This is a genomic window from Chryseobacterium sp. CCNWLW53, from assembly GCF_037083525.1.
Taxonomy (GTDB): Bacteria; Bacteroidota; Bacteroidia; order Flavobacteriales; family Weeksellaceae; genus Chryseobacterium; species Chryseobacterium lathyri.
Window position 1 is genome coordinate 173015 of sequence record NZ_JBAOJR010000005.1, and the last position, 57671, is coordinate 230685.

The following is a 57671-nucleotide window of genomic DNA, read 5'->3' on the forward strand; positions in this document are numbered from 1 at the left end:
TCTTTATCCTTATATCCATCTTCATAAGAATTTTGTGCCATCTGGCTGGCTGTACTTGCTTCCTGAAGCTGAGCAATGGGTAGATGAAAAGTAACCTCTCCTCCTATGAAACAATGTAAACTGGAATTTTGCAGTAAAGGTTTTTTATTTTCAATTCTTACTTTTGGATGGGTATTTTTCCAATCGCTTCCTTTGCATAAAAATGAGCAGATATTCAGGCAGTCATCAATAAGGGCACTTCCTGCCCAGGCTGCTGCAGCCAAAACCAAAAGTCCGCCGGAAAAAGCTGCTGCTACAGCAACTCCAGCTAAAGCTCCGGCTATCATCATTTCAGGACAAATAAAATTGTCTTTAAAACGGTCATCCTCCGTAGCCATTAGTTTGGCCCCTTTTTTCAAGTTTACCGAAGACTGGGAACTGACTCCAATTCCTATCAACCTTCTGCCTTTACTACAGATAAGCGGAGTGCCTTGTGCGATATATAATTGACTCATAGTGATCGTGAATTAATTGTTACTTTTTATTTAACCTTATATGATATCTGCAGACATATATCATTTTTTCATTAAGCTCTTCCTTCACGTGAAATATGACTTCTGACAGTACCGAATCCTGATTATAGATGTATTCTCCTTCTATTGCATACTTGTATTCCAAAGCATTAACCAAGGTCTTCTGATACTTTTCTTTGTATACATTTTCAAACCGGGATTGGCTTTCCTTACTTTTTCCTTCCAGCTTTACCGTATATCCTCCTTCTTCGTTTCCATAAATTCTGTAGGCAGAGCTGTAATTCAACTCTTCTCCGGGAAAAAGCGTTGATAAAGTGGTTCTTACAGGAATCTCATCTGTAAAACTTCCTCCTGCGAATACCGGTAAAGGGTAAAACATAATCTGGTACAATAAATTCCGCCCAATATTACGGTCTATGTTATTAAACTCTTTATCATAAATCTGAATAAAAGTTTTATAACTCTCTTTTACCAGTTCAAAGAAATGTAAGTCTTTTTTTATCCCCTCCCATTTACTTAAAATTTCATTTTTGTTGGTGACTTCATTAATGCTTTTATCCGTATTCAAAGATAATTCTACTACCTCTGTTGCCTTATTTATTTTTTCAAGAATTTCATAAAAAGGCTGCATCTGGCCGTCTGACTGAATATACCGCTGGGTAGAAGACTCCACAGTGATGTGGTTGTATTCACCCGGTAATAGGATCCAGTCCTGCTCTATTTCTGTCTGGTTGGCTTTTCCTGTACCTAATGTAAGATAGGATTTTATATTGATATGATATTCTGCTTTTTTATACCAGGCATATTTAAATCCTGATAAGTCATTATTTTCTTCATTATTCGGTTCCAATGTCATGCCTTGCTAAGTTTTAGAATAAATTACCCAACACTAGTTAATATCAACTTTACTTCCGGTAATAAAAAGATCTCCTGTTGCATTGATTGAAGTGATCGATTTACTGTGAATGCTCAGCTTATCCTGTGTTACTAGTAAAGCATTCTGTAACGAATTCAAATCCAGCATTCCTTCTTTGGCAGAAATAGTGATTCCTTCTTTGGTGATGGTTATGCTGTTTTCGCCTACTTTTAATTCAATTTTTGTTTTTCCTTCCACCGATATGTTTCCGCTGGCATCCATTTTTAAAACCGAATTAGCCGCTCCGCCGTCTTTTCCGCCTACATTAATAGAACTCGTACTTCCGGCATTGACCGTATTATTGTTCCCTACGTTGACAGTTTTATTATTATTGGCATTGGTCTGGGCATTTCCTGCCCCATCAAATTTCATATTGGCACCGCCCTGATCGGTCAGAAAAACAGAACCTTCACCATCATTCAATTCTAATTTATTTCCGCTTCTGCTGCTTAAACTTTTTATGTTATTACCGGTTCCGCCTCCGCCTCCGATTCCGCCATGGAACATTCCTCCCATAACAAACGGACGGTCCGGGTGCTGATGCACAAAATTGACAATGACCTGGTCCCCAACTTCCGGAACAGCCATAAATCCTCTGTTTTTACTTACTTTGTCACTGCTTCCTGCATCCGGAGTCATCACACGTACAAATTCTGTAGTATCCGGCCCACCCTGCCAGTCAAACTGAACTTTTACCCTTCCCTGGTTTAAAGGATCGATATTGGAAATAACCTTTGCAAATTGCGGTTCTGCTTTCGGAGTTTCAAATTCCGGACGGGGAATAAACCCAGTATCTGCAGCAATAGCTTCAAAATTCCCGTCATAATAGCCTCTTGCATTGACTTCATGGGTAACTTCCACGATCATTAATTTGGTAAAATAAGAGGTATCGTTAGTATCTGTTTTACGCATTTCAATATCTGCCGTACATCCGGGATATAAAAACGGAACCGTTGTAGATCCTGAAGTAATGAAAACCTCCGATGCCTTGCTGCCTGCTGTTCCTTTCTGGGAGGCGTCAATATCCATAAATGATGTGGCTTTAATAGGCGCTACCCGTAAAGAAGGTGTTTTAAAGGTTCTTTCTGATATTTCGTAAGCACGTTTGGCAATATCCGAAGTATGATTGATCTTCGAGCTTCCTGTAACGAGTTTCTCATTTTTACTGCTGTTATAGCCATAAAAACTTGGGCTTACATGCTGAGCTTTCATCCTTATCGCAATATCACTTACACTGCTTCCGTAGGTAAGTTTAACAGGTTTTTCCTGTGGTGGAAGCTTTCCGAAATGCAGAACTTCACCATCATAATAAAACTGTTCGCCGTAGGCTTCAGCAATTCTTGCCAGATAGTTGTAATGAGTTTCTTCATACTGAGAGCTGTAAGGAACGTTTCCATGCTGGGCATCTACCCTGAAATCGAACTTGTTCTGTCCTAATCCCTCTCTGATGACATGATCAGCAATACTGTTCAAGCTCACTTCCTGCCCGCCCCCGAAGCTCTGAATGTGGGGTGCAGCATCCAACAGCACGGTCGGACTGAATCCTTTAAGGACAATATTTCCAAGGCTTCCTTTTTCCTGACTGAATCCTACTTCTGTAATAACCCCCACAAAGTTACGTTCAGGTCCCTGTTCGATATCTTTATATTTAAATACTACTGTAATTCTTTTTCCTAAAAAGCCCTGTGCTTCCTGTAAATTATGGTTTTCTGCACCCCCTAAAGTATCATGGGCGAGAATAAGGCTGAATTCGTGGTGCTTTGAAGCACTCTGAACCAGTTTAAAATGTTTGAAGTGCCTGATTACCTGGCCCTCCACTACAATATCAAGCATGACAACTCGGTTAATTCCTGCAATAATGCTTTCCGGGATAGCCTGTGCGTTATGTATTTTGGAAGTGGGCTGTTTGGACCATACCTTGTTTTCGATGACGGATGGATGATTGGGAACCATAGTTTGGTTCATAAACATTTTAGTGTTCTGGGAAGAACCTGAATAAATGTTCTGTGCGTTTTTTGCAGATTTTTTGATGGCTTCATCTGCTTTCTGAAGCTTAGCATCTACTTTTTGTACAGCAATATCTTCAGCATTGTTAAGCTGTTCTGCTGCTGTATCTTCTATACTTCCTTTCGGGCCCTGTACTTTTATCGGTTGATCATCTTTAAACATAATAAGTGTTTTGTTTAAATTATAATAAATTCTGAATAGCTTCCAGCAATACGGAGGCAGCTTCCAATCCTTACGTAACGCTTATCATAAGGTTCCGAAGGACCATTTTGGACGTGATTTGTCCAAATATGGCAAAAACAGAATAGTATATTCTTGCGAATACACTATTCTGTACCAATTTATTTTTACTAAGATGATTGTTCAGGATTAATGACCTGATGCAGGCCACATTCCGCGGTACTCGGAGTTACCTAACGTGATAACTTCTGCACTCACGACGAAGCTGATGAGCATACTGTTTTCGTCTACAGCGTCGAAGTCTACTTCATGCTGGATCACATATCCGTTTTCCCACTTCAATGTAGTCAGTGTACCTTCTTCGTGAGATTTGTTGAAAGTAACTTCACCTGTAGTAGGCTTATACTTTCCGTTCAGTAAGCTTTCAAGGATGTCCGATTTTTCAGTAGCTTCTACTGTAACTTTGATCAGTGCATTGGAAGGGTCTGATGCTACACGTCCTGATACGTCCGTAGATCTTGATACGCTGTAGTTAAGCTTTAATAGCTTCTGACCTTCTCCTCCGTTGAATTTTAAGATTCCTCTTGAATTTGCTGCCATGATTTGTAAATTTTAATCGTTAATATTTTGTGATTTGGTGATTGATTGTATAACAAATATATAACGTCCTATTTTGATAAAAAAGCTTTTGGATATAAATCTGAAATTTTGTAGTAATTCTACGATTTGATGTAGTAATTCTACGATAATAGACTTAAAACAAAACATAAACAACTGATTTAAAACAATTTAAAATAAATAAAAAACAACATTTACAACATTAATTTTACACTTAAAAGAGAAATATTAAGAGTTTTTAAGAACATTAGCAGGTTTTTAAAAAGGATTAAATTAATCTATTAACAAAAAAAACCGTTACTAAAAGTTACGGTTTTAAGAATTATAATGTGCACAGATTTATTGCTGCTGTACACGGCTTCCTTCTTTTATAGAACGGGAAAGAATTTTATTTTTTTTCAAAAGAAAATCCGGCATAAGGTCGGTAGGAAGATAAAGAGGACTCTCCCCTTTTTTCTGCAGTTCTTCAACGATTCCGGGATTCCAGGCAAGAATTTCATTCATTTCCACATCCAGCTCATCAGCAATGACATCCAGATTGAATCCTGCATTAATTTCGGTTTCCTGAAGAGGTGCAGCACTGTTTCTGCCGCTTCCCCCTTCTGTAAAGAAAATTTTGTTGAGTCTTGAAGAATTATAGTTATTCAAAACACTTTCCAGCTCGCCGGTTGCGTAGCAAGCATTCAGGTATTTTTTAACGTGATTGATTGTTTCACCGGGAAGGTATTTAGAAAACACATGGTATTGTGTTGAACCTGCATTCTGCATCGCTTTGGCAATATTTCCTTCGCCACAGTTATAAGCTGCGACAACCGTAATCCAGTCGCCATACTTTCTGTAAAGATTGGCCAGGGAAATTACAGCTGTTTTTGTACTTTTATACACATCCGTCCGGTTTTGTTCTGTAAGTCCGTACTGGTTGGCATGGGAGGTCATAAATTGCCATATGCCCACTGCTCCGGCTCCTGAGGTTATATTTCTGTTGAAATGCGACTCAATCAGGGCCAGGTTTCTCAAATGTCTGGGCAGTCCTTTCTGTACCAATGAATATTCAATAAATTCAACGATTTCCTTGTTCGCATTGATAATATTATTGTACTTTTTCACGCTGCTTTCAGAAGTATCGGAAGCCGCAAGAAACTGTCCGTTCACTGTTACAAAAGTCCCTGCAAGCAACAGTCCTGTAAAAATGGTTTTGAATACAGTTTTCATTTTAATTCCTTATGGTTATTGACAAAGAAGCTGTCAGGCAAATTATTTATCCAAACAGGCTTCCTTTATAATTTTTTAATCTACTTTCCAGCTTAGCTTTTCTTCTTCATTATTCCAGTCTACATGGATGGTCTGCCCGGATTTCACTTCTTCTCTTACGATCATTTTAGAAATCGGTCTTGCCAGCTGTGCACGGATTACTCCGGAGATCTGTCTTGCCCCGTATTTGCTGCTGAAGCCTCCCAATGCAAGGTTCTTCACAGCCTCGTCGCTGATCTTTAAGGTCATTCCCAATCTTGTCAGTGAGGAATGAAGTGATTTCAGCTGGATATTGAAAATTCTTTCTGCAATAGATTCTGTGATCGGTGCAAAAGGAATAATCTCTGTGATCCTGGCTAAGAACTCCGGTCTGAACCTCCCTGAATTGGACATAATCTGCATCAGTGTGGATGATTCCGGAACTTTTCCTTCTTCAAACTGTTTTACAATCTCTTCACTTCCGATGTTTGAAGTGAAAAGGATCAGGGCATTGCTGAAGTCACCTTCTTTTCCCAGTTTATCGTGAACTTTTCCTTCATCCATGATCTGTAGGAATACATCAAAAACGGAATGGTGGGCTTTTTCAATTTCATCAAATAAGACAACGGTATAAGGCTGCTGTCTTATTTTATTAACCAGCATTCCTCCTTCTTCATACCCTACATAACCCGGAGGCGCTCCATACAGTAATGCTGCGGAATGTTCTTCTTTAAATTCGGACATATCAAAACGTACCATGGCTTTCTCATCATTGAAGAGGAGCTCTGCCATAGATTTTGCTAACTCGGTTTTCCCTGTACCGGTAGGTCCCAGAAGGAAGAATGACCCGATAGGCTGTCCCGGCTTGTTCAGTCCGCTTCGGTTTTCAACAATGGCGTCTGACAGGATCTTTAAAGCATGATCCTGACCTACTACCCTGTTCAGCAGAAGAGATTCCATATTCAGGAGCTTTTCTTTTTCCTGAGCTTGAATCTTGCCTATTGGAATATTTGTTTTTGCCGCCATTACTGCTGCCAGTTCCAGACGGTCTACTTTTTCTCTTTTTACAGCTGCATGCTGTAAAAGCTCTGCATAGGTATCATCAATGATCTTGTGGATCTGATCAACAGGCATGGAATTGTCGATAACCGGCTGTTCGTTTAATGATCCCCAAAGAATAGGACTTATTTTATCTCTCAGGAGGTTATAATTCCAGATTAGCTCATTAGCCTGGTCTTTGCTGTCGGTAAATTCTTCCTTTAAAATGGCCTCGTAAGTTTCTTTCCAGTCTGCCAGTTCTTTTTCTGAAAGTTCATCCAGCATTTTAATGGCGGCCATGGTACGGTCCAGCAAATCAATGGCTGCATCGGGCAGTTTTTTGCCTTTTGCATATCTTTTTGCCAAACGTACACACTCGGGAATGGAGTTTTTTTCTACTTCGATGCCATGATGTTTTTTGTAGCCGTCGAGAAGGACATCTATCATTTTCACACAGGTCTGCTCATCCGGCTCATTGACTGTCAGAACTTCAAAACGACGGTTGAAAGCCTGTTCCGGTTCAATGATCTTTCTGTATTCTTCTTGTGTTGTGGCTCCTATTACGGTAATTTCACCTCTTGCCAGTTCAGGCTTAAGGAGGTTGGCCACATTTCCAATGCTTCCTTTCGGATCAAGAAGGGTATGAATTTCATCAATAAAAAGGACCGCTTTTTCGATTTTTTTACATTCAGTGATGACTTTTTTCAGTCGGTCTTCAATTTCACCTTTATAAGAAGTTCCAGCTAATAATGCTCCGGTGTCAAGTTCGAGAAGGGTTGCATTTTTTAACATTTCAGGAACATTTCCTTTGGTGATTTCTATGGCAAAACCTTCTACTAAAGCTGTTTTTCCTACACCCGGCTCGCCAATGATAATAACATTCGGCTTGCTTCTTCGGCAAAGGATCTCAACAAGCATTCTGAGCTCTTTATCTCTTCCTATGATGTTTTCAAGGTCGCCTTTTCTGGCCTGTGCCGTTCTGTCTACACAGTAGCTTTTGATTGACGGGAATGAGGAGTCTGTAAAATCTGACCCGTTTGAAAAAAGTGATGAAAAATCACCGTCTTCGGATACAGCGAAAGGGGTATCTTTTCTATATAAGTTGAAAATTTCATGTTCTCTCAGGGGAAGCGACTTCAGCTGCTGCAGTGAAAAAACGACCTGAGGTTTTACGATAGCGGTAAGAATACAGATGGGCGTGATCTCGTCCAGTCCCAATTTTAAGCGTATATCGTCTGCTTCTTCTGTAAGGGTATCTACAGCTTCATCCTGACGTACTTCATCCGGAAGATGGGCTGTTTTTGGATAATCTTCAATGCGGACGTCTGCCCATTCATAAAAGTAGCCGGGATCTTTATCAATACTTTTAAGGAATTCATTGAGGCCGATATCTTTATGCATCAAGGCCTGCAGAATGTGCGGACCGCCGTATGTAGCATTATAGTTTTCCTTTGCTATTGACTGAGCAATATGAAATAGCTGTTTTACTGTTTCGTTGGTTACTAGTACTCCCATTATAATTTTCTAATATTAATATGTTGTGTTTCTTTTAATTTTTTAGATTATTTGGTGCAATCTGTCAAAATATACCTTTTACAAATATATCTTTTTTATATAAAATGTATGTTGGATAAAGATAGTTAATTCTTTGATTAGAGATGTAATAAGTTTTCTGGTAATGAAATCAAATATTTCTGAAATTCCGCTAACATTTTATGTTCGTTGAAATTATTTTTTTTGCGACATTCTGTTTTATTCATATTGCTGTATGCCTGTCAATATAAAAGTACCCAGCTAATACTTTAAGCAAAAAGACCGTCTTTAGAGGACGATCTTTTTTATGAATGTTGATGTGTAATAGTGTGTCTTCGTTATATGGCTGCAACCCGGTGATCATCTGTATTGTAATTTCAACAACTTCTGTTATTTTTTGTCATTGAACATTATGAGCTCTGAATTCCCTGCCATAACCGTAAATTTTTTCACTATTAATATTTTGTGATGTGGTGTTTGTTTAACAAATATATAGAGCTTATTTCTATTCTAAAAATATTTCGATATAAATTTCACATTTTGTAGTAATTCTACGACTTTGGATTTAAGAATCACTGCCAGAAGTCACCAGGGCACTGTTTGCAACTTTTGGGCTGTAGAGAAAAAAGAGAGATTTTACACTTAAATGAGAAATAGAGAAGTTTTCGGGTTCTGTTTTTGAGTTCTAAAATGGGAGTTTGTGAACCTGTTGTTTAAAAAAATTAAGGAAAATATAATTTTTTAGACACAAAAAAAGCAGAAGTTATACTCCTGCTTTTGATATGATATTATTAAAATGATTAATGTTTTGTGTATTCCGGCTCCTCAATGGTCTGAGTGGTCGGCATAAAGTACTCATTAAGCCAGTAGAAGGTTTGTCCATTCTGCTGGATTTTCACTGCCGGATTGCTTCTGTGAGAAAGCATATGTTCTGCAAGATTCTTATAATTCTTGAAATATGCTCTTACTGTTTCTTTTAAAACAATTTTAGATTTTTTCCAGCCTTTCAGCTTGTATTTTGACATCAGCTCATCTTCAGAATTATCAAAACCGGTACTTAAACCGACTGCGTAAGCCATTGGTTTTTCATACAGTTCAGATTTATCCAGGAATGTTAAGGTAGGATTATATTTTTTCAGAAGTTTGATATACTCCTTAATGGCCCTTGACTGGCTAAAATCCGCTCTTTCAGGTTCGGTCTTATGATAGACTTCGGTATAGAAGTTCTTTAAGTTATCATATTCCGTTTCAGAGATAAGAATCCCTTTTTCTATGCCCGGTTTGTATTCTTTCAAATTTTTCGGGATATATCCTTTTACAAGGAACGGGTTTCCATAATTGATCAGCTGTGCTGCAATTCCTGCAGAAACCGGATTGGTAAGACCTGGGAAGAGATATTTATATTTCAGATCTACATCTGTTCTTCCCGCTCCTACCGAGGAGTGGAAATACTCATTCAGGGATTTATCAATCGTTTCGTTGTCTAAAGTTACCTGCGCAATAAGGCTGTCCACAGATTTTTTCAGGTATCCAGGTGTTGCAACATCGCCTTTTTTAGGGAAGATGACAAATCCCTGGGACATACTCTGCTTAGGATAATCCAGTGAGAAGAACCCGGCATCGCCTTCCACAAGGTTAAAGTTATTTTTGGTAAGAACATCACTCTGGTTGATGATTTTCTGTTTTTTCAGTTCAGCAATATTTTTAGCAGTATTGGTCACTACATTTTCAGACATCAATACAAAATCGTTGTAGGTATCGGATGATCTTGCACTGGTCTGAAACATAATCACCCTGGCCTGTGCCTGTGTAAGGGAGCTGATCACGTTGTACATGTTTCCACTTTGGTCGGCAGAAGTTCCTACTGTTACGACAATATTGGTTTCATCCGGAACATTAGAGAGTAGGTTTCCAGCAGCAGAAAGCGCTTCGCCAACCGGCTGATATCCGCTGTTGCTTGCACAATTCATTTCATTGGTTTTTTCATCAATGAACTTTGTAATTTTACTGTAATCTGTACTTAAATTAGAAGTCATGACATTTTCTCCACACGGATTGTTCTTATATAAAACAACGCCGTATTTTACGCCATTGAAATAAGACGGCTTTTCAAATCTAAGCTGCAGATCCTGAAGAAGAGATTTAACGATCGGGGCATACGGAGCATTCGGAGCACTTACATCCAGAGCAAAAACGATGTTGATATTTTTATCTCTTTCCGTGATTTCTCTGTAACGGTCAAAATAAATCTCTTCTCCCAAAACATTGAATACATAATTTTTACTGTAATCTAAAATATTGGTGAAGTATTTCGTTTTGGAGTCCGGTGTGGGAGCTTCATTTAATGCTAAATTTACCGGATAAATATTCTCAAGAGGTGTTCTCTTATTGGTATCCGTAAGAAGAATTGCGGTTCTGCTTTCTGCGTCTGCTGCACCAGGATATCCTTCATGTATTCCTAACGCAGACTCTGTAACTTGCGTATCATTTTTGAGTTTTACGGCAGAACGCTCACCCCATGCAGAGATTACGTTGGCATTTACCCATCCGTATAAACTGGTGCCGATACTGTCTATATCAACAGAAGGCTTTTTACCTACCAGAAAACGTTTATTATTTTCGGCCTGTTTGTAAACATATACCATCTGTCCGTTTGGAATTTTGACCTTGGCTTCTTCTATAAGGCTTGGAGAATTGAATACCATAATGGAATCATTCTTATAGTATCTTTCTGCACTTCTGATGACTTCGCTGTGATTCGGGACTACAGCAACTCTTACAGGGAAACCTGTTTTTTCGCTTTTCAAAGAATTGTTCCATAAAAGAAGATCGGATTCCGGGATCCAGCCATAGGTTTTAATGGATTTTGATGAAACCTTTTTCATCAGGGCATCGGGAACGTATTCCGCTACTTTTACCATTCCGTCTCTATGTTTCAGAACCATTAAAGGCTCAAGAAACTTAACTTCTTTGTAAGATTTTTCGTCACTTTTATCAAGATAGGCCGTATTTCTGGACCTGTCTGAAATAACGATCCACGGGACCGACTTTTTTGGATATCCGTTCACTACCGGCGAATTGTCTACCTGCCCGTATTGTGACGGTTCAGGAGTTCTTTTAGACGGCAGCTTGACCTGGCAGCTTGCCAACAATACTGATAATCCTATGTAATATGCTGCTAGAGGAAATTTATTTTTCATCCTATTTTATTTTAATGATTGGTGTATCCGGGTGCCGGACTCTATTATTTGCTTTGGTTTATATCTACCTTCGTTACACAGTTCTGCTTATCATCTAAGTTCACTTTTACACTTTGGATGACAACGTTTTTGTCAAACTGAAGCCCTGCACAGTACATATAGAAGTTATTCGCTTTACTGTCGCTTACTTTCACTACCGTGTTTTCGTTGTTGCAGAGATAGGTTCTCAACAGGTAGTTATAATGCATATTAAAACTGTTCCCGTTGGCAATCTGCTGTAGGTGATATTTGAAGTCATCATCAACCTTTTTATAGGAATCTTCTACAGGTATTTCATCTTCCTGCAAAGAGTTGTAAGCCGGAAGAATTTTGATAAGGTGGTAAATAGGTTCCTGACTTTCCTCTGTGAATAATGCCACACGGTAATCTCCCGGTTTTTTATAAGAATAAATGGCCATCTTCTCTTTAGCATCTATATTGCCTGTTTCGCCAAACTTCCATGCAAACTGTGTAGCCTCCGAAACTGCACGGAACTGTACATTTTCGTTCTGCATTGCCTGTGCAGGAGCTTCAATAACGGTACTGATCTTCGCACTGTCTTGTGGCTTCTGGTATCTGGCCGAAACCATTACAGGGAAAGTCTTGCTATATTTGTTATCAATAATCAAGCTTACCGAATAATAGCCCGGTTTATTATAAAAGTGTATTCCGGTACTTTTGTCTGAAGTTGTTCCGTCCCCAAAATTCCATCTCTTGGTTTTTGCGAACTGGGTTTTATCCTCAAATAAAAGGGTATCTCCTACAGAGAGTGATGAAGGATAGACTACTCCTACAATATCATCGGAAGAATGGATTACCTTTTTCTGCAGCCATAACGCAATGAGTGCCGCAATAAGCAGCGTTGCGATAACACCAATAATAATGTTCTTTTTGTTTTTTTGAAAATAATTCATAGTTAAGTGATTGTGATGTGTTTATTCCTTTAATGTTTATTTCTTTTACTGGGTTCTTGCCCTTAGCGCATTTTCTCTTTCATAAAGGCGGTTTTGTTTATCTTTAAAACCGATTCTGCAGTCTTCCACTTCTTTTTCGAATCTTTTTACATCTTCTGTAGTGGTAGAAATAACTTTTTTGTCCTCAAAATACATTTTGTAGAATTTAGCGATCTGCGGATATGCATCTTTACGGATATCCATGATATTGCTATTACCTTGAAAATGACTCGCAAGGCCGTTAATTCCATTAAAAATATTGTTTTCGGCGAAAGGTTCCGGGGATTTGTCTGCAATTCTACTGATGAGAACATAGGTACTGTCCATTTCGGGTTGTAAGATTTTTTGCTGGCTTTCGAATGCTGCCTTCTGCTCCAGACTTTGTATTCCCCTTACATCTTCTTCCGAAAATGGGGAATCGTAACCTTTTAAAAAGATAATTCCGAAGAATATCATAGCTGCTAAAAGCATCAGTATTAAATAAAAAAACTGATAATGCCTTTCTTTCTTAGATAATGTAATAGATCCCTGCATATGCTTTATTTTTTTATTATCTTCTTCTTCCTCCTGTAAAATTCCTTGTAGGATCTTTTTTAAGCTGGCCGTTGGCCCTTCCTACTTTTGCTATACATTCCTCAAGATCCCTGAGGACAATCTTTTTCTGCGATTCTACTCCTATAATATCATTCTTCAATTTCAGCATAGGCTCTATCTGTTTCATCAGAACGGCATAATGCTTGAAATTATCAGCACTGTCTTTGCCCATAATGTTTTTCGCCTCCATCACATCATCCATAATTCTGGTTCTGAGGAAAACATCATTTTCTACCTTATTGATGTTAAGCTGGTTCATCTGGTCATATATTTTATCTACATGATCCCTGAGAACGTCACCCCTCATCATAAGTTCCTTATAGGCATCAGCTTCTCGCACGATTCCTTCCCGTTGTATACTGTAGCTTTTAAAAAAGAAGAATAAACACAGAAAAGATACCACCGACAAAACGGTGAAAGACAGAATAAACTTCCAAATGCCTGCTCTGACATCAGATTTGTTTAGTTTTTTTTCCCTGTTAGAAGACATATGTTTGTGATTTGTTTGGCCTGTGAAAATATAAAAAAAAAAATTTATGCACAATACGTATTTTCCCTAATGTAATTTCGTGAAAACCCTAATTAAGTTAAGATTAATTTTACCTTTCATAAGTTTTTCCTAAATTAGGCCTCTGAATTTTAAATATCAAATACCAAATCGATATTAAAAGTGAGTAAATTATTATCAAACACAGTCCGGTTTTCTATAGCTGACAGTGACTTCTACTTTAAGAAGATCATGATCAAAACACTTATGGAAAACCCTTTCTATATGCTTCTGAATGACTGTAATAACGGCCATGAACTTGTGAACAGGATTTACAGGAGACAGGAAGATGTGTTTATCATAGAACTGTTTATGCCGGTATTAAGCGGGATAGAGGCTATAAAATACATCAGGAAAAACAATACGGAAACTCCTATTGTAACGTATTCCAGCACCTACCAGGAGGATATGGCTGAAATCCTTTCCAAAATCCCGAATATCTATTATTGTCAGAAAAAGAGCACTATTATAAAAGATCTCATTAAAGGAAGTATTGCATCTGACGGCTTTGATTACGAAAAGTACTCTAAGGAATGGGAACAGCAGCCGCTGGCAGTACAGAATTACATGGAAAGGCAGAAGAAGGGCCAGGAAGAACTGAGCCCCACCGAAATACAGCTTATGAAATTCTGCTACGAAGGCTACAGCAACAAGGAAATTGCTGAAAAACTGAATCTTAGCACGCGTACAATTGATACTTATATTAACAGGCTTACGGAAAAGCTGGGGCTAAAAACAAAGCTGCATCTTATCCGTTTCTGCGTGGAAAATGGTTACTACAATTCCAGCATGTAGAAAGATTTAACGTAATATTAATATAGAGTAAACATAAAAACTCCAACTCTTTAAGCAAAAATATTTTGCCACTAATTTGCTAGTATTCAATTTTTTTAACTAAATTTGCACACCTAAAATTTAAAATTAAAAAAGGAAATGACAAAGGCAGAATTGGTAAACACCATCTCAAATAAGTTGGGAACAGAAAAGAATGAAACACAGAAAGTTGTAGAAGCTTTTATGCAGGAGATCAGGACTTCTATGTATAATGGGGATAACGTTTATCTGAGAGGTTTTGGATCTTTTATCATTAAAACAAGAGCTGCTAAAACAGGAAGAAATATTTCTAAGAACACTGCAATTGAAATTCCTGCTCATAACATTCCTGCTTTCAAACCTTCAAAATCTTTTGTAGAGAAAGTAAAAACAAAAGTCGCAGTAAAATAAAAATTAACTGAATATTAACTAGTTACTAAAAAATTAAAATTATGCCAAGCGGAAAGAAAAGAAAAAGACACAAGGTTGCAACTCACAAAAGAAAGAAAAGAAGAAGAGCAAACAGACATAAGAAAAAATAATCTCTTTTTTTCGAGGTTTACAATATAATAATATAGTTGGTGGTTTTATTTATTTAGAGTTCACCGACTATATTTTTGTTTGCAACTATAAGATTCTCAAGGAAAAAAAAGGCTTTTGCAGATATTTTTAAAAAGATAGAGCAATTTCATTCTAAATTCTTATATTTAAAATTATTTATTTGCTAAAAAATACGCCAGTTTCCTATAATCTTAATAAATTTTTATCTTATACAAAATGAAGAAAGAACTAATAGTTTCGCATGAAGATGATCTTACAAAGATTGCACTACTGGAAGACGGAAGACTATGTGAACTTCATGAGCAAGAGGACAAAAGCGAATTTATAGTTGGAGATCTGTTTGTAGGAAGAGTAAAAAAACTGGCACCTAACCTGAATGCCGCATTCGTAAATATCGGGTACGATAAGGATGCTTTTTTGCATTATCAGGATCTGGGACCACAGTACCTCACCTACAGAAAGTTTTTAAAAGATACTATTTCTAAAAAGCAGAGCACTTCAAGCTTAAAGAATTTCGAGATACAACCCGAAATAGACAAAAACGGAACCGTAGACAAAGTCATTGCAAAAGATGATCTTGTTCTGCTTCAGATTACTAAAGAACCTATTTCCACTAAAGGTCCGAGGATCTCTACCCAGGTTTCTTTAACAGGACGTTTTCTGGTCCTGATCCCTTTCGACAATAAAGTTTCCATTTCTAAAAAAATCAGGACTACTGAGGAAAAAGAAAGACTGAGAACACTTATTGACAGCATCAAGCCTGAAGGTTTCGGTGTCATCATAAGAACCGTAGCGGAAGGAAAAAAAGTAGCAGACCTTCATAATGATATGAATCAGCTGATCCAAAAATGGGAAAGCACATTCAAAAATATTCAGAAAAGTAAGGTTCCGGCCAGAGTTTTAAGCGAAGAAGACAAAGCTTCAGCTATTTTAAGAGACAATTTCAACCAGGATTTCGTAAGCATCATTTGCGATGATGAGCAGATGGCAGACGAAATGACCAACTACGTGGAGGTCATAGCTCCGGAAAAAAAGAATATTGTCCAGTTTTATAGTTCCCACATTCCTCTTCTCGAATATTACAACGTTGAAAAACAACTCAAACAGAGTTTCGGAAAACACGTTAATATTCCAAGTTCAAAAGGTGCTTACCTTGTTATAGAGCATACAGAAGCACTTCACGTGATTGATGTAAACTCCGGAAATAATATCACAACCGGAGCCTCTGTAAACAAAGAGCACGCTCTGAAGGTAAACAAAATGGCAGCCACCGAGATTGCCAGACAGCTTCGTCTCCGTGATATGGGAGGCATCATTGTAATCGACTTCATCGATATGCAGAATCCTGAACATAGAAGGGATCTGTACGAACATCTGAAAGAAGAAATGAAGCGCGACAAAGCACGTCATAAGATTCTTCCACCGAGCAAATTCGGGCTCATCCAGATTACCAGACAAAGAAACCGCCCGGAAAAACAGATCGAAACCAAAGAAGAAAACCCGAACAAAGACGGAGAAATTATAGCTCCGATTGTAATCGTGGAAAGAATGGAGGAAACCATAAGAAACATTATACAGAAGGATAAAGGAAAACTTTACCTGCATGTACACCCTTTCGTTGAAGCCTACCTTACCAAAGGAATCAAAAGCATCCAGATGAAATGGTTCATCAAGTATAAAAAGTGGGTAACCATCATTCCACGGGATTCTTTCAAATATTTAGAATACAAGATTTACAATTCGAAAAAAGAAGAATTGGTTGGATATTCTAATTAACACAAAATTCTAAACCTCCAGCTTGTCTGGAGGTTTTTTTTATTATTTCCGTTCATAAATATAAGAAACGGCCTCTGATTCTATTGGAGTAATTATATTTAAGACATGCTACACTTTTAGACAATCAATTAAACATATTTAAGACTCAACGTTTTTGTATCAAATTAAAAATCTGACTACATGTAAGTTAAATTCTTGTCATATTTATGTCATAGCTGCTATTTTGCATTAAATCAACTTTCTTGATAAAATTGCAAAACTAAAGGGCAAAACTTTCAGAACTGAAAAAAGTCATTTGGGTTACAGTAGATTAATATAAAATCTTAAATATAAATAATGAAAAAAATTTTATTACTGGGATTACTTATGGTAATTCAAAGTGTATCCGCACAGATTATTTCGTATGACAGCAGTTTTGCATTAAATGGTAAATATTTAATTCCCACCGCCAGTAGTTCTTCCAACACACAGATTATTCAGAACACTGACGGGAGTATTTATTTCACCTATCTCAAAGACAACATTTCAGGAAATCCCGAAACTGCATTATCAAAGCTTACTCCTAGCGGAATTGTTGACTTATCTTTTGGAAATAACGGGGAAACTATAATTCCATACAACTCATATGATACCCAATTGAAAAAACATACCGACGGTAAACTTTTCATAGTATGTCTTTATGATGATGGCACCGCTGTAGCAAAGATTCTCCCTAATGGGCAATTAGACCCGTCTTTCGGTACTAATGGAATAAGCACTATCCCTTATATTGGATCGGATTCAAATACTTTGGGATACGGCTTATATTTACAAAACAATAAACCAATTGTTTATGGGGCAGCTTTTAATAATTTTGGATCACTTTTAGGCTATTCTCTTGTATATAGATTAAATGAAAATGGCACTATTGATAATACCTTTGGTAACAACGGAGCTATCCAAACTGCAGGAGCTAATGTTTTCTTAGACAACCAATCGAATATTATAAGTCTTATCAGTGGCCAAAGTAACCCAACTGGAGCAATAGAAAAATATAATAGTAACGGGCAGCCTTTTACAAGTTTTGGCAACAATGGGGTTCTAGCTTTTCCTTCTTCACCAGGGCTCATTAATGCAGCTTTTATGGACAGCAGTAACAATATTATTTGTTCAAACATTGATAATGAAATTTTCAGGATAAATTCCAATGGAGTTTATGACAGTTCTTTTATATTTGATATCAATGCTTTCCCCTTTACCAGTACAGAGGGTGCTAACCTATCTTTACCAATAACCGAAAAAAATGGCAATTATTATATTTCAGGAATAACTGGTTCTATGATGGAAAAGTTTTTTATTTCCAAACTTACTTCAACCGGGAACATTGACCCTGTTTTCAATTATTATTCTGAAACAACTAATGGATTGGTTTTCATAGGTGATATGATCATAAATGATACTAATATTTTTGCAGTAAGAGGAAATAGTATACTGAAATTCTTGCTAAATAACTCGTTGGCGACTGCAAATACAGCAAAGGATACCTCAGCTTTTTCATTTGAAAATCCTGTTAAGAAAAACCTTGTTTATTCTTCAAAAGAAAAAGTGCTTAAAATAGAGATATATTCTGTTGATGGAAGGCTTATAAAAACCATAAAAGAAAACAATTCAACTGTTTCAGATTTGTCGAAAGGAGTATATGTTGCAAAAATCAGTTTTGAAAATGGAAAAATTATTTCCAGGAAACTTATTAAAGATTAGGATTCAAACTATCTTATAAAATATATTAAAAAGTATTTGCTTAATTTTAGCAGATACTTTTTTTATTTCCAACTAAAAATGAGCAAAGAACACCATTACAAAGCAACAATTGTCTGGACGGGCAACAAGGGAACAGGAACCAGCAGCTATAGAACCTACGAAAGAAGTCATACGATTCAGATTGCAGACAAGGCACTCATTGAAGGTTCTTCTGATCCTGCATTCCGTGGAGACAAAACCAAACATAATCCCGAAGATCTTTTCCTTTCCTCTCTTTCTTCCTGCCATATGCTATGGTATCTTCATTTCTGTTCAGAAGAAGGTATTATCGTTACCAGTTATACGGATGAAGCCACAGGAATTATGACCGAAACGGCGGATGGAAGCGGCCACTTTACATCAGTTACCTTACATCCTACAGTGATTGTAGCGGAAGAATCAATGATCGAAAAAGCAAAAGAACTTCATCACAAGGCAGGACAATTTTGCTTTATTGCTAAGTCAGTCAATTTTCCGGTACAACATATCCCTACCGTGTTAGTTAAATAATTTTTAGTCTGGTTTAAATTCAATTAAAATACCATTAATACTAAGTTTTAACTACAATAACTCTAAAATTAATGCTCAAAACTCCACAATAAGAGAATTATTTATCAAATAATCAATAAAAATAATATTTTATCATCATTTTATATGTAAAAAAATACAATTAATTGTTATTTTTATTTAAAATGTAAAGTTTTTTTTATATTTTTATATAAATAAAACTAACCATGATGAAACCGAGACTAATCATTTTTGATGAGCCGCTACTGTATACTGAAGGTTTATCAAAACTGCTCTCACAGAGCAAAATTTTTAACACGATTGACATTTGTAATTCTTATGAACGCTTATTTGAACAATTAAAAGAAGACCCTCCGGAAATTCTGGTCATAAGCTCCAATATGCTGATGCTTACAGATATTTTCAGACTTGTAGAAGACATTACCTCCACAAACAAAAAAATCAAAATTATTGTCATAGGCAATAGTTACGATATGACAGACATCCGGAAGCTTTTTAACAAAGGCATAAAAAGCTACCTTGACAAAAACAGCACATATAATGAATTTCTAAAATCTATTAATGTTCTGCTTTTGAACGAAATCTACATCTGTGACAATGCCAAAGAAAGAATGATCAACTTTATGAGCAGCGAGGAAGGAAAACCGAACCCGCAAATGAAAGAACCCCTTACGCGCAGAGAAATGGAAATCCTTAAACTGATATGCGACGGATTCAGCAGTAAAGATATTTCTGAAAAGCTTTTTATAAGTATCAATACTGTAGAAACCCACCGCAAAAGAATTCTCTTAAAATTAAATGCCAAAAATTCCGTAGGAATTGTAAAATACGCCTTAGAAAACCACATTATCGACTGATGAAAACCAATTTCACTTCACCCCGAAAAAATTCCAAACCTTCAGGTTTGGAATTTTTTCGGGGTGAAGTGAATCTTCAATTTTGCATTGCAAGTGAATAGTAAATTTTAAGATATAGCCATAAATGAATGGCCAACTACTAAATTAACAGCTGACCATTCACAATTCACACTTAATTGCTCTTCTTCCCTACTCATAATCCGGCATTTCGCCGTTGGTGAAAAGAGATGTTCTTGAAAGATCGGTCATGGAACTGTTGAGATCAATGACCATTACATTCTTCTGCGAGATATTGTCATTGGAGGTATTCATAAAGATCACTTGAGCATTATTCGGAGAAAATCTCGGGTCAAGGTCATTGGTTCCAAGCGGTTTTTCGCTTTCCGCAGAAATATCATAAACGGTATCGTTTACCAGATTATAGATAAAGATATGGGAATCCAGCTGGCGGTAATTTCCGCTACCATCCTGATATCCTGACATATCCCTGGTGTACACAAGCATTTGGCCGTCCACAGAAAAATTCAGTCCGCCTGCAGCTCCGGATAATCCTGACACAATAGTTTTCAAGATACTTCCGGTCATATCAATCACATATATTTTTGTATTGTAGCCGCTGTAGTCATTCGTTTTTAAGGCAATCCTGCTTCCGTCATAGCTCCAGTCGCATTCAGAGATCATGCTTCCGTCAGGAGTTGTGTAAACTAGCGTCAATCCACTTCCATCCTTATTGATCCTGTATAATTTATTGAAGTTTGAATAAAGAATTTCCTGACCGTTTGTACTCCAGGCAAAATCCATTTCATAATTATTAAATCCTGCAGCAGGCACTGTAGTAACCTTAAAAGGATTCGATCCGTCAGGATTCGCTGTGTAGATATGGGTACTTCCGCCTTCCGTCCGCAGAAATGCAATCAGTCCGGCATTGTTATTTTTCCTTGGCCTCCAGCTGTTATAGGATGAGTTGGTAAACTGGAAGCTGTTCCCCGTTGCATCGCTTGACATAATTACAAAATTTCCGTTCTGTTTTTGCACATAATGATAGCGGTTGGCAGGAACCGTATTGGTGGTAAATTTACTGATGGTACTTAAAACTGGCGGGTGAATGCCGTCCGAAACAGACACCTGCCAGAAGTAACTAACACCAAACTTCAAATTGGAAAGCGAATAATGATTCGCCGCCAAATCATTAACCTGGATCACATTCGTATCAAGGTTATTTTTAATTGTTAAACTGTATCTTAAAACATCAGCCGTATCAGGATCCGTAGCGGTCCATGTCAGCTCAACGTTTAAAGGTTGATTTACCGCATTGTCTACCGGACTTAGCAACTGCGGTGCAGAAGGAGGAGAATTGAGCGATTCATCATCGTCCATTTCAAAAACCACGGTTACAACCTGGTTTTGGTTTTGTATATTGACACCCTGAAAATTGGTAAGATAGCCGGAGAGTTCGGCCTTCACAGAATAATTTCCTATCGGCATCGCGGCAATTTCAAATGTACCGTCCGTTCCGCTGAAAACCGTCTGTGTAGTAGGTGCTGTAAAAATTTTCACATTAGAAATTGGTACATTGGTACCCCGTTTTACAACTTTTCCTTTCAATGATCCTGTCTGAGCCTGTTCTATTAGATCTTCATTACATGAAAACAGACAAAAAGTAAGGATGAATATGCTGAGTATTTTGATTAAAGTTTTCATAGTTCATGTTTTTATTTGTTTCCCAGGTAAAAATTGATTCCAATAGCGAACCGGAGTGCCTGATCCTTTCTTTTCCCGTTCACCATACCTTCCCAATTATCTTTAAAACCGATATCATATTGTGAAGAAGCCCGGATTGCAGTATTATTTCCGATCATGAATTCCAGACCTCCGCCAACCTGGCCTTTATACTGAGGTTTGTATTTTGAAAACATTGCTCCCGCTCCTCCATAGATATACGGACTGAGCCTGTATTTTGGAAATAAGAGAAATTCAAAGTTAAGCTCGGGAACAAGGTAATTTCTTTTAATAATATTTTCGTTCTCTAAAGTAAAATAGCTGCCACTGGCTTCAATATTGAAATTAGGACTTATAAAATATTTCACTCCCAATTTTCCACCAACATTCATTTTAGGATTTACATAATCATCCTTGATTTTCTGAGCTTCCACACTGGCGAAAACTGACATTTTCTGTCTGTAATTTTCCGGAAATTTATTACCTACTGTTCTACCTACATTCGCATCCTGCTCTTTTTTGTAATCATTAATGAGTGCCTGGTAGCCGGTTAAGTTTTCAGATGCTTTACCCCATATTTTATCTCTGACCCCCTCAACGATCAGGGATCTTACAGCTTTTTCTATTGCTTCGGTTACTGCAAGCTGTACAGGTTCGTTTTGGGTAAGCCCAACCTCTGCTTCCAGCAGCCTTTCCGTATCAATATATCTGAAAAAGCTACCGTTCACACTGGTAGAAAGAATCGTTTTTGATGTGTAAACCGTTTTAAGAATTTCACCGTTAAGAGTAGAAACGGCACGAAGATAAATGGTGATCCTATCCTGGCGGTATTGCGTAGAAGCCCCTATTCCGAAATATCTTGCTCCTAGGCCTCCGGTCATGGTATTGCTGTCATAAGAGATCACACCACCTTCCAGAAGAATTCCGGCATAGAGAAGAGGGGGAAGAGACTGGCTATTTTTATCGGCATCTTTCATGTATTCCTGCCTTGTGGACCGGATGATCTGCCTTTCGTTTAAAAGGTTGGCAATATTTTCTCTTTCAATGGGAATAAACCACCGGCTGTCTTCCAACGCTTTAATCAGGATGGTTGTTGTTCCCTGAGGCACCGCGGTGCTCCAGTTGTTCCCATTTTCCGACGGTTTATACTGGCCGGTCTGGTCTCTGAATTTGTAGACCCCTATGACGATTTTCTCGTTAGGAAGAGGAAGGTTCCTCAGTTCCGCAGTGGAAGGTGTGAGCTCTCCCATGGTAGATCTTTCAGGATCGGAAGGAAGTCCCAGGATAGAACTGCAGGCCTGCATTAAGCATAGCAGGAGTGTCCAGAAAAAAATTCTGGTGTAAGTGTAAGTTCTCATGGTAAGTTTGGTTTTTTAGTTATTTTTTATTTTGGAATGACGATCTCGGACTGATCACCTGTACTGGTATCCAAAATATTGATCAAAAGTCCCTGGGCTGTAGTAGTAATCTGCAGGTAAAGTGATCCGAAAAAATAATTTCCGGGCTTTATACTGCCCTCCCCGAACTGATCCTCAAACAATTTCCTGGACAGCTCGCTCAGTATCTGCCTATTCAGGCTCTGGCTAAAACTGTCTAGAGAATTAACATTATCGAGCAAACTGCTGAAATCATTTTTTTCATCAAACTGATTCTGAGCATTTGCTGAACTTAAAAGCCACTGATAATTGAAAGTATCGCCTCCGAATGCCGGATTGACAGGCTTATAAACGAGCTGCTGAGATTTTCCGGAGAAAATACCCGCAATAAAGATTAAAGTAATGATAAAAGTTTTCATGGCGGACGTTTTTAGTAGATAAATTCATTTTTAATAAGATTTTTCTTTGCATTAAATTCTTTGATATATTTTAGGCTGGCTGCCAGCTGTTCTTTCAGGTAATCTTCATTTGGATTGGTCATAAAGCTGTAAATTACCTTATCATCGATCTGGATGTTGATCTGCCCGCTGGTACCGCGAAGGGGAAGTTCAGAAATGGTAACTGCACCATTGCTTTTGTCAGGAATCTGGCTGTACTGGATATAAAAAAGATCATAAAAGTCTTTTCCAACCTTAGTTTTGGTCTCATCAATAGTAAGTCCCTTCAGCTCAAAAACTGCATCTTCTTCTACTTTGGCAGTTTTCTTTCTGAACAGATCGGTATTAACTTCAAGACTGTCCTTCGCAATAAGCTTCTGGGTTTCTTCATCTTTTATATAAAGGAAAGCTTTCAGGGCATCTTTCTGTTCAAGGTTAATATTGATCTCTGACAAAACTTTTACTTCATTAGGATTGATAGAAAATTTCCCACTCTGTTGGTTATTGGAAAGATTTCCTCCATTTCCTTTTTTAATGGAAACCAACAGGTAATTCAGTTCTTTATACACTGCTGTATTATTGATTACAACTGCTTTAAGCCTGATCTGATTTTCAAGAATACTCTTTTCAATCTTTGCATTTACTTTTTTATCTTCCTGCCCATTCACTGTGGCGGACAGGAAGATAAATAAAGTACACAGATTTAAGGAATATAAAAATTTCATCACTTGTGTTTTAATAATTTCTCATGAAAATGGTTTTGTTATCCCCTTTTACATTGATCTGCATTCCGTCTGACACGCTATTGCTGCCTGTAATATCAATGATATTGTTATTTCCCTGGGCAGTTACGGCTGTTTTGGTTTCTTTATCTGTAAAAGAATTGATAAAATAAAGTGTATTGAAGTTTCCCAATTGCTGTACAGCAATATTGGTTTTAGGATTAAGAAAAAATTCTGCATTGTTGTAATCTCCTATCTGGAGGACGCTGGAGCCAAAAAGTCCCTGCTGCTCCGTCTGTTGTTTTGCCATAAGATCAAGAACCGTATTGCTGTTGACCTTGTCCCAATCCAGCTGTTGCGCATTCATGCACAGTACTGCGAAAAGTGTAAAGGCACCCCATCCCGGTTTAAACATGGTATTAATTTTTAATAAAGGTACATGAATAGAGGACTGAGAAAAACACACCCAGCAGGTACAGATGTAAAATCATGGTTTCTGGGTATGTTCATCATGAAAAGTTTAAAAAAGGAGAAAGCCTCAGCCTCTCCTTTTATTCTAAATTACGGTACATTATTAATTGGATTGGTTAATAACCATTGAGTTTCCGTTACCCAGCTGGGTTCCTACATGAATGTGTGAATCTCCGCTTTGGGCTACCCAGGTAAAGTTATTATTACCCATCTGAACATCGATTGCTGTATTGGAATCCCCTAACTGAAGTTGGTATAATTGGTTGCTGTTTCCAACCTGTACTCCCATGGCCATATTATCATCCCCGATCTGAACGGCTGCTGCAATATTATTGTTACCTACCTGATCGTTTGTGGCACTGTTATCATTTCCGTCCTGATATTGTACTAAAAGGTTAGCATTACCTACCTGAAGACCACTTGCGTCATTTCTTCTTCCAAGCTGAATCTGGTAAGCGTCATTTCCGATACCTACCTGAACCGCTGAAGCATCATTTCTTCTGCCATCCTGATATTGTACTACTGCGTTTCCTAAGCCTAACTGTGTAGAAGAGGCTTCATTTCTTCTTCCGATCTGAGTCTGTTCTGTAGAGTTGAATGCGCCAAGCTGCCAGGTTACTGCAGAGTTTCGGTTTCCCATTTGGCTTACATCGTTAGTATTGGCAAGACCTGTTTGGTCTACGTCAATTGAGTTTCTGTTACCGATACTTTCAGCAGTGTTCACATTCAGAGCACCTATCTGGTCAATGTCCGCCGTATTACGGTTTCCATCCTGTGTAAGGCTGTTGATATTCAAAAGTCCTGTCTGACTAACAGTAGCGGTATTCAAGTTTCCGATCTGGGCAGTAACATCAATGTTTGATTGTGCGAAGTTGAAACTCATGGCCATTAGTGTAAAAACACCGGTAATAAAGTTTTTCATTTTGATAAAAATTAATTGGTTAATAGTATGACAAAGGTATATTCTAAACCAAAATGAAAAACCACTGCTAAAGTGTAAATTTTCAAAATCACGGTTTACAGTTTTGAATGTAACTGTAAACTGTTTTTTCTAAATCACCTGTTTCAGTTACGTAAAAATACGGTATGATATTACATTGATTTTCAAATAAGTGAATAAAATAACTCAAACTTTACACATTTATTTTTCAATTTTATGCATCCTTAATTTTTTTGATCTTTTTAATTTTGAAATCAAAGTCTGATGGTTAATAAATGTTAATGCCTATTCTTTTCTTCAGTATATATTGCTAAATTTGAAGTATGGAAAGTTTTGGAAAAGATTTATTGAGGAAAATTACAAATGTAGAGCTGCCGGGGATCAATGCTCATGGAGTATTTTCACCTCCTTCCCGACCCATATTTACGTATGATGAAGTGTTGGCAAAAAATCCAAAATTCGCAGCTGTTAACATTGTGCTCTACTTAAAAGATAATGAGTGGTATTTCCCTCTGATCCAAAGAACGATCAACGAACATGACAGACACAGCGGGCAAATATCTCTACCCGGCGGAAAGCGTGAAGAAATGGACAGAGATTTTGCTGAAACCGCAGTGCGTGAAACCTCGGAAGAGATTGGTATAGACAAGCATTATATAAGGGTGATCAGAGAGATGTCCCCTATTTATATCCCACCGAGTAATTTTTATGTATATCCTTACATTTCATATACTAAAAAGAATCCGTTTTTCGTTCTTCAGCAGACTGAAGCAGTAGAAACTATAGAATTTCCTATCACTTCTTTTCTCGGTCTTCCGGATAATCCTGAAATGATGGCGCTGCCAAGTGCTGCCGGGCATGAAGTACCGGTCATTAATTTCAACGGATATATCATCTGGGGCGCTACAGCAATGATATTGAGCGAGTTTAGCCAGTTGTTGAAAAAAATGTAACTTTGCACTACCGTGTTTAATTGAGAGATGGCGAAGAAAAATATTTTCACCGATGCATTCGGAACACCTTATTTTTTAAAAAGGTTTGTTATTTTTATTCTAGGAATTGTATCCTACAGAAGGTTCAACGGCTTTAATAAATTAAAGATAACCGGTACGGAACACCTTGTGGATCTGCCTGATTCCAACGTGCTTTTTGTATCTAACCATCAAACCTATTTTGCAGACGTAGCAGCAATGTACCATGCATTCTGTGCTGTGAACAACGGATATTTGAACACGATTAAAAACCCTATCTACCTGCTTAACCCCAAGATCGACTTTTACTATGTGGCAGCAGAAGAAACCATGAATAAAGGGATTCTTCCGAAAATTTTTAAGATTGCGGGTGCTGTAACAGTAAAAAGAACCTGGAGAGCAGAGGGGAAAACAGTCAACAGAATGGTAGATCTCACTGAGGTTGACAATATTATGAAAGCTTTGGACAACGGCTGGGTAGCTACTTTCCCTCAAGGTACTACATCTGCTTTTGCACAAGGACGAAGAGGTACAGCCAAACTGGTCAAAAATCAGCGCCCGATTGTGATTCCTATCAAGATCAACGGGTTCAGAAGGGCATTTGACAAAAAGGGCCTCCGTGTTAAGGTTACAGGCGTAAAACCTACCATGGAATTCAAAGCACCTCTGGATATAGATTATGACAACGAAAAGGCGCCTGAAATTTTATTGAAAATCATGACTGCCATTGAGCAGACAGAAGATTTCAACGTACTACACAATTATGATGAAGAACTTAAAGCTAAAAAATTAGAACAAAAGGATTCAAATAATTAAAGTAAGTAGAAAATTATGAACAAAATATTAGGGATCTTATTCACGGTCATAGTATTAGTTTCGTGTAACAGCCAGAAAGTATATTCAGATTTTGATATAAGCTATTCCAGAAGCGGAGGTTATGCCCCCAGATACGAGAATTTACTCATCAAAGGTAATAATGTACATTATTCTTTAGAAGAAGCAGGGAAAAAACACAAACAAGACTTTAAAATTTCTGATGAAGATTTAAAGAAACTGGATCAAACACTTTCCCAAAACAATTTCAGAAAGATACAGGAAGACCACAAAAAGCTGTATGATCATGTAACCACTTCCATTAATGTAAAGAAAGGGCCGAATGAGGGCAGCAAGTCTGACGCCAGCATGATAATGCCGAACTTTACGACAAACTGGGACAATATTCTGAATGCTTTCCAGGAGGTCATTAATAATAATGTTAAAAAAAACAATAAATAAAGTTGAAAACCCACTTCATTGCTATCGGCGGAAGCGCCATGCATAATCTTGCTATTGCATTAAAAGACAAAGGATATCAGGTAACAGGTTCGGATGACGCTATTTTTGAGCCTTCAAGATCCAGACTGGAAAAGAAAGGAATTCTGCCACAGGAAATGGGCTGGTTCCCGGAAAAGATCACTGCGGATATTGATGCAGTTATCCTTGGAATGCATGCGCATCAGGATAACCCTGAGCTGGCAAAGGCAAAAGAGCTGGGTTTAAAAATTTATTCATATCCTGAATTCCTTTACGAACAGTCAAAAAATAAGACAAGAGTGGTCATTGCCGGATCGCACGGTAAAACAACCATTACTTCCATGATTCTTCATGTGCTGAACTTTCACCGGAAAGATGTAGATTTTATGGTGGGTGCACAGCTGGAAGGTTTTGACTGTATGGTAAAGCTAACGCAAGAGAATGATTTTATGGTGCTAGAAGGTGATGAATACCTTTCCTCTCCTATAGATCTCCGTTCAAAGTTTCTTCTGTACCAGCCGAATATTGCTTTAATGAGCGGAATTGCATGGGATCACATCAATGTATTCAAAACGTTTGACGATTACACAGAACAGTTTAGAAAATTCGTTGCAAGTATTACTCCCGGTGGTGTTCTGGTCTACAATGAAGAAGATGCAGAAGTGGTAAAAGTAGTGGAAGCTGCCGAAAACTATTTTAGAAAAATCCCTTACAAAACTCCTGAATATGAGATCAGTAATGGAAAAGTGTATCTAAAAACTGAAATGGGCGACGTTCCTCTTTCTGTTTTTGGCGCTCACAATTTACTGAATATGGAAGGAGCAAGGCATATCTGCCGTCAGCTGGGTATTATGGATGAAGATTTCTACGAAGCCATTATGAGTTTTAAAGGAGCTTCAAAACGTCTCGAAAAAGTAGAAAGAGAAGATCAGGGAGTTCTATACAAGGATTTTGCCCATGCACCAAGCAAAGTAAAAGCTGCGGTAAAAGCTTTCTGTGAGCAGTTTAAAAAAGAAAAAAAATACGGATTCCTGGAGCTTCACACCTATTCAAGCTTAAATCCATTATTCCTTGAACAATATGATCATGCTATGGACGGCTTGGATAAAGCCATAGTCTTCTATTCTGAAGATGCATTAAAGATCAAAAGAATGGAACCTATTTCCCCGGAATTCATTAAAGAAAAATTCAAAAATGATGCCTTAAGGGTATTCACCAATGCCGAAGAACTGCATGCCTATTGGGAAACACTGGATAAAACTGACGGTGTTTTCCTGATGATGAGCTCCGGCAACTTCGGAGGATTAGATCTTACAAAATAATATTTTCCACATCAATTAAAAAACGTTCTTTATTTGAAGAACGTTTTTTAATTTTCATTTTCATTAGTATCCCCCTATCTTTGGAAACAATCTACTTATTTTATATCATCCTCAAAATAAAATAATTACAGAACATTATTATATTACTAAGTAGATGTCATATCTATGTAACACTTCATTTTTATTACTATTTTGTCTAAAACAAGTATTCTTGCATCACAATTATGCAAAGAAAATATAAATGACAAACAACACACAAAGACAGAGCAAAGGAATTATTTTTTTTATAATAATGGGGTTATTTTCAGTCCTTTCTTCATGTCATCAAGATGATGATCCAGAGCTTAAAGAATTTAATTTTAAATGGTATTACAAAGTAGAAGCATCTCCTGGTTCTGTTATAACTAATATTATTTATCAGAATCCTAACCCTAATGGTGTCGAGCCCATTTCAGTTACAGGAATTAACAGTACTTCATGGACAAGTTCAGAATTTGAGTATAAGACAATAGCCCCGGCACCTGGTAACGTTAGCCTCCCTACAAAAATTAAAGCAAAGGCAATAGGTCTTAATGACACTTCCACTTTGAATGTTGAGATTTATGTAAATGGAGTTTTGGTAAAAAAAAGCATAGATATTGGACAGATTCTTACCGCTTCAGCAGAATATTAACATTTTAGCAGAATATAGGGTTATTTTTACCTCTATCACCTCTTATTATTATTGATCAGAAATACAAAAACCATCTTTGGAACATTCCTAAAGGTGGTTTTTTAAAACAATTCAGGGTATTCCTTCATTATTTACAGTGTTTAAATATGTAAATAATTTCAGGAAATAATTTCAGCCTGATGAATAAGCTTTTCCAATATATCCTCAGTAGAAAGTTCACTGTAATCGTGAATTGATTGTCCAGCCCAGATGCCTACAAAATCAGGATTATTCAATGTTTTTGAAACCCTGCGCAACTCATTCGTCAGCTTATTCTGATAGGGATAAGGCAGAATGTAGGCTGAGTTTTCAAGAGTTTCGATGTATTTATTTTTAATTCCTCTCGCATACCGGCCCGAAAAGCTTTTCGTCAGGACAATGTCCTTTTCTGTTACATTTTTCAGTCTTCCTTTTTCAAACGGCTGTAAAGCACTTTCCTTTGATGCCAGCAAGATGCTTCCAACCTGGAATCCCTGTGCTCCAAGTTCTTTTGCTGCCCTCAAAGTTTTTCCATTATAAATACCGCCTGCATAAATGAGCGGAACTTTCACATGATTATATACGTTAGAAAATAAAGACATTCCTCCAATTTCAGAAATAATATCAGCATCAAAAGATCCTCTGTGACCTCCGGCTTCAATTCCCTGCACGCAAATGATATCAATTCCAGATTTCTCCAGGACTAAAGCTTCTTCTACAGAAGTACAGGTTCCTATAAGGGTTATTCCATGTTCTTTTAGCTTCTGAATGCTTTTACCATCCAGGTTTCCGAAAGTAAAACTCAGAATCTTACAGCCTTCTTCAATAATAGCATCTATCTGCTCAAGATAGCCATTCACTTTGATCTCTTCAGGATCAGGAAGCTGAACTTCTATATTATTTTCTTTTGCAAGCTGGGTAATAAACTGTTTGGTTTTAACAAATTTTTCTTTCAAAGAATCTGTCAGCTCAGGAATATGGTGGACAAAAATATTGACAGCAAACAGCTGATCTGTCAGTTTTTTGGTCTCTCTGATGAACTCAGCAGATTGAGCTGCAGAAAGATCTGCTAATGCAAGCGATCCCAGACATCCGGCTTTTGAAGCTGCAGCAGTCATCTGCGGAGTACTTACCCCAAACATCGGAGCCTGAATTACAGGATATTTTACATCAAAAATTTTATTGAGTGTATCCGGCCAAAACATAAGAATTATTTTTATGTAAAATTTACAAAAATCTGATGATATGTTAAGTTTATAAAGCATGATATTGCTCACAAACACCTACAGATGAATCTTTTACTTCTCCTTACGCAGTTCCTTATATTGCTCTTTCATTTCAGGATCGAGTTTTTCTATAGCATAAGAAAAAGTAGCAGCAGGCATTGCCTTCGCATACTGATCAAGAAAATCATACAGTCTTTTGAGATTTTTCTTTCCGGCTTCCCTGATCCAGCTTCCAACTGCTTTATTTACCAGCTCATGAGGGTCATGAATAAGGATTTCTGCAATCTTAAAGGTATCTTCAACATCATTTTTTCTGATAAAAGCATGCGTACTGACAACGGCCGTTCTTCTTTCCCAAGGGTTTTCAGATTCAGCCAGCTGGTACAAAATATTTCTTGACTTATCAATCAGATAGTTTCCGATAATATTCCTGGCTCCACGGTCTACAAAATCCCAATTGTTTAAACGGTCGTGACGCTGTAAGTACAGATCAAATAGTTCTTTTTTCTTTTCTTCCGATGTTTTTTTATTCCCTGCCTGAAAACTCATAATGCTCACTGCACCCATTCTTACTTCGTAGAAATCATTATCGAGAAGCTTGTTAATTTCTTTCAGTGGCAAAGTAGAAAATTCTTCTGCCGTTTTGAAAACATCCCCGAACTTAACCCCAAAATGCTTTGTACTATCATCATTTCCTTTAAAAAATTTTTCAACCTTGTCTATTTCCTTCTCATTTCTGAAAGTGAACAGTTTTTCTATGAATTGTGCTGCAGTCATGATTTTATCTAATTGAAAAAAAACACCCGCAGATTAAACTGACTCAGCAGATTGTTGTATTAAATCTGTGTTCCGTTTGATCTGCGGGAGGGATAATAGAGAAATATTATATTAAATATCCGCTACGGATTTCAACATCTTTTCTTCCCATTCAGGGTCTTTAGGATCAAAGAACAGTCTTTTGCCTGTATCTAAAGAACGGACAATATTCATTTCCTCCTCAGTCAGTTCAAAATCAAAAACATTGAAATTTTCTTCAATTCTTGAAGGCGTTACAGATTTCGGAATGACAACAAAGCCTTCCTGAAGGTGCCATCTCAGGATCACCTGAGCTACTGTTTTATTGTATTTCTCAGCAACCGCTTTTAGCTGGGAGTTGTTTAAAAGATCTGCATTTCCGTTTCCAAGAGGGCTCCATGGCTGCGTTACGATATTGTTTTCTCTGTCATATACCTGAAGCTCCTTTTGCTGAAAAACCGGATGAAGCTCAATCTGATTGATTACAGGATGAACCGTTGAATTGGCTTTCAATTCTTCTAACTTCTCTACCGTAAAGTTACATACGCCGATAGCCTTGATCTTTCCTTCTGCATATAATTCCTCCAAAGCTTTCCAGGTTCCCAGGAAATCCCCATAAGGCCAGTGGATCAGGTACATATCCAGATAATCCATCTGCAGCCTGTCCAAAGTTCTTTGAAAGGCTTTCTTTGCCTTTTCATAACCATGATCCTGAACCCAGACTTTTGAAGTAATGAACAGCTCATCTCTGTTCACTCCGCTGTCTTTCACCGCCTGGCCCACTGCTGTTTCGTTCTGATAAATAGCTGCTGTATCAATCATTCTGTATCCCGTATGAATGGCTTTTACCACTGCTTTTTCACATTCATCCAGATTTTCCATCTGCCATACTCCAAAGCCCAAAGCCGGAATATCCACTCCGTTATTTAAGGTCACTACAGGCTGCCCTGCATATGTTTTCTTTTGCATAATTTCTTTAATTTAATTTTTGATATTAATGTAAAGCCTAACAAATTTGCAATAAAAAATTGGAATCCTGCTTACCATTTTTACTGTTTTTAAACTAATTAGAGGCTGTTGATAATATTTCTCCATTTCACAACTCTTTCTAACTTCTAACCTAATTTCCCTATTTTTGCAGGAAATTCATAACAATGTCCCATCAAATCAGGCTGGCTACAGCTGAAGATTATCCAAGAATTATGGAAATCTGGGAATCTGCTGTAAAAGCAACCCATGATTTCCTTACTAACGAAGATTTTAATTATTTTAAAGAAGCTATTCCAAGAGACTATCTCCCGCATCTTGATGTTTATCTGATTTCGGAAGATGGTGAAGCAAAAGGTTTTTCCTCTGTAGTTGAGGATAATCTGGAAATGCTTTTTATTCATGATGATGTACGGGGAAAAGGATATGGCAAAAAACTTTACGAATTTATGAAGGAGACTACAGGACTGACCAAAGTGGATGTCAACGAACAGAATCCTAAAGCTATTGGGTTTTATGAAAAAATGGGTTTCAAAAGAGTTGGAAGATCGGAGAAGGATGGCTCAGGAAAAGATTATCCACTTATTCATATGAGTCTGTAATGAAAAATCTCGTTTTTAATAAGCTAGAACCGGGAACGAATATTCCGTATGAATTACTGTTACTTGCTGATGAAACTATTGAAGCCATTAACCAGTATATTTTTGATTGTATCGTTTATGTTTTAAATGACGGCTTTCAGAATATTGCTGTAATGGCGCTGCATCCAAATAGCAGTACAGAATTGGAAACCAAAAACATAGCAGTTATTGAAAGCTACCGAAGCCAGGGAATTGGCAGTATTCTTATTAATAAAGCGAAAGAAATAGCCAAAGAAAATAGCTATGCAATTTTAACTGTAGGAACTTCAGATACAGGTTTCCAACAGATTAAATTTTACGAAAAGAACGGCTTTATAAAAAAGGGAATACGTAAAGATTTCTTTACAGACCATTACCCATTCCCTATTTATGAAAACGGATTACAGATGCGCGACATGGTTGTTCTTGCCCATGACCTTTCTGAATAAGCCTTTAATATGATCGATTTCAGACTGATAATTTGTTTTTTTTCTGCAGCCGAAATAGAGTGTATTTTCCAGTTTTTTTTCACCTTCCCAGATCATTTTGACATCCCCGTTCTCTATTTCATTTTTACACAGAAAATTAGGAATAACAGCCAGTCCTGTTCCACCTTTCAGACAGCGGATAATGGAGTTTAAGTTCGGGACTATATAATTGGGACGGAAATTCGGTTTATGCCCGAAATTCATGATCCAAAACTGGAAAAGATGCTCCATATCACCTGTCGTTCCGTACCATTTTTCCTGTTTCAGCCATTCTTCGGCATGCTCTATTCCTTTGGTATCGAGTGTTTTCCGGAAGCTCTCCGTATCTATGTCTTTTCCGCCTACAAGAATGATCTGCTCGGAAGAAAATGCCTCATGTTCGATATTAGGTGAAACTCCTTTTTTGGGTGTAATAATCAGATCCAGAATCCCTTTATCCAGCTGATCCAGCATTTCGGGATATTCTCCAAAGCTGATGATCAGATTAAAAGGTAAAGTAGAAACATACTGCTCCAGTGTAGTCTGGAAGGTCTCAAAACACATTCCCACACTGATGGTAGGAGTTAATTTTTCAGTGGATTTCTGAAAGTTTTTCTCTACATCTTCCAGCCTGGAAATCGGTTCAGAAACAGCATTGAATAATACTTTTCCTCTTTCGGTAGGGATCATTTTCCTTCCGGTTCTGTCGAATAATTTATATCCTACATACGCTTCCAATGAGCTTAAATGGAGACTCACGCCAGGTTGTGAAATGAACAGGGAATCTGCTGCTCCTGTGAGGGTTCCGGTTTTGTATATCGCTTTAAAAGTGCGGTACCATTCTAAATTGACCATAACTTTAATTATAAATATCCTGATACAAAATTACAAAATAATTATAATACTGATGTTTTTTCATTCTTTAGAAAGGATGCATAATAATCGGGAATCCCGCTTTCTTCGATAGCAAGGGCAGTTTCTTCAATAGGATAAGGAATTTGAATAATCTCAGGTAGCATATGATCTTCCTCCATCGTCAGAATCAGGTAGGATGCCAGGCGGTTTTCTTCTTTGGAACGGCCTACAGATCCACAGTTAACAGCCCATCCTTTAGTTTCAAAATATTTTTTAAATGATAAATGAGTATGTCCCATTACAACTATATCAGACTGGGATTCTTCCAGCATATCTATAAAAACCTTATTATTCTCAGATTCATACAGGTAAATATCATTATTCAAGAGACCTGAATGTACCAATTGAATATTCCAGTGCCGCTTTCCTACTTTATAGTTTAATTGTATGTGAAAAGGTAATCCTGATAAAAACGTTTTATTCTTGTCTGTAATATGCTTTTTGGAGTGACCAATAGCTATAAATCTGGCTTCTGTTTCTTCCGGTGAATGTTTAAGCAAAGGGACAACAGGGATATCAAAAGCAATTCTTTCGTCATGATTTCCCATAAGACAGGGAATGTTCAGATATCTGATCTTTTCAATCACTTCATTTCCCCAGGGGGCAAAATCAACCAGATCACCCAGGCAGAATTTCTGCGTAATTCCTCTTTTCTCCATATCCCCGAGCACTGCATCCAGTGCGGGAAGGTTTCCATGTACATCACTAAAAATGGCAATCCGTATCATATTCATTCTATTTCATAACAAAATTACAGGAGAAGTCTGACAACAGGATCAACCGGCTATATGATATTTAACCATGAATGAGACATCCAACTATCATTATTCTAATAGTTACTTATAATTTATACTATTTTTATTATACAACACCTGAATGTAACTTTGCATCATAAAATTTAAACAATCATAAAATGAAAAAAGTATTGATCATTAACGCAGGGCAAAATTTCGGACATTCCGGAGGAAAATATAATGACACGATTGCCGAAAATACACTTGCAGTACTTAAGAAATTTGAAAATATAGAAGTAAAAACCACTCAAATTGCAAATGGTTTCGATAAGGATGAAGAAGTAAAGAAATTTGTCTGGGCAGATTTTATTATCTACCACACTCCGATCTGGTGGTTCCAGCTTCCCAACGGATTCAAGAAATATATTGATGAAGTTTTCACAGCCGGTCATGCCAAAGGAATTTACATGAGCGACGGAAGAAAAGCTGAAAACCCGGAAATCAACTATGGGACCGGAGGAATGCTGGGCGGAAGAAAATATATGGTAACCACCAGTTGGAATGCGCCTGAAACAGCCTTTACGCTTCCCGGAGAATTCTTCAATGAGACCAGTGTAGATAATGGACCACTATTTGGATTCCATAAAATGAATGCTTTTGTTTCTTTGGAAAAAATGGGAAGCTTTCACTTCCACGACGTAGAGAAAAACGCCAATATAGAACGTGATATGAAACTTTACAGAGACCACATTGAGCAGGTTTTTGAAAAAGAACTTAAACCACAATTAGCCTAATGAAAAAGATATTAATAACTGGAATCACCGGTTATATCGGGGGTTCCGTAGCCAAAAAACTGGTAGAGCGAAACTACAGTGTTACAGGGCTTGTCCGCAATGCAGAGGCAGCAGAAAAATTAAAGCAGGCAGGAATTGAATCCATTATAGGCAATATACATGACGAAGCTGTTTTGAATGCTGCCATTTCCAATGCTGATGCCATTATCCATACTGCAGATTCTGCGGATGATGCCTATGCAGCAGACAGTTTCATCAATGCGCTGGAAGGAACCGGTAAAACGTTTATTTTTACTTCAGGTTCAGCTATTTTTGGAGGAAAAGAGAACGGAGAAAAAAATGATTTTGTTTACACAGAAGATATTCCCCTGAATCCCAGGCTTGAAATGGCATCAAGAGTGCTGATTAATCAGTACATACTTCAATCTGCCAAGAAAAATATAAGAAGCATCGTCATTGTACCTACCATGGTTTATGGCGAGGGACTGGGTTTAAAAAAAGACAGCATTCAGCTTCCGGCTCTGATCAATTTTTCTAAAGGCAAAGGATTTGGAGCTTACTTTGGGAAAGGCGAAAATATCTGGTCGAACCTTCATATCGAGGACCTTGCAGATCTGTATGTACTTGCATTGGAAAAGGCAAAAGCATGTTCTCTTTATTATGCAGAAAACGGTTCTTCCACGATCAGAAATCTTGCAGAAAATATAAGCAGACAATACAATTTACAACCGGCACAGTCTGTCAGCATACAGGAGGCAGTCAATACATTTGGTCCTGCGGGAGGGTATTTTGGATTTGCCTCAAACAGTTTGTGTAATTCGGATAAGGCCAAAGCAGAACTGGGCTGGAATCCCCAATATCAATCCATCGAAAATTTTATTTAATATGAAAATTTATCTTACGGCAGTTATCAAAGCCAAACAAGAATATCAGGCGGAAGTACTGGAAACCCTTCAGAATATGGTTCAGGAAACAAGAAAAGAAGAAGCCTGTGAACTTTACAGCCTTCACCAGGGAATTGAAGATAAAAACCAGTTTATTTTCTATGAGATCTGGAAAAGCGAAGAAGGGCTGGCACAGCATAACCAGCAGCCTTATATTCAGGCTTTTGGAGCTATTATTGACGAGAAACTACAGGAACAACCGCAAATTTATACCACCCATATCCTTTAATATGAAAAAATTAGCATTTTTATTTTTAGCCTTACTTACTGTGGGGTTTATACAGGCACAACACCAAAAATCTAAACTTATGAAAAAGAAAATTTTGTTTGTCGTAACAAGTCATGACAAAAAAGGAAGCACCGGCGAAGACACCGGATATTATCTTGGCGAAGTTTCCCATCCATGGGAAGTGCTTCACAAAGCAGGATATGAAATTGATTTTGTAAGCCCAAAAGGCGGAACTCCTCCGGTAGACGGATTTGATTTAAAAGATCCCGTAAACAAAGAATTCTGGGAAAATACAGAATACAAAAACAAAATCGATCATTCTTTACAGCCTTCTCAGGTAAATCCAGACAATTACAGCGCAATTTTCTACGCAGGTGGTCATGGTGCCATGTGGGATTTCGCAGATAATACAGAATTGGCAGGTATTGCTTCAAAAATTTATGAGAATGGCGGTATTGTATCGGCAGTATGCCACGGTCCGGCCGGTCTTGTGAATATTAAACTGAACAATGGAAAATATCTTGTAGACGGCAAAAAAATCAATGCCTTTACCAACGAAGAAGAAACTGAAGTAAAGCTTACCAATGTAGTTCCTTTCCTTCTGGAAGAAAAACTGAAAGAAAGAGGGGCAAAATTTGAAAAATCAGGACTTTGGCAGAACCATGTAGTAACGGACCAGAGAGTGATTACCGGACAAAATCCACAGTCTGCAAAAAGCGTAGGTGAAGCTATTTTAAAAGAACTTAGTAAATAATCAATTCATTAACCACAAAAGACAAAAGCTTTATTCTTTTGTGGTTAAATTTTTAAATACAACTTATTCAAAACAAAAATGGAATACAGAAAATTAGGAAATACAGAACTGGAACTGTCTGCTATTACTCACGGAGCATTTGCAATCGGAGGAAATATGTGGGGCGGAAATGAAAAACAGGATTCCATCAATTCAATTCATGCCTCTCTGGATCACGGCGTAACTTCTATTGACACGGCACCCTTCTATGGATTCGGACTCAGCGAAGAGATGATCGGAGAAGCTATTAAAGGAAAAGACCGTACAAAAATCCAGCTGCTGACCAAATTCGGGCTGGTATGGGACGGAAGCAACAACGGAAAAGGAGAATTTTTCTTTGATGCTGAGGATGAAGGAAAAACCTTCCCGGTTCATAAATATGCTTCAAAAGCCAATGTAATAAAAGAAGTAGAAGAAAGTTTAAAAAGACTGGGAACAGATTATATCGATCTTTTACAGCTTCACTGGCCGGACAGCACCACCCCGATCTGCGAAACAATGGAAGCTATGGAACTTCTTATCCAACAGGGAAAAATTCTTGCAGCAGGAGTCAGCAATTATACCGTTTCACAAATGCAGGAAGCTAACAGAACTCTTCATCTGGCGAGCAACCAGGTTTCTTACAGTATGCTGAACAGAGCTATTGAAGGCGATCTGGTCCCTTATTCTTTAGAAAATAATTCAGGAATTATTGTTTACAGCCCGATGGAAAGAGGTCTTTTGACCGGAAAATATTTCAAAGAAGATAAATTAAAGGATAACGACCACAGAAACGGCTATTTTTCACAGTTTGATTTAAATAAAGTGAAAACTTTCCTGGAAAAAATAGAACCTATTGCTAAGGAAAAAAACGCCTCCCTTTCACAGCTGGTATTACGCTGGACTACCATGCAGCCGGCAATTACCGTTGTATTGGCAGGAGCCAGAAACGCTCAGCAGGCTATCGAAAATGCCCAGGCTATGTCCATTGAGCTCTCTCAGGACGAATTGAATTTCATCAATACAGCATTGAGCGAAATTTAACCTGATACAGCAAGTAAACTCTTTCAGATGAAACAGTTTGCTGCTTTTCTTTCTTTCACCCCATACCTGATAAAAAATGAAAAAGAATCTGATCAAAATGTTCGGATTGGTTACTCTATTGACCATTACCAGCATCGCTTTAAAAGCGCAAAACCAAAGCATCAATCCTCACGATACATCATGGTACCCTTCTGTTTATGGGGCACATGACGAAATAGGAGCTGCCAATCTACTGACCCCGGAAGTTGTAAAACAAGCCGTAGGATTAGTAAAACAGGGTAAAACACTTCCTTTGGCTGTAGCTATTGATAAAAATCTTCCGGCTTTCAGACACAGAAGTTTTAATTTATACAATATCCAGCCTGGTGAACAGGGCGGAAAGAGCCTTGGACCGAATAAATTCACGTTCAATGATGAGCTTGTGAATGGATGGACCGGGGTGGGAACCCAGCTGAACGGCATTGGCCACATCGGAATTGATAATACGTATTACAACGGAAATAAAGCCACTGATTTTGTAACTGTAGAAGGAGTAAAAAAGCTTGGTATTGAAAAAGTGCCTCCTTTTGTTACCCGGGGTGTGGTTTTAGATATGACCGCTCACTATGCGAAAGCAGTAGTTCCTGGTGGTACGGAATTTACAACATCAGATATTAAAGCCGTTTTAAAGAAACAGGGAATTACCCTCAGAAAAGGTGATATTGTCCTGTTCAATACCGGATGGCTGGAACTGATCGGAAAGGATAATCAGAAGTTTTTAGAAACCGAACCGGGAATTGGTATGGAAGCTGCGCAATGGCTTGCTGAGCAGGGAATTGTTGCTTTCGGAGGAGATACCTGGGCATCAGAAGTCTATCCCAATCCGAAATCCAAGGAAGAATTTCCCATCAACCAGTTCATGCTGGCCAAAGAGGGAATTTACAATCTTGAACTGATTGACAGCCGTCCATTGGTAAAAGACAGGATCTGGGAGTTTCTGTTTGTTCTGGGACAGCCATTGTATGTGGGATCCACACAGGTAAATATCAATCCTGTTGCAGTCTATTAGAATCCTGATCCATAAAAATAAAATAGCCTTTCAGTTTTGAAAGGCTATTTTGATCATAAGTTTTGCCAAAAATTATTTTGGAACTTCCAGATGTGTACTTACCGCTATTCTGTTCCATGCATTAATGGTCACAATAGCCATGATGATCTGTGCAATGGCTGCCTCATCAAAGTACTGTTTTGCCTTCTGAAATGTTTCTTCTGTAAGGCCTTTATCGCTGATCAGGGTAATTTCCTCCGTCATCGCCAAAAGAACCTGTTCTTCTTCTGTGAAAAAATCTTTCGCTTCTCTCCAGCCGTTAAGGATGAAAATTCTTTGAGTTGTTTCACCATATTTAAGGGCATCTTTTGTGTGCATATCAAGGCAGAAAGCACATTTGTTGATCTGTGAAGCCCTGATCTTAATTAACTCCTTTTGGATGTGGTTGAGTGAAATGGTCTGAAGGTATCCTTCCAGTCCAAGCATAGCTTTGTAAGCCGCTGAATCTACGTTGGCAATATTTAATCTTGCGCTCATACTATTATTATTTATGGGTTAAATGATCTATACTAAAAAAATATTTTGGCTGAACCGCCAGTAAAAATGCTCCGGCACTTCCTACCCAGACAGAGTAGTCAAGCGGTGCCTTAACTCCCAGTGCGATAGTCATGGACAGTGCAAATACCAGCAGTAAGAAACCCGTCCCATAGGCTGTAATCCTGATTTTCCAACCCACGAGAAGCATTAAAGGGAAAATAATTTCAAAAAAAGTAGCAGCATAAGCCGAAACAATACTTAAAGATTCAGGAAGGAAAAAGGTGAGTTTTCTTGTATATGTCTCAAAATTTGCCCAGTTTCCCCAGGCTGAATTGGCACCCCAGAAACCGAACCTGTCCGCCACGGCAGAAAGCATGGTTACAGCAAGAGCAAGTCTTAAAAACAGCTGTGGAAACTTGATATTTTTGTTTGTCATGATACTGGCTTTTAATAACATGACAAATTTCCGACTTATAATCGGTAAAAATCTTAAACTGGTTTAAGAACGTAATTTTGCTCTGATTTCGCTCAGGTATTCCGGAGTAAGGTTTAAAAAAGAAGCTATTAAATACTGTGGAATTCTCTGGATAAACCAAGGGTAAAGCGTACTGAAATGTACATATAATTCTTCTCTGGACATCTCATACAAATAACGGATCCGTCTTTCCGAAGCTGCATAAGCTCTTTGATAGATCATTCTGAAGTAGCGTTCCATAACGGGATGTTTTTTCAGCAGAAGCTCCTGCTGCTGATTGTCTATCATAAGAATGGTAGAACGCTCCACCGCCTGGATACAAAAATCTGATTTGATCTGTCTTTCATAAGCGAAAGTATCAGTGATCCACCAGTTTTCTATGGCAAATTCAGTGGTCTGCTCCGCCCCTTTTTCATTGATAAAAAATTTCCTCAGGCAGCCTACAGACACAAAATACATCGATTTACAGATCTCCCCATTAAGCATCAGGTCCTGCTTTTTCTTCACTTCCACTTCCTTAAAAAAAGAAAATATGGAAGCAAACTCTTCATCCGTAACCTTTATAAATTTGTTTAAATGTGCTTTGAAACTGTCCATGTTTGCAATTAAGTAACCAAACTTAACTTTATTTTTTTAGTTTTACAATGTCAAAAACATTAAAATCATGGAACTTGTTGCTAAAATTCTGATCGCTGTCGTTGCGCTGGAACATATTTATATCCTGTGGATGGAGATGTTCGCCTGGGAAACCAAAGGGAAAGAAGTATTCAAAGCTGCATTACCGGCAGAAATGTTTAAGCCTACAAAAGGATTGGCTGCCAATCAGGGTCTGTATAACGGTTTTCTTGCCGCAGGATTAATCTGGTCATTTTTAATAGATGATCCGAAGTGGCAGGATAATATAGCATTATTCTTTTTGGGATGTGTAGCTGTAGCTGGAATTTATGGAGCTATTTCTGCAACAAAGAAGATATTTTTTGTGCAGGCTTTACCCGCGATACTCGCTATTATTGCTGTGCTTTTGAAATAGTCTTAAAATTGTCATTGCGAGGAGCAACGCGACGAAGCAATCTCAGAAACAAATACTATTTTGAGATTGTTTTCACCTTAAGGTATAGTGATAAATAAACTTTTTTGTTTAATATTTTTTATCTCGCAGATTGAGCAGATTTCTTTATTTGCCGAATATTTCTGTAGTGGGATCATCTTTCAATTTTTAAATACTTAATCTTTAAATCAACTAACTCATCGATTCTTTGATCTTTTCCCTGTGAATAATCCCCCAATTCACAAGCGTTTCAGTGACCGGTAGAACTGATTTTCCGTATTCTGTAACCGCATACACTACTGTAATTGGTTTTGTGTCCTGGATTGTTCTTGTAATGAGAAGATTGATTTCCAGCTCTTTCAATTCTTTGCTGAGCATTTTGGCAGAAATTCCATCAATTCCCCGTTGCAGTTTTTTAAAATGAATCTGCTGGTCTGTCCTGTTCGTCAGATAGCGTAAAATCATCAGCTTCCATTTTCCACCCAAAACATCCAGGCTGTCGCGCATTGCAAACAGTTCTTCTGTGCAGCTTGCTTCTCTTTCTATGCCGTTTTCAATAGTTTTTGCCATAATAGTTTCATTAAGGTAACTAGTTACCAATAGTTAACTGGTAGCAAATATAAACCATTCTCACTTTACATTTGTGTATCAAATTTACTGATATGAAAGTTATTGCATTAAATAAAAATTTCCAGCTTGAAAATGCTGTGTTCGAAAAGCCAACTCCAAAAGATCATGAAGTTTTAATCCAGATCAAAGCGAGCGGTTTTAACCCGATTGATTACCAGATGATTGAGAATGAACTTGAACGAAGGCTGGTCAGTTCACCTATTTTAGGCCGTGAGCTGTCCGGTATTGTTGTGGAGAAAGGAGCTGCCGCCCATCAGTTCAATATCGGAGATGAAGTATTCTGTGGAAGCGGATCCATGGGAAGCAATGGTTCTTATGCCGAATATATTGCCGTTCCGGAAGCCATCGTCGCACTGAAGCCTAAAAGCATTTCTTTTGAGCAGGCCGCTGCCATTCCTTCGGCAGGACTTACCGCACTGCAGACCTTCAAACGTTTGAAATTAAATACTGATGATACAATTTTAGTAACCGGAGCAACGGGCGGAGTCGGTTCTTTTGTTATTAAATACTTAACGGCAAATGATTTCCACAATGTTGTGGCAACTGTTGGAAGTGAGGAAAACAGACAAATTCTATTGAAAATTGGTTTACAAAATCATCAAATCATCAATTATAAAGAAGAAAATCTTGTTGCCAATCTTTTAAAAGCTAATAACGATAAACCTTTCGATTTTGGAATCGATCTCGTCGGGAATTATATGTCTGAAGTCACAGCAGATGTCTTAAAAATTAATGGAACCTATGCCGATGTTACCGCCCTTATCACAAAAGATGCCCATGAAACCCTTTTTAACAAAGGAACTGTAATCGTGAATATTTCCAATTATTCCTATACCATGAGCAAGGATTATCAATATTACAAAGGAAATCTGGAGGAAATCTCTAACCTTATTGAGACCGGAATTATCAGCCCGCCTCAATACAAAACAATCGGTAATCTTTCTCTGGAAACAGTTTTGAAAGCCCATTCCATTCTTAAAAATAACCAAACCCAAGGTCACAAACTCATCATGAAACATGAATAAAATACCCAGACGCGTTGTCACCGGAATCAAAAACGGGAAATCTGTTATTATAGAAGACCAGCAAGTAGAAAACGTAGTGGAACATCTTCCGGGGCTTATCATTTCAGACATTTGGAACACGCAGAAAATGCCGGCAGTACTGGATCTTGAAGCAAAAATTCCTAACACAGGATTTCCGCAAACTCCAAAAAACGGGACTTATTTCCGTTATGTTGTCATTCCACCCGATAAAGATCTCGGAATGGAATTTAAAGCCGGAGAACCTCATCCCATGATGCATCAGACACAGACTTTAGATTATATCATCATCCTTTCCGGTGAACTTTACCTGATCATGGAAGAGGGTGAGACTTTGCTTAAACCGGGAGACATTGTCATACAGAGAGGAACCAATCATGCCTGGAGCAACCGGTCGGATGAGCCGTGTATTCAGCTCGCGGTACTTATTGATGCTGATAATCCAATTTAAAGATTTTCTGTATTACATATTTTACAAAAAGCAAAATCTGCTTAATCTGCACAATCTGCGAGAGAAAAAATACCTACAAAGCAGAAATTTCCAGAAGTTTCTGCTTCATATTTTCCGGTATCCAAAGACCTTCATGATAATATACTAACTTCTGATCCTTATCCAGAACAATCCACAAGGGATAAACAGGCTGTTCCTTATTTTTAGACAAAGCAAGAGCCAATTCATGAATTCCGGAATTTCCATTCGGCAGATACCCAAATTCTTTTCCCTGAAACCGTATTTTTTCTTTCGTTTTTTCAGCTTCAAAATTGACCAGATAAAAATTTTCATTGATTAAGTCCACGGTTTCCCTGTCTTTATTCAACGCATGCTTTTCCATTTTACAGACCGAGCACCAGTCTGTATATAGATGGATAATAGTGGGTTTCGGATCTTTTTTCATCGATGTTTCAAGATCAGAAAAAGTGCCTGTCTTCATCTGAGACAGATAAAAACAGGGCACTAACATTAAAAATAGAATAAAATTTTTCATTTTAAAGTATATTTTATCCCGAGGAAACCTCTGATCTTCTGCATGGGTGCATATCCATAAGCAGTATCAAAAGTATAATGGTTAGGGTTATTTACCGGATCATTTACATATTTATCAAACGGGTCAAAGGGTCTCATCAAAGGATCTTTCGGTGTAAAATTGAACAGGTTCTTCACCCCGCAATACACTTCGAATCCGGATCTGAAGATTTTTGAAACCTGAATATTGGCTAAAGAATAAAAAGGTGAATATTCAGGACGGTAGTCATTAGGCAATACCGGAAGCCTCATAGGTCCGTAGAACTGTCCTGTGAAATCAACACTAAGATCATTCGGAAACTTATAGGAAAGGTTATAAGTTCCGCTCCATTTCGGTGCGTGTAATTGCTGCGATTTTTTATTGTCTCCGTCAAATTTCTGGTAAACATCCAGATAGGTCACTCCCAAGCCGACACTTAAAGGAAAGCTGAAGTTGAAATCTACATTCAGTGAAGCTCCCCTCGAAATTCCGTATCCATTAAGATTGTCATAAATAATTTTATCCGGATCGGTATCAAAATCTCCTACAATCTTATTGCTGAAATAGGTATAAAATGCAGAAGCATCCAATTGCAGCATGCGGGTTCCCACCGGAATTTTCCAGATATAGTTCAGGTTTCCGTTGACTGATCTTTCGGGTTTCAGATCTGATTTGATCAATACTTCACGGGAGCCGGTAAGTGCGGCATGATCCTCTGTAAAGAGATTGACTACCCTAAAACCAGTTCCGAAATTGAATCTTAGTGTATGATAGGGATTCGGGGAAAATTTCCATGCCAGCCTTGGTGAATGTACTTCATGATGAATTTTGTCATAGTCAAAGCGGTAACCAACCAGCAAAGTATGTTTATCATTAATTTCCCACTGGTCCTGTATAAAAGCTCCCCAGATCGGCGATTTCATCGGTGCATTGGTGATTCCGTCTCCGGATAATGTCCCGGGTGTGTTATCATCATAAAATGTTCTTTTAAAAGTAATTCCTCCTGTCAGATCGTGCTGTCCGACTTTTTTACTCCAATAGGTCTGTGCAAAAGCCACTTTTTGAAGAGCATCATAGGGATTACTCCCGTAAAAAGAGTTCTGGTCGTGATAATTATAAGAAAACTGGGTAACGATATATTCTTTTAAAGGCCATTGATACAGTCCAAACACTTCTGCCCTGTTGGTATAAATACTTTCTCCGTACACATCTCCGCTTCCACGGTAAGATCTGTCCCACTGCATTTCCCCGCCAAAACGGTCTTCATATAAATATCTCAACGCAAAACTTGCCTGACGGTTTTCTCTTCTTTTAAAATTCCATTTATTGAAAACAGAAATCCGGCTCTGCAATGCCGCATCCGTGAAATTGTCTTTGTTCTGGTCTATCTTCTCTTTAAAGCTGAAATAATTGAAGCTCAGTAAAGATGCAGCATTCTTTCCAATATTAAATTTCGTTGAAACATCAAGATTATTTTCACTCCAGGTGCTCGTCATCAGGTCTACACTTAATTTTGGAGCGGTCAGTGCGTTTTTGGTGATAATGTTGATCACTCCACCCATTGCTTCAGAACCGTAAATAGAAGAAGCGGGACCCTTTACCACTTCAATTCTATCGACAAGGCTGTTGGGAATTCCACTCAACCCATATACTGTGGAAAGTGAGCTTACAATGGGCATTCCATCGATCAGGATCATCGTATAAGGTCCTTCGAGCCCGTTGATATGGATATCCCCCGTATTACATACTGAGCAATTGAGCTGTGGTTTTACCCCATTGACCATCGCAATGGCTTCAAAAATGCTTGGAGTAGGATTTTTCTGGAAAAACTTCTGGCTGTAAACCTCTACGGCTACAGGGCTTTTTGATCTGCTGAAAGGTTTTATGGTTCCGGTAATGACAACATCTTCAATAGTACTCGTTCTGATTTTTGCTTTTGGAATTGTTGCTGAATCCGTTTTTATAGTTTCCTGTATATTCAGGCTGTCTGTTTCCTGGGAAAAACAAAAAGAAGATAAAAGAGTAACAGAAAATAGTATTCGCTTCATGAAATTAAAATTGTTAGACAAATCTAACAATTATTTTTGAATTACAAAACACCATGACAAATGTTGTTGGAATGAATTCACGAAAAATGATTAAATTTGAGAAACTAGATATAAAAAGTAAAATGAGATATCATCAAGCGGGTAATATCCCACCAAAAAGACATACGATTTTCAAATCACCGGAAGATAAATTTTACTATGAACAGCTTTTCGGAACGGAAGGCTTTCACGGAATTTCCTCATTGCTCTATCATACGCACCGACCTACACAGATCAAATCAATTGGACCTGCAAAAGATGTAACCCCAAAGATCGCGGTGGAAAAAAACGTTGCTCCGAGAATGTTTAAGGGGATGAATGTAACGCCTGAGGACGATTTTATGGACAGCAGAAAGATCCTTCTGATGAACAATGACCTGAAAATGGGATTGTCAAAACCCAGAAAATCTATGGATTATTTCTACAAAAATGCTGAATGTGATGAGCTTTTATACGTTCACAACGGAACCGGGGTTCTGAAAACTTTTGTAGGAGACCTAGAATTTGTTACCGGAGACTATCTTATTATTCCGAGAGGAACCATTTATCAAGTGGAACTGAAATCAGAAGACACCGTATTTTTTGTGCTTGAAAGCCACTCTCCTATTTACACTCCGAAACGATACAGAAATGAATTCGGGCAGCTATTGGAACATTCTCCGTTCTGCGAAAGAGACATGATTCCCCCGGTTTTTAAAGAGCCTAAAGATGAGAAAGGAGAATTTTTAATCAAAGTAAAAAAAGAAAACCAGATCACAGATTTCATCTACGCAACACATCCGTTTGATGTTGTAGGATGGGACGGATACTTTTATCCTTATAAATTCAATATTAAAAACTTTGAGCCAATTACTGGAAGAATTCACCAACCACCGCCGGTACACCAGAATTTTGAAGGCCATAATTTCGTTGTATGCTCGTTCTGTGCCAGAATGTACGACTACCATCCATTAGCTATTCCCGCTCCTTATAACCATTCGAATATTGATTCTGACGAGGTTCTGTTCTACACGGAAGGAGATTTCATGAGTCGTAACCACATCGACCTGATGGACTTCACTCTCCACCCCGGAGGAATCGTACACGGGCCTCACCCGGGAGCCATGGAAAGAAGTATCGGTAAAAAATTCACAGAAGAATATGCCGTAATGGTAGACCCTTTCCGTCCACTGAAAATTACAGAAGAAGCTTTGAAAGTAGAAGACCCTTCCTATAAAACTTCATGGCTGGAAGAATCAGATAAAACTATGGAAGACCGTTCCCAGGAATAAAAAATTCACCCATAAAAAATTTCATTATGTACAATTATATTAGTGCAGAAGAAGCGATATATACTATAAAAAGCGGAAACCGCGTATTTTTCCATGGAAGTGCCTGTACTCCGAATTATCTTATTGATGAACTGGCGAGACAATCTCAGCGTCTGCAAAATGTAGAGATGGTTTCCATCACCCAGCAGGGAAACGTTGAAATTGCAAAACCGGAATACAAGGATAGTTTTTTTGTTAATTCTCTATTTGTATCAACACCCGTTCGGGATGCAGTGAATTCGGACAGAGGAGATTTTGTTCCGGTATTCCTAAGTGAGATTCCTATTCTATTCAGAAAAAACATACTTCCGCTGGATGTGGCTTTGGTAACCGTTTCTCCACCGGACAAACACGGTTTCTGTACTTTGGGAACTTCAGTAGATGTAGCAAGAGCAGCCGTTGATACCGCCAAAATTATTGTTGCCATCGTCAATCCTTTAATGCCAAGAACACACGGAGATGGAATGATTCACATCAGTAGGATCCATAAGCTGGTGTGGCACGAAGAAGAACTCCCAACTGTGGATTACGGCTCAAAAGTAGGCCCTGAGGAAATGCTTGTGGGAAAAAATGTAGCAGAACTTATTGAAGACAGATCGACATTACAGATGGGTATCGGAACCATTCCTGATGCTGTCCTTAAATGTTTAACCAATCATAAAGATCTTGGTGTTCATACAGAAATGCTGAGTGACGGTGTTATAGACCTGATACAGAATGATGTCATCAATAACAAATATAAAGGTTATAATGATAATAAAACCATCACAAGTTTCTGTTTCGGAACAAGAAAACTCTATGATTATGTGGATGACAATACGGTTTTCGCATTCAAAGATGTAAGCGACGTGAACTTCCCGATCAATATCATGAGGAATAAAAAAATGGTAGCCATCAATTCTGCCATTGAAATTGACCTCACCGGACAGGTATGTGCAGACTCCATCGGAACATTGCAGTACAGCGGAATCGGAGGCCAGATGGACTTTATGAGAGGTGCAGCACTAAGTGAGGACGGAAAGCCGATTATTGCCATCACTTCAAGAACAAAAAAAGGAGTCTCCAGGATCGTTCCTTTTCTTAAACAGGGAGCCGGTGTTGTAACAACAAGAGGGCATATACATTATGTAGTGACAGAATACGGCACAGCTTATTTGTATGGTAAAAATCTCCGCCAAAGGGCCCAGGAGCTTATCAGCATCGCACACCCTGATGATAGAGAAATGCTGGAACGAGCTGCTTATGAACGGTTTAAACACTAAGAAGATCGCAGCTTTATTTTGTCTGGCTATTATTTCATAAATTATAATCAGTATATTAATAACTAAAAACGAAAACTGGTCTTAGAAATACTTTAACATTTTGGCAATGTTTTTGATAAACTCATTCAAAACCAAAGGAAATTGAAAACTATATATAATTCGATAAGAGAAGAAGTTGGAAAGCATGAAAAAGTAAGAAATTCTGTTTTGGGGAATGTGAATGAATGGAAAAGGAGCCATTATATTATTCTTTCTGAAATTATAAAAGATGAATTATCTGAAGCTGAAGAACTAAAAGGGGGAAAAAAATTTGAAATAGGAAATACAATATCACACGTCACCCTGCAGCGTTTTTTTGAAAACGATTATCAGGACAAAACGCATAATGACCTCAGATTCCTGAAAACACTGGATAAAATCTGTATTTTTCTGGGCTATAAAGACCTTAACGACTATATACAGTCCATGAAGCTAAAACGTCCGGAAAAGGAACCTGTAGAAGGCGACCTTGAATTTCTTACCCAAATGGTATATGATTATTGTGCTACAGCATTTGAATTTTACAAAAAATTCCCCGAGCATAAAACCGAAGTTTTTAAAGATCTGGTATTTGACGGCTCTCCGTTTTTAGAAAGAGCTTCCGGGTTTAGCAAAGAATTATGCGAAAGAGACTTTCATCTGGTGACTAAAAACAACCGTTCCAACTACGAGGTTTTTGATATTCACCTGGTTACTGACGAACCTGACAAAAAAATACTGGAAACCCAGGAATTCTGGAATCTTCTGTTCAAAGTAGGTGAAACCGGAGAGGAACATTTTGTCAATCAGCTTAATACCCAGATTTATTTTATCCGTAAAATAAATAATACATGGAAAATATGGGATAATTATAATCCCGATGCTGGCAGATTAAATAGAAAAGCTTAAATAAAAAAATAGAGAAAGCCGTAGAAATTTCTACGGCTTTCTTTTTTCGAAAATATTTTTTTTTCACTTATTGGTGTATCAAAGATAGATATCCAGTTTTATTATAAAGAAACTTAAATATACTTAAATGAACTCTTCTTTAACATTATGTTAAGTATATTTAAGGAATCCACTTCAATGCTTTCACTATTTCTAAGATTTTTGTAATTTGCATTCATAAAAATAAAAGTAAAAATAGAAATATGTCAACACTTACATTTGCCGAAAAAATTGCTCAAGCTGAGAATTTTTTACCTATCAACGGTACAGATTACATTGAGTTTTATGTAGGAAATGCTAAACAGGCTGCCCATTATTACAAAACCGCTTTCGGTTTTCAGTCTGTAGCATATGCTGGTCCTGAAACAGGAGTAAGAGACCGCGCTTCTTATGTTCTTCAGCAGGGGAAAATAAGATTGGTATTAACAACAGGGCTTAAATCCGACTCACCTGTCAGCGAGCACGTAAAAAAACATGGTGATGGAGTGAAAGTTTTGGCACTTTGGGTAGATGACGCTTACAAAGCTTTTGAAGAAACTACTGAAAGAGGCGGAAAACCATATCTGGAGCCTGTAACTTTAACAGATGAGAACGGTGAGGTAAGAATGTCCGGAATTTATACGTACGGAGAAACAATCCATATGTTTGTTGAAAGAAAAAACTACAAAGGCGCTTTCATGCCCGGATATGAAAAATGGGAAAGCGATTACAAGCCTGAAGAAACAGGTTTATTATACGTAGACCATTGTGTAGGAAACGTAGATTGGAACAGGATGATCCCTACTGTAGAATGGTACGAAAAAGTAATGGGATTTGTGAACATCCTTTCTTTTGATGACAAGCAGATCAATACAGAATATTCTGCATTAATGTCTAAAGTAATGTCCAATGGAAACGGATTTGCAAAATTCCCGATCAATGAGCCGGCAGAAGGTAAGAAGAAATCTCAGGTAGAAGAATATCTTGATTTCTATGAAGGTGAAGGGGTACAGCACATCGCGGTAGCTACAAAAGATATTATCCACACAGTAACCGAATTAAAAAAACGCGGGGTAGAGTTCCTTTCCGCTCCACCAGAGGCTTACTACGATATGGTTCCTGAAAGAGTTGGCCATATTGATGAAGATCTTAAAAAATTACAAGACTTAGGCATCCTTATTGATCATGATGAAGAAGGATACTTACTTCAGATCTTTACGAAGCCTGTAGAAGACCGTCCTACTCTATTCTTCGAAATCATTGAAAGACATGGTGCACAGAGTTTTGGTGCCGGAAATTTCAAAGCGTTATTTGAAGCATTAGAAAGAGAACAAGAAAGAAGAGGAAATCTTTAATTTAAATATAGAATACTAAGTTTTGTCAGGATGAAGGAGTCTTGACAAAACTTTTTTTTAAAAAACACATTATGAGAAAATTTTTTATCGGGATTTTATTTTTCGGAACATTAGGGCTAAATGCTCAGTATGGAACTCTTAATGAAATTCTTAATCGCCTGGAAGAAAGAAAAGGCATCAATCAGCATCTTGAAAATGTAAATATTGACAACAAGAAGTTTATCTTCATTAAAGATGCAGAGGATCATACAGAAAGAGATTTTATTGTTATTAAAGGAAAAGATGCTACCTATGTAGAAGTTTTTGATGATAAAGCTACCGGCGAAAGCAGCTCAAATGTTTTTACAGGAGATATCATCAGGAAAAAAAACATTCTTTCTCTGAGAGCAGATAAACTTGAAAATAAAAAAGTTCCAATGCCTGTAACCAAAACTTTGCTGCTGACTAAGCAGGATAATATCCTGTATCTTATTGATGTCAATACCAAAGACAGGTGGATAGATGAGGCTTCTTATTCCAAAAAGAAATAATTCCCACAGAATCATGATTACGGATCTTTATGGATTCGCTATCTTACCATTTTTAATTTAATTCCAAAAAATTATGAAATCATTTGTAGAATATTCTTCAGATTCAGACTTTTCTATACATAATATTCCTTTCGGAGTAGCAGTTTTTAACAAAGAATATATCGGATGTTGCACAAGGATCGGAGATCAGGTCATCGATCTTGCCACTCTTTATGATCTTGGATATTTTGAAAATATTGAAGGACTGGACGATAATGTTTTTGAAGCCTACACCATCAACGAATTTATTGAACTGGGGAAACCTGTAACGAATGTAGTGCGCACAAGAATTCAGGAGCTCCTACAGGAAGGTTCTATCCTTTCAAAGGACGAAAAAACTATTGCAGATGCTTTCTACGACCTTGATAAAGTAAAAATGATGATGCCTGTGCATATTCCGAATTATACGGATTTTTACAGCAGCATTGAACATGCAACGAACGTTGGAAAAATGTTCCGTGACCCGGCCAATGCGCTGCTTCCGAACTGGAAACACCTTCCGGTAGGTTATCACGGAAGAGCTTCATCCATCGTTGTTTCAGGAACAGAAATCAACCGTCCGAAAGGTCAGACAAAACCTGCAGACGCTGAAAAACCGGTTTTCGGACCAAGCAAGCAGCTTGACTTTGAACTGGAAATGGCCTTCATTCTTAACAGAAACTCAGAAATGGGTGAAAGCATTTCTACAAAGGATGCTGAGGAAGCAATCTTTGGAATGGTGGTATTCAACGATTGGTCGGCAAGAGATATCCAGGCATGGGAGTATGTTCCGCTGGGACCTTTCCTTGGTAAAAATTTCGGCTCATCTATCTCTCCGTGGGTAGTTACCCTTGAAGCTTTAGAACCTTTCAGAACAGCTTCTCCAAAGCAGGACCCTGAAGTTTTAGACTATTTAAAGTTTGAGGGTGATAAAAATTACGATATCAATCTTGAAGTGTATTTACAGCCTGAAAATGGTGAAGAAAACCTGATTTCAGAAAGTAATTATAAATTCATGTACTGGAATATGGCTCAGCAACTAGCCCATCATACGATAAACGGATGTAACGTGGAAGTTGGAGATTTATACGCCAGCGGAACCATTTCAGGAAGCGATCCGAAATCTTTCGGATCTATGCTGGAACTGACCTGGAGAGGACAAAATCCTTTACAGCTAAGCAATGGCCAAGAAAGAAAATTCATTGAAGATAAGGATACAGTTACCATGAAAGCCTGGGCTGAAAAAGATGGCGTGAGAGTAGGTTTTGGTGAGGTTTCTGGTAAAATTATTCCTTCAATTTAATTCAATTTTAAATAAATAATCCGGATGCTTCGACTTCGCTCAGCATGACATCATTAAAAATTAATTGCTAATAAAAACGGCTAGTATTAAAAATGTCATGCTGAGCGAAGTCGAAGCATCTTATTACATAATTTGAACACTTAAGTTTAATTGAGTGTTAAAAAACAGAATATGAAAACAGTAATACCCTCCGAATTATCCCCCGTACAGCTCCAAACCATCATGCAGACCGCCGTGTCACCGCGTCCGATCGCATTAGCTTCTACAGTAGATAAAAACGGAAATATTAATTTATCACCATTCAGCTTTTTTAATATGTTCAGTACGGTTCCACCTGTACTGATCTTTTCACCTTCCAGACGAGTACGAGACAATACCACTAAACATACCCTGGAAAATATTTTGGAAGTTCCGGAAGTAGTGATCGGAACGGTGAATTTTCCTATTGTGCAGCAGATTTCTTTGGCTTCTACAGAATATGAAACCGGAGTCAATGAATTCATTAAATCCGGTCTGACCATGAAAGAGGCAGATCTGGTACAGCCCAAACTGATTGAAGAATGTCCTGTTAACTTTGAATGTAAAGTTTTAGAAGTGAAGTCTCTGGGAGATCAGGGCGGTGCAGGAAATCTTGTGATCTGTGAGGTGCAGAAAATCCACATCAGGGAAGACTATCTGAACGAGGCTGGAAATTTGGATCAGCAAAAGCTGGATATGGTAGCCCGTTTAGGAGGCAACTGGTATTCCAGAAGCAATGAGAACAGTCTTTTTGAAGTTCCGAAACCATTGGTTACAAAAGGAATCGGGTTTGACCTTCTGCCGGATTCTATCAAATACAGTAAGGTATTTACAGGAAACGACCTGGGAATGCTTGCCAATGTAGAAATTCTTCCTCCCGGAGATTTTCATGCAGATGAGAACGTTCATCTGGATGCTCAAAAACTTCTTCTTGAGAGTAAAATTGAAGAAGCCTGGGCGCTTTTAATAATACAATAATTCCAAAAAATAAAAACCAGCTTTCATCAAGCTGGTTTTTTTCTTTCTATGGATCTGGAGCTGCTTACATAGACTTGAGTACATCAGTAATCTTAATTTTTTCTTTCTCAGTAAAATCTGTTATTTTTCCATTTTTGTCAATAGCTACATTTAGATTATCGTTCTTGGAATCATAGAAGATGGATGTTGAATACCCAGGGCAGTCATGCTGCTTACAACCTGCTACCTTATAGATTCCGTTTTCGGATACAATTTGGGATTCTACATTGAAGTTTTTAAAAATTTCATCATATTGCGTTCCAGTAATTTTCTTAACCCTGTCTGTAAAATCTTCATTTTCAAACAGTTTTATATCATTAGGGTACTTTCCTATATTGTTCGTAATGATATTACGGGTGGAAGATGATGCGGAAGAAATAGCTGAGTCTGCTTTTATTATTACAGAATCTTTAGTTATTGCTGCTAAAGAGTCCTTACTGGAAGATGTATCAATTTTTGTCTCTTTTTTACAGGAAACTACTGTCAATAACGAAAACGCACAGGCGCTTAAGATCAGTTTGTTCATAATATATATCATTAATATGTGAAAAACTGATACTCAAATTCCATGCCATATATTAATCTTATTTCATGTTTTTATTAATAAAATCAATGCATTTTTCTGTAACGATATTCAGGTGATGGGGAAGTTTTTTTTCTGTCCACGGTTCTTTTGATCCGAACGTATGATCTGCATTTTCAACCAGGAACAATTCTGAATTCGGATTCAGGATATGAAGATGTTCCGCATTTTTCACACTAACACTTTCGTCGTGGGTTCCGTGAATGATCAGCACATAAGCTTTGGCCATTTCTGTCGCTCTTTCCACATCAAAACGGTGAACATTCTTTTCATAATCTTCATAAAACTGGTAATAGTGAGGCATTTCCTGTTTTGTTCTTCCGTTCAGCACATAATACACACCTTCTTTTTTCCAGTTTTCCAGCGCTCCGTCTTTAGGGAAACGGTCTAAAGTATCTACACTTGCCAGAGTGATAAGTCCGTTGATCCTTTCGTCTTCAAATGTTTTTATAATGGAAATCCCTCCTCCTCTACTGTGCCCGATCAGAATTATTCTCTGGTCGTCTACGTTGGGATCTTTCACAAAATGATCGATTACAACACCGAGGTCCGAAAGCTCTTTTGAATAATTATTATTCCCGAAAGCTTCCAAATCACCAAAATTGTAAGGATCTTCAACAGTAGTTCCGTTATGGGATGAATTAAATTTCACAAAGAAAAAACCCGCTTCAGCAAACTTTTCAGCCATTAGATTCCATGCTCCCCAGTCTTTATACCCTTTATAGCCATGAACAAAGATCACCAACGGCAGCTTTTCATTGGTTTCAGGATAAACTGCGTCAGCCAGAAAATCCCGGGTTTCTGCATTTTCCAGTTTTATATTAAGGTTTTTTATCAATTCCATATAAAAAATTTGATTACGATTCTTAAACAACAGGGACCAGCAATATTTCCCTTTAATCTAAATATAATAAAAAAAATTCATATAGAAAAGTTACCCCGGAAATGCTTAAATAGTTATCAAAATAACCTTATTTTTGCAGTATGCTGGATTTAAGAACGGTAACCGTCACACGTTACATTCTGCCTTTAAGAGAAGGTGGATCTCTTCCTGCTTTGGCAGAAGCTGATGATAATTTTAAATATGTACTGAAATTCCGGGGTGCAGGCCACGGAGTAAAGATGCTGATCTCCGAACTTCTGGGCGGCAAGATCACGGAGGCTTTGGGACTGAAGATTCCAGAGCTGGTATTTGTAAATCTGGATGCCGATTTTGGAAGAACAGAAGCTGATGAGGAAATTCAGGATTTACTGAAATTTTCAGAAGGCCTGAATTTGGGGCTGCATTATCTTTCGGGTTCCATCACTTATGATCCGGGGGTAAAGATAGATCCTCTTCTGGCTTCAAAAATTGTCTGGCTGGATGCGTTCATTACCAATATTGACCGTACTTTTAAGAATACAAATCTCCTGATGTGGCATAAAGAGCTTTGGGTCATCGATAATGGTGCTTCTTTTTATTTCCATCATTCGTGGCAGAATTTTGATACGGCTGCAAAGACCCCGTTCAAATACGTGAAGGACCATGTACTGCTCCCGAAAGCAAAAATGTTGGATGAAGCAGATCGATTTGCTCATGAGGTACTGAATGATAAACTGTTCAGGGAGATCGTCAATTTAATTCCTGAGGACTGGCTCCACTGGGATGACGCCGATGAAACTCCTGAAGAAATCCGTGAAATCTATTTCCAGTTCCTGAAAACAAGGTTAGAAAATTCTCAAATCTTTGTAAACGAAGCTAAAAATGCAAGAGGATAAAATATACGAATACGCTGTTATACGCCTGGTACCAAAAGTTGAAAGAGAAGAATTTTTCAATATAGGCCTTGTGATGTTTTCCAAAAAGGAGAAATTCATCCGCGTGGAGTTTTACTTATGTCCTGATAAATTCAAACTCATGCATAGCAAACTGGATTATGATGACGTCATCCAGAATCTTGAAAGCTTTCAAAAAATCGCTAATGGAGATAAGGAAGGTGGTCCTATCGCTCTGATGGATATTCCGGAACGTTTCCGCTGGCTGACCGCTGTAAGAAGTTCTGTGGTTCAGACTTCAAGACCTCATCCGGGAAAATCCAAAGACCTGGAAAAAACGTTTGGTAAACTTTTTGAGGAGTTAGTAAAATAACACTCCACCACAAAAGTATTCTATGAAATCATCAATAAACAACATATCAATCTACAGGTTTTTCATAAACCTGTTTTTTGTTTTCTCCTTAGGTTTATCTAATTTAAGTTATTCACAAAACCAACCTGAATCAAATTCCACAAAAAGCAGTCTTCTGTCGGAAATATCATCAGTCTCAGAAAATATTGTTTATAAAACCAA

Annotated in this window: 61 protein-coding genes (2 of these 61 running past the window's edge); 32 read left to right on the top strand and 29 right to left on the bottom strand. The window is 37.8% G+C overall.

Features of this window, described 5'->3' with window-relative positions:
• The 10 genes from V6R96_RS16810 to tssO form a co-directional block, all read right to left on the bottom strand.
• Window positions 1-494: the 5' end (the start) of a PAAR-like protein gene (locus tag V6R96_RS16810; protein ID WP_111955810.1), read on the bottom strand. Its footprint begins 769 nt before the window's first position; 494 of the gene's 1263 nt are visible here — the first part of the coding sequence; it begins with the start codon at window positions 492-494; the stop codon falls past the left edge of the window.
• 19 nt (window positions 495-513) lie between these two features.
• A complete protein-coding gene (locus V6R96_RS16815) occupies window positions 514-1368 on the bottom strand; it encodes a hypothetical protein (RefSeq protein WP_336379656.1) in 855 nt (284 codons plus the stop codon).
• A gap of 33 nt (window positions 1369-1401) precedes the next feature.
• Complete coding sequence (locus V6R96_RS16820; RefSeq protein ID WP_336379657.1) at window positions 1402-3597, bottom strand: phage baseplate assembly protein V; 2196 nt, start codon at window positions 3595-3597, stop codon at window positions 1402-1404.
• A gap of 207 nt (window positions 3598-3804) precedes the next feature.
• Complete coding sequence (gene tssD, locus V6R96_RS16825; protein ID WP_174772299.1) at window positions 3805-4215, bottom strand: type VI secretion system tube protein TssD; 411 nt, start codon at window positions 4213-4215, stop codon at window positions 3805-3807.
• A gap of 357 nt (window positions 4216-4572) precedes the next feature.
• The gene (locus tag V6R96_RS16830; protein WP_336379658.1) at window positions 4573-5445 is read right to left on the bottom strand and encodes a lytic transglycosylase domain-containing protein; all 873 of its coding nucleotides are present in this window, start codon (window positions 5443-5445) and stop codon (window positions 4573-4575) included.
• A 75-nt stretch (window positions 5446-5520) separates the two neighbouring features.
• Entirely contained in the window at window positions 5521-8016 is a 2496-nt protein-coding gene (locus V6R96_RS16835; protein ID WP_336379659.1) for an ATP-dependent Clp protease ATP-binding subunit, read from the bottom strand.
• Between the two features lie 818 nt (window positions 8017-8834).
• A complete protein-coding gene (tssR, locus tag V6R96_RS16840) occupies window positions 8835-11234 on the bottom strand; it encodes a type VI secretion system protein TssR domain-containing protein (RefSeq protein ID WP_111955798.1) in 2400 nt (799 codons plus the stop codon).
• A gap of 44 nt (window positions 11235-11278) precedes the next feature.
• Window positions 11279-12187, bottom strand: a complete 909-nt coding sequence (locus V6R96_RS16845) for a PKD domain-containing protein (RefSeq protein ID WP_111955796.1) — start codon at window positions 12185-12187, stop codon at window positions 11279-11281.
• Between the two features lie 45 nt (window positions 12188-12232).
• Window positions 12233-12760 (bottom strand): type VI secretion system transmembrane protein TssO, encoded by a 528-nt coding sequence (locus V6R96_RS16850; protein ID WP_223558504.1) that lies wholly within the window; start codon window positions 12758-12760, stop codon window positions 12233-12235.
• 16 nt (window positions 12761-12776) lie between these two features.
• Complete coding sequence (gene tssO, locus V6R96_RS16855) at window positions 12777-13310, bottom strand: type VI secretion system TssO (RefSeq protein WP_223558503.1); 534 nt, start codon at window positions 13308-13310, stop codon at window positions 12777-12779.
• A gap of 180 nt (window positions 13311-13490) precedes the next feature.
• Between tssO and V6R96_RS16860 the strand changes: the two genes are divergently transcribed.
• The 6 genes from V6R96_RS16860 (at window position 13491) to V6R96_RS16885 (ending at window position 19681) form a co-directional block, all read left to right on the top strand.
• Window positions 13491-14162 carry a response regulator transcription factor gene (locus V6R96_RS16860; protein ID WP_111955790.1) on the top strand — a complete coding sequence of 224 codons (672 nt, stop codon included), beginning with the start codon at window positions 13491-13493 and terminating at the stop codon, window positions 14160-14162.
• A gap of 138 nt (window positions 14163-14300) precedes the next feature.
• Entirely contained in the window at window positions 14301-14591 is a 291-nt protein-coding gene (locus V6R96_RS16865; protein WP_002984212.1) for an HU family DNA-binding protein, read from the top strand.
• A gap of 366 nt (window positions 14592-14957) precedes the next feature.
• Window positions 14958-16517, top strand: a complete 1560-nt coding sequence (locus tag V6R96_RS16870) for a ribonuclease E/G (protein ID WP_111955788.1) — start codon at window positions 14958-14960, stop codon at window positions 16515-16517.
• 336 nt (window positions 16518-16853) lie between these two features.
• Window positions 16854-18257, top strand: a complete 1404-nt coding sequence (locus V6R96_RS16875) for a T9SS type A sorting domain-containing protein (RefSeq protein ID WP_336379660.1) — start codon at window positions 16854-16856, stop codon at window positions 18255-18257.
• Between the two features lie 78 nt (window positions 18258-18335).
• Window positions 18336-18806, top strand: coding sequence for an OsmC family protein (locus V6R96_RS16880; RefSeq protein WP_336379661.1), 471 nt, complete (start codon window positions 18336-18338; stop codon window positions 18804-18806).
• Window positions 18807-19033: 227 nt separating this feature from the next.
• On the top strand, window positions 19034-19681 hold the full coding sequence (locus tag V6R96_RS16885; protein ID WP_111956225.1) for a response regulator transcription factor: 648 nt from the start codon (window positions 19034-19036) through the stop codon (window positions 19679-19681).
• A gap of 189 nt (window positions 19682-19870) precedes the next feature.
• On the opposite strand, the gene V6R96_RS16890 is transcribed toward V6R96_RS16885, so the two are convergent.
• The 6 genes from V6R96_RS16890 to V6R96_RS16915 form a co-directional block, all read right to left on the bottom strand.
• Window positions 19871-21382, bottom strand: coding sequence for a carboxypeptidase-like regulatory domain-containing protein (locus tag V6R96_RS16890; protein WP_336379662.1), 1512 nt, complete (start codon window positions 21380-21382; stop codon window positions 19871-19873).
• Window positions 21383-21393: 11 nt separating this feature from the next.
• On the bottom strand, window positions 21394-22758 hold the full coding sequence (locus tag V6R96_RS16895) for a CsgG/HfaB family protein (RefSeq protein WP_336379663.1): 1365 nt from the start codon (window positions 22756-22758) through the stop codon (window positions 21394-21396).
• 26 nt (window positions 22759-22784) lie between these two features.
• Window positions 22785-23195: a curli production assembly/transport component CsgF gene (locus V6R96_RS16900; protein WP_336379664.1), complete on the bottom strand. Its 411-nt coding sequence runs from the start codon at window positions 23193-23195 to the stop codon at window positions 22785-22787.
• An 11-nt stretch (window positions 23196-23206) separates the two neighbouring features.
• Window positions 23207-23938 (bottom strand): CsgE family curli-type amyloid fiber assembly protein, encoded by a 732-nt coding sequence (locus tag V6R96_RS16905; RefSeq protein WP_336379665.1) that lies wholly within the window; start codon window positions 23936-23938, stop codon window positions 23207-23209.
• A gap of 10 nt (window positions 23939-23948) precedes the next feature.
• Window positions 23949-24350, bottom strand: coding sequence for a hypothetical protein (locus V6R96_RS16910; protein WP_336379666.1), 402 nt, complete (start codon window positions 24348-24350; stop codon window positions 23949-23951).
• A 159-nt stretch (window positions 24351-24509) separates the two neighbouring features.
• Window positions 24510-25328 (bottom strand): RIP homotypic interaction motif-containing protein, encoded by an 819-nt coding sequence (locus V6R96_RS16915; protein WP_336379667.1) that lies wholly within the window; start codon window positions 25326-25328, stop codon window positions 24510-24512.
• Window positions 25329-25669: 341 nt separating this feature from the next.
• Here V6R96_RS16915 and V6R96_RS16920 point away from each other — a divergent pair, with 341 nt between their 5' ends.
• From V6R96_RS16920 to V6R96_RS16940, 5 genes are all read left to right on the top strand, one after another.
• Window positions 25670-26299, top strand: coding sequence for a CoA pyrophosphatase (locus V6R96_RS16920; RefSeq protein ID WP_336379668.1), 630 nt, complete (start codon window positions 25670-25672; stop codon window positions 26297-26299).
• Window positions 26300-26326: 27 nt separating this feature from the next.
• Window positions 26327-27133, top strand: coding sequence for a lysophospholipid acyltransferase family protein (locus V6R96_RS16925; protein WP_336379669.1), 807 nt, complete (start codon window positions 26327-26329; stop codon window positions 27131-27133).
• Window positions 27134-27148: 15 nt separating this feature from the next.
• Complete coding sequence (locus V6R96_RS16930) at window positions 27149-27592, top strand: hypothetical protein (protein WP_336379670.1); 444 nt, start codon at window positions 27149-27151, stop codon at window positions 27590-27592.
• 2 nt (window positions 27593-27594) lie between these two features.
• A complete protein-coding gene (gene murC, locus V6R96_RS16935; RefSeq protein WP_336379671.1) occupies window positions 27595-28932 on the top strand; it encodes a Mur ligase family protein in 1338 nt (445 codons plus the stop codon).
• Window positions 28933-29173: 241 nt separating this feature from the next.
• Window positions 29174-29605, top strand: a complete 432-nt coding sequence (locus V6R96_RS16940; protein WP_336379672.1) for a hypothetical protein — start codon at window positions 29174-29176, stop codon at window positions 29603-29605.
• A gap of 158 nt (window positions 29606-29763) precedes the next feature.
• Here the strand turns inward: V6R96_RS16940 and V6R96_RS16945 are convergent, their stop codons facing one another.
• The 3 genes from V6R96_RS16945 to V6R96_RS16955 all read right to left on the bottom strand — a co-directional run bounded on the left by V6R96_RS16945 (window position 29764) and on the right by V6R96_RS16955 (window position 32613).
• Complete coding sequence (locus V6R96_RS16945) at window positions 29764-30828, bottom strand: nitronate monooxygenase (RefSeq protein ID WP_336379673.1); 1065 nt, start codon at window positions 30826-30828, stop codon at window positions 29764-29766.
• 93 nt (window positions 30829-30921) lie between these two features.
• Window positions 30922-31626 (bottom strand): DNA alkylation repair protein, encoded by a 705-nt coding sequence (locus tag V6R96_RS16950; protein ID WP_336379674.1) that lies wholly within the window; start codon window positions 31624-31626, stop codon window positions 30922-30924.
• A gap of 111 nt (window positions 31627-31737) precedes the next feature.
• Window positions 31738-32613 (bottom strand): aldo/keto reductase, encoded by an 876-nt coding sequence (locus V6R96_RS16955; RefSeq protein ID WP_111955756.1) that lies wholly within the window; start codon window positions 32611-32613, stop codon window positions 31738-31740.
• 185 nt (window positions 32614-32798) lie between these two features.
• Between V6R96_RS16955 and V6R96_RS16960 the strand changes: the two genes are divergently transcribed.
• Together V6R96_RS16960 and V6R96_RS16965 are read left to right on the top strand one after the other, a co-directional pair.
• Complete coding sequence (locus V6R96_RS16960) at window positions 32799-33233, top strand: GNAT family N-acetyltransferase (RefSeq protein ID WP_336379675.1); 435 nt, start codon at window positions 32799-32801, stop codon at window positions 33231-33233.
• Entirely contained in the window at window positions 33233-33700 is a 468-nt protein-coding gene (locus tag V6R96_RS16965; protein WP_336379676.1) for an N-acetyltransferase, read from the top strand. Before V6R96_RS16960 ends, V6R96_RS16965 begins: the two co-directional genes overlap by 1 nt.
• Here the strand turns inward: V6R96_RS16965 and V6R96_RS16970 are convergent.
• Both V6R96_RS16970 and V6R96_RS16975 read right to left on the bottom strand, forming a co-directional pair.
• The gene (locus V6R96_RS16970; RefSeq protein ID WP_111955750.1) at window positions 33653-34573 is read right to left on the bottom strand and encodes a LysR family transcriptional regulator; all 921 of its coding nucleotides are present in this window, start codon (window positions 34571-34573) and stop codon (window positions 33653-33655) included. The genes V6R96_RS16965 and V6R96_RS16970 overlap by 48 nt on opposite strands.
• Before the next feature lie 41 nt (window positions 34574-34614).
• Window positions 34615-35367 (bottom strand): metallophosphoesterase, encoded by a 753-nt coding sequence (locus V6R96_RS16975; protein WP_336379677.1) that lies wholly within the window; start codon window positions 35365-35367, stop codon window positions 34615-34617.
• Between the two features lie 179 nt (window positions 35368-35546).
• On the opposite strand from V6R96_RS16975, the gene V6R96_RS16980 reads away from it, so the two are divergent.
• The 6 genes from V6R96_RS16980 to V6R96_RS17005 all read left to right on the top strand — a co-directional run bounded on the left by V6R96_RS16980 (window position 35547) and on the right by V6R96_RS17005 (window position 40198).
• Window positions 35547-36161: an NAD(P)H-dependent oxidoreductase gene (locus V6R96_RS16980; protein ID WP_111955748.1), complete on the top strand. Its 615-nt coding sequence runs from the start codon at window positions 35547-35549 to the stop codon at window positions 36159-36161.
• Window positions 36161-37045 (top strand): NAD-dependent epimerase/dehydratase family protein, encoded by an 885-nt coding sequence (locus tag V6R96_RS16985; protein WP_336379678.1) that lies wholly within the window; start codon window positions 36161-36163, stop codon window positions 37043-37045. The genes V6R96_RS16980 and V6R96_RS16985 overlap by 1 nt, the downstream gene beginning before the upstream one ends.
• 1 nt (window position 37046) lies before the next feature.
• Window positions 37047-37334: a putative quinol monooxygenase gene (locus V6R96_RS16990; protein ID WP_223558487.1), complete on the top strand. Its 288-nt coding sequence runs from the start codon at window positions 37047-37049 to the stop codon at window positions 37332-37334.
• Window positions 37335-37413: 79 nt separating this feature from the next.
• Window positions 37414-38088: a type 1 glutamine amidotransferase domain-containing protein gene (locus tag V6R96_RS16995; protein ID WP_336379679.1), complete on the top strand. Its 675-nt coding sequence runs from the start codon at window positions 37414-37416 to the stop codon at window positions 38086-38088.
• Between the two features lie 78 nt (window positions 38089-38166).
• Window positions 38167-39150 carry an aldo/keto reductase gene (locus tag V6R96_RS17000; protein WP_111955742.1) on the top strand — a complete coding sequence of 328 codons (984 nt, stop codon included), beginning with the start codon at window positions 38167-38169 and terminating at the stop codon, window positions 39148-39150.
• A gap of 76 nt (window positions 39151-39226) precedes the next feature.
• Window positions 39227-40198 (top strand): cyclase family protein, encoded by a 972-nt coding sequence (locus tag V6R96_RS17005; protein ID WP_336379680.1) that lies wholly within the window; start codon window positions 39227-39229, stop codon window positions 40196-40198.
• 72 nt (window positions 40199-40270) lie between these two features.
• Here the strand turns inward: V6R96_RS17005 and V6R96_RS17010 are convergent, their stop codons facing one another.
• From V6R96_RS17010 to V6R96_RS17020, 3 genes are all read right to left on the bottom strand, one after another.
• Window positions 40271-40714, bottom strand: a complete 444-nt coding sequence (locus tag V6R96_RS17010) for a carboxymuconolactone decarboxylase family protein (RefSeq protein WP_111955738.1) — start codon at window positions 40712-40714, stop codon at window positions 40271-40273.
• 7 nt (window positions 40715-40721) lie between these two features.
• On the bottom strand, window positions 40722-41150 hold the full coding sequence (locus V6R96_RS17015; protein WP_336379681.1) for a DoxX family membrane protein: 429 nt from the start codon (window positions 41148-41150) through the stop codon (window positions 40722-40724).
• Window positions 41151-41213: 63 nt separating this feature from the next.
• Window positions 41214-41786 carry a Crp/Fnr family transcriptional regulator gene (locus V6R96_RS17020; RefSeq protein WP_336379682.1) on the bottom strand — a complete coding sequence of 191 codons (573 nt, stop codon included), beginning with the start codon at window positions 41784-41786 and terminating at the stop codon, window positions 41214-41216.
• A 67-nt stretch (window positions 41787-41853) separates the two neighbouring features.
• Between V6R96_RS17020 and V6R96_RS17025 the strand changes: the two genes are divergently transcribed.
• Window positions 41854-42219, top strand: coding sequence for a DUF1304 domain-containing protein (locus tag V6R96_RS17025; protein WP_336379683.1), 366 nt, complete (start codon window positions 41854-41856; stop codon window positions 42217-42219).
• Between the two features lie 210 nt (window positions 42220-42429).
• Here the strand turns inward: V6R96_RS17025 and V6R96_RS17030 are convergent, their stop codons facing one another.
• Window positions 42430-42807 (bottom strand): helix-turn-helix domain-containing protein, encoded by a 378-nt coding sequence (locus V6R96_RS17030; protein ID WP_336379684.1) that lies wholly within the window; start codon window positions 42805-42807, stop codon window positions 42430-42432.
• Between the two features lie 92 nt (window positions 42808-42899).
• Here V6R96_RS17030 and V6R96_RS17035 point away from each other — a divergent pair, with 92 nt between their 5' ends.
• Both V6R96_RS17035 and V6R96_RS17040 read left to right on the top strand, forming a co-directional pair.
• Window positions 42900-43892, top strand: a complete 993-nt coding sequence (locus tag V6R96_RS17035) for an NADP-dependent oxidoreductase (protein ID WP_336379685.1) — start codon at window positions 42900-42902, stop codon at window positions 43890-43892.
• On the top strand, window positions 43885-44361 hold the full coding sequence (locus V6R96_RS17040) for a cupin domain-containing protein (RefSeq protein ID WP_336379686.1): 477 nt from the start codon (window positions 43885-43887) through the stop codon (window positions 44359-44361). The genes V6R96_RS17035 and V6R96_RS17040 overlap by 8 nt, the downstream gene beginning before the upstream one ends.
• A gap of 73 nt (window positions 44362-44434) precedes the next feature.
• On the opposite strand, the gene V6R96_RS17045 is transcribed toward V6R96_RS17040, so the two are convergent.
• Complete coding sequence (locus tag V6R96_RS17045; RefSeq protein ID WP_336379687.1) at window positions 44435-44842, bottom strand: thiol:disulfide interchange protein; 408 nt, start codon at window positions 44840-44842, stop codon at window positions 44435-44437.
• A 50-nt stretch (window positions 44843-44892) separates the two neighbouring features.
• Window positions 44893-46962, bottom strand: a complete 2070-nt coding sequence (locus V6R96_RS17050) for a TonB-dependent receptor domain-containing protein (protein ID WP_336379688.1) — start codon at window positions 46960-46962, stop codon at window positions 44893-44895.
• A 122-nt stretch (window positions 46963-47084) separates the two neighbouring features.
• Between V6R96_RS17050 and V6R96_RS17055 the strand changes: the two genes are divergently transcribed.
• The 7 genes from V6R96_RS17055 (at window position 47085) to V6R96_RS17085 (ending at window position 54720) form a co-directional block, all read left to right on the top strand.
• Window positions 47085-48272: a homogentisate 1,2-dioxygenase gene (locus tag V6R96_RS17055; protein WP_223558475.1), complete on the top strand. Its 1188-nt coding sequence runs from the start codon at window positions 47085-47087 to the stop codon at window positions 48270-48272.
• Window positions 48273-48298: 26 nt separating this feature from the next.
• A complete protein-coding gene (locus V6R96_RS17060) occupies window positions 48299-49573 on the top strand; it encodes an acetyl-CoA hydrolase/transferase family protein (protein WP_111955720.1) in 1275 nt (424 codons plus the stop codon).
• A gap of 141 nt (window positions 49574-49714) precedes the next feature.
• Window positions 49715-50500 carry a hypothetical protein gene (locus V6R96_RS17065; protein WP_111955718.1) on the top strand — a complete coding sequence of 262 codons (786 nt, stop codon included), beginning with the start codon at window positions 49715-49717 and terminating at the stop codon, window positions 50498-50500.
• A 242-nt stretch (window positions 50501-50742) separates the two neighbouring features.
• On the top strand, window positions 50743-51873 hold the full coding sequence (gene hppD, locus V6R96_RS17070; RefSeq protein ID WP_111955716.1) for a 4-hydroxyphenylpyruvate dioxygenase: 1131 nt from the start codon (window positions 50743-50745) through the stop codon (window positions 51871-51873).
• 71 nt (window positions 51874-51944) lie between these two features.
• Window positions 51945-52403 (top strand): hypothetical protein, encoded by a 459-nt coding sequence (locus tag V6R96_RS17075; RefSeq protein ID WP_111955714.1) that lies wholly within the window; start codon window positions 51945-51947, stop codon window positions 52401-52403.
• A gap of 73 nt (window positions 52404-52476) precedes the next feature.
• The gene (gene fahA / locus V6R96_RS17080; protein ID WP_336379689.1) at window positions 52477-53724 is read left to right on the top strand and encodes a fumarylacetoacetase; all 1248 of its coding nucleotides are present in this window, start codon (window positions 52477-52479) and stop codon (window positions 53722-53724) included.
• A gap of 171 nt (window positions 53725-53895) precedes the next feature.
• On the top strand, window positions 53896-54720 hold the full coding sequence (locus tag V6R96_RS17085) for a flavin reductase family protein (protein ID WP_336379690.1): 825 nt from the start codon (window positions 53896-53898) through the stop codon (window positions 54718-54720).
• A 64-nt stretch (window positions 54721-54784) separates the two neighbouring features.
• Here V6R96_RS17085 and V6R96_RS17090 read toward each other — a convergent pair whose 3' ends face one another.
• Both V6R96_RS17090 and V6R96_RS17095 read right to left on the bottom strand, forming a co-directional pair.
• Window positions 54785-55285 carry a hypothetical protein gene (locus V6R96_RS17090; protein WP_336379691.1) on the bottom strand — a complete coding sequence of 167 codons (501 nt, stop codon included), beginning with the start codon at window positions 55283-55285 and terminating at the stop codon, window positions 54785-54787.
• A gap of 58 nt (window positions 55286-55343) precedes the next feature.
• On the bottom strand, window positions 55344-56186 hold the full coding sequence (locus V6R96_RS17095; protein WP_336379692.1) for a prolyl oligopeptidase family serine peptidase: 843 nt from the start codon (window positions 56184-56186) through the stop codon (window positions 55344-55346).
• A 140-nt stretch (window positions 56187-56326) separates the two neighbouring features.
• Between V6R96_RS17095 and V6R96_RS17100 the strand changes: the two genes are divergently transcribed.
• The 3 genes in view from V6R96_RS17100 to V6R96_RS17110 are tightly spaced (at most 22 nt apart) and all read left to right on the top strand, a layout consistent with a single transcriptional unit that may run on beyond the window.
• Window positions 56327-57100: a HipA family kinase gene (locus V6R96_RS17100; RefSeq protein WP_111955706.1), complete on the top strand. Its 774-nt coding sequence runs from the start codon at window positions 56327-56329 to the stop codon at window positions 57098-57100.
• Entirely contained in the window at window positions 57087-57470 is a 384-nt protein-coding gene (locus tag V6R96_RS17105; RefSeq protein ID WP_111955704.1) for a DUF3037 domain-containing protein, read from the top strand. The genes V6R96_RS17100 and V6R96_RS17105 overlap by 14 nt, the downstream gene beginning before the upstream one ends.
• A gap of 22 nt (window positions 57471-57492) precedes the next feature.
• On the top strand, window positions 57493-57671 hold the 5' end (the start) of the coding sequence (locus V6R96_RS17110) for an alpha/beta hydrolase (protein WP_336379693.1). 844 nt of this gene lie beyond the right edge of the window; only the first 179 of its 1023 coding nucleotides appear in the window; it begins with the start codon at window positions 57493-57495; its stop codon lies off the right edge, out of view.

Coding starts and splice junctions, on each gene's coding strand:
- V6R96_RS16815 (WP_336379656.1), bottom strand. CDS start 1,368: ATGACATTGGAACCGAATAATGAAGAAAATAATGACTTATCAGGATTT.
- V6R96_RS16820 (WP_336379657.1), bottom strand. CDS start 3,597: ATGTTTAAAGATGATCAACCGATAAAAGTACAGGGCCCGAAAGGAAGT.
- tssD (WP_174772299.1), bottom strand. CDS start 4,215: ATGGCAGCAAATTCAAGAGGAATCTTAAAATTCAACGGAGGAGAAGGT.
- V6R96_RS16830 (WP_336379658.1), bottom strand. CDS start 5,445: ATGAAAACTGTATTCAAAACCATTTTTACAGGACTGTTGCTTGCAGGG.
- V6R96_RS16835 (WP_336379659.1), bottom strand. CDS start 8,016: ATGGGAGTACTAGTAACCAACGAAACAGTAAAACAGCTATTTCATATT.
- tssR (WP_111955798.1), bottom strand. CDS start 11,234: ATGAAAAATAAATTTCCTCTAGCAGCATATTACATAGGATTATCAGTA.
- V6R96_RS16845 (WP_111955796.1), bottom strand. CDS start 12,187: ATGAATTATTTTCAAAAAAACAAAAAGAACATTATTATTGGTGTTATC.
- V6R96_RS16850 (WP_223558504.1), bottom strand. CDS start 12,760: ATGCAGGGATCTATTACATTATCTAAGAAAGAAAGGCATTATCAGTTT.
- tssO (WP_223558503.1), bottom strand. CDS start 13,310: ATGTCTTCTAACAGGGAAAAAAAACTAAACAAATCTGATGTCAGAGCA.
- V6R96_RS16865 (WP_002984212.1), top strand. CDS start 14,301: ATGACAAAGGCAGAATTGGTAAACACCATCTCAAATAAGTTGGGAACA.
- V6R96_RS16870 (WP_111955788.1), top strand. CDS start 14,958: ATGAAGAAAGAACTAATAGTTTCGCATGAAGATGATCTTACAAAGATT.
- V6R96_RS16875 (WP_336379660.1), top strand. CDS start 16,854: ATGAAAAAAATTTTATTACTGGGATTACTTATGGTAATTCAAAGTGTA.
- V6R96_RS16880 (WP_336379661.1), top strand. CDS start 18,336: ATGAGCAAAGAACACCATTACAAAGCAACAATTGTCTGGACGGGCAAC.
- V6R96_RS16885 (WP_111956225.1), top strand. CDS start 19,034: ATGAAACCGAGACTAATCATTTTTGATGAGCCGCTACTGTATACTGAA.
- V6R96_RS16890 (WP_336379662.1), bottom strand. CDS start 21,382: ATGAAAACTTTAATCAAAATACTCAGCATATTCATCCTTACTTTTTGT.
- V6R96_RS16895 (WP_336379663.1), bottom strand. CDS start 22,758: ATGAGAACTTACACTTACACCAGAATTTTTTTCTGGACACTCCTGCTA.
- V6R96_RS16900 (WP_336379664.1), bottom strand. CDS start 23,195: ATGAAAACTTTTATCATTACTTTAATCTTTATTGCGGGTATTTTCTCC.
- V6R96_RS16905 (WP_336379665.1), bottom strand. CDS start 23,938: ATGAAATTTTTATATTCCTTAAATCTGTGTACTTTATTTATCTTCCTG.
- V6R96_RS16910 (WP_336379666.1), bottom strand. CDS start 24,350: ATGTTTAAACCGGGATGGGGTGCCTTTACACTTTTCGCAGTACTGTGC.
- V6R96_RS16915 (WP_336379667.1), bottom strand. CDS start 25,328: ATGAAAAACTTTATTACCGGTGTTTTTACACTAATGGCCATGAGTTTC.
- V6R96_RS16920 (WP_336379668.1), top strand. CDS start 25,670: ATGGAAAGTTTTGGAAAAGATTTATTGAGGAAAATTACAAATGTAGAG.
- V6R96_RS16925 (WP_336379669.1), top strand. CDS start 26,327: ATGGCGAAGAAAAATATTTTCACCGATGCATTCGGAACACCTTATTTT.
- V6R96_RS16930 (WP_336379670.1), top strand. CDS start 27,149: ATGAACAAAATATTAGGGATCTTATTCACGGTCATAGTATTAGTTTCG.
- V6R96_RS16940 (WP_336379672.1), top strand. CDS start 29,174: ATGACAAACAACACACAAAGACAGAGCAAAGGAATTATTTTTTTTATA.
- V6R96_RS16945 (WP_336379673.1), bottom strand. CDS start 30,828: ATGTTTTGGCCGGATACACTCAATAAAATTTTTGATGTAAAATATCCT.
- V6R96_RS16950 (WP_336379674.1), bottom strand. CDS start 31,626: ATGACTGCAGCACAATTCATAGAAAAACTGTTCACTTTCAGAAATGAG.
- V6R96_RS16955 (WP_111955756.1), bottom strand. CDS start 32,613: ATGCAAAAGAAAACATATGCAGGGCAGCCTGTAGTGACCTTAAATAAC.
- V6R96_RS16960 (WP_336379675.1), top strand. CDS start 32,799: ATGTCCCATCAAATCAGGCTGGCTACAGCTGAAGATTATCCAAGAATT.
- V6R96_RS16965 (WP_336379676.1), top strand. CDS start 33,233: ATGAAAAATCTCGTTTTTAATAAGCTAGAACCGGGAACGAATATTCCG.
- V6R96_RS16970 (WP_111955750.1), bottom strand. CDS start 34,573: ATGGTCAATTTAGAATGGTACCGCACTTTTAAAGCGATATACAAAACC.
- V6R96_RS16975 (WP_336379677.1), bottom strand. CDS start 35,367: ATGAATATGATACGGATTGCCATTTTTAGTGATGTACATGGAAACCTT.
- V6R96_RS16980 (WP_111955748.1), top strand. CDS start 35,547: ATGAAAAAAGTATTGATCATTAACGCAGGGCAAAATTTCGGACATTCC.
- V6R96_RS16985 (WP_336379678.1), top strand. CDS start 36,161: ATGAAAAAGATATTAATAACTGGAATCACCGGTTATATCGGGGGTTCC.
- V6R96_RS16990 (WP_223558487.1), top strand. CDS start 37,047: ATGAAAATTTATCTTACGGCAGTTATCAAAGCCAAACAAGAATATCAG.
- V6R96_RS16995 (WP_336379679.1), top strand. CDS start 37,414: ATGAAAAAGAAAATTTTGTTTGTCGTAACAAGTCATGACAAAAAAGGA.
- V6R96_RS17000 (WP_111955742.1), top strand. CDS start 38,167: ATGGAATACAGAAAATTAGGAAATACAGAACTGGAACTGTCTGCTATT.
- V6R96_RS17005 (WP_336379680.1), top strand. CDS start 39,227: ATGAAAAAGAATCTGATCAAAATGTTCGGATTGGTTACTCTATTGACC.
- V6R96_RS17010 (WP_111955738.1), bottom strand. CDS start 40,714: ATGAGCGCAAGATTAAATATTGCCAACGTAGATTCAGCGGCTTACAAA.
- V6R96_RS17015 (WP_336379681.1), bottom strand. CDS start 41,150: ATGACAAACAAAAATATCAAGTTTCCACAGCTGTTTTTAAGACTTGCT.
- V6R96_RS17020 (WP_336379682.1), bottom strand. CDS start 41,786: ATGGACAGTTTCAAAGCACATTTAAACAAATTTATAAAGGTTACGGAT.
- V6R96_RS17025 (WP_336379683.1), top strand. CDS start 41,854: ATGGAACTTGTTGCTAAAATTCTGATCGCTGTCGTTGCGCTGGAACAT.
- V6R96_RS17030 (WP_336379684.1), bottom strand. CDS start 42,807: ATGGCAAAAACTATTGAAAACGGCATAGAAAGAGAAGCAAGCTGCACA.
- V6R96_RS17035 (WP_336379685.1), top strand. CDS start 42,900: ATGAAAGTTATTGCATTAAATAAAAATTTCCAGCTTGAAAATGCTGTG.
- V6R96_RS17040 (WP_336379686.1), top strand. CDS start 43,885: ATGAATAAAATACCCAGACGCGTTGTCACCGGAATCAAAAACGGGAAA.
- V6R96_RS17045 (WP_336379687.1), bottom strand. CDS start 44,842: ATGAAGACAGGCACTTTTTCTGATCTTGAAACATCGATGAAAAAAGAT.
- V6R96_RS17050 (WP_336379688.1), bottom strand. CDS start 46,962: ATGAAGCGAATACTATTTTCTGTTACTCTTTTATCTTCTTTTTGTTTT.
- V6R96_RS17055 (WP_223558475.1), top strand. CDS start 47,085: ATGAGATATCATCAAGCGGGTAATATCCCACCAAAAAGACATACGATT.
- V6R96_RS17060 (WP_111955720.1), top strand. CDS start 48,299: ATGTACAATTATATTAGTGCAGAAGAAGCGATATATACTATAAAAAGC.
- hppD (WP_111955716.1), top strand. CDS start 50,743: ATGTCAACACTTACATTTGCCGAAAAAATTGCTCAAGCTGAGAATTTT.
- V6R96_RS17075 (WP_111955714.1), top strand. CDS start 51,945: ATGAGAAAATTTTTTATCGGGATTTTATTTTTCGGAACATTAGGGCTA.
- fahA (WP_336379689.1), top strand. CDS start 52,477: ATGAAATCATTTGTAGAATATTCTTCAGATTCAGACTTTTCTATACAT.
- V6R96_RS17085 (WP_336379690.1), top strand. CDS start 53,896: ATGAAAACAGTAATACCCTCCGAATTATCCCCCGTACAGCTCCAAACC.
- V6R96_RS17090 (WP_336379691.1), bottom strand. CDS start 55,285: ATGAACAAACTGATCTTAAGCGCCTGTGCGTTTTCGTTATTGACAGTA.
- V6R96_RS17095 (WP_336379692.1), bottom strand. CDS start 56,186: ATGGAATTGATAAAAAACCTTAATATAAAACTGGAAAATGCAGAAACC.
- V6R96_RS17100 (WP_111955706.1), top strand. CDS start 56,327: ATGCTGGATTTAAGAACGGTAACCGTCACACGTTACATTCTGCCTTTA.
- V6R96_RS17105 (WP_111955704.1), top strand. CDS start 57,087: ATGCAAGAGGATAAAATATACGAATACGCTGTTATACGCCTGGTACCA.